This window comes from Desulfobotulus pelophilus, from assembly GCF_026155325.1.
Lineage (GTDB): Bacteria > Desulfobacterota > Desulfobacteria > Desulfobacterales > ASO4-4 > Desulfobotulus > Desulfobotulus pelophilus.
The window spans coordinates 1-57,671 of the sequence record NZ_JAPFPW010000016.1; the positions used below are offsets into that span (position 1 = coordinate 1).

A 57,671-nucleotide genomic window follows, 5' to 3' on the forward strand; every position below is an offset into this window, starting at 1 on the left:
GTTGTACACCGGACTTCCTCCGGGTGCATACCCCGTACCCGTTCAAAGGCTTTTTCCGCCGAAGCTACCAGCACTTCATACTGTTTAAAATACGGTGCAAAATCCATTAGGATCCTTTCCTGAAGCAGCACGTAACGGCCTGCCTGTTTCCATTTAAAATACCCACTTCCTATACCATCCGCAGAAAGACTGTTCAACCGAAGAACGGACGGCACAGACTCACCCAGCTATTCCGCCCGGTGTTCCACGTGGAACTTTCCGGGACGGCACAGAGGATGTTTCACGTGGAACCTTCTTCACGATTCTTCCTGAAGGAACTTCCAGAGATGCATCATGCCCATAGCCCATTCCTCCCTGAACTGTGCCCTGCTTTTCCGCACGCTTCTCAACGAAAACAGACGAATCCGAAGCATCCTGCCAGTCCTCCTGCTCCGCATCGCCGGCAGAGTGCCCGTCCATACGCTGCCAGAAAACCCTCTTGTCACCATATGTTTTGCGCAACCAGGAGAGATATTGGAGGTGATTCGGAAGATCTCCATAGCTGGAGATGAGAGAATCGAGAACCTCCAGGGTCTCGCAGTAGGCCACCGCCTTACCATAGGCCCTGAACCGTGCTTCATCAAGGATCCCTTCAACCAGCGCCCGAAAACACAGAGATTGCCCTAGTGGAGAGCCAGCCGCATCAAATTTCCCCTGTATGCGTAGCACAGCCGTGTAATCATAGGAAGACAGGGCATCCAACCGCTCTGCAAGCAGCCTTTCTGCCTCCTTCACCGCATTCACGGAAAGAAGAAGGTTCAGGCCGGAATAAAGACTTGTGGTGTGTCGGGCAGTTTCCGGCGCAGAAGCAAGGAAGGCTTCCTTTTCATCGGCATCACAAACATCCAGGAGGGCCAGCAGGTAGTCCGCTGAAGGCTGAGCACCATAACGTTCCCTTCGAATCTGGAACAGCATTTCCCGGTCATCCATGGCACCATACACCTTATCCAAGAGGTCCAGCCTTTCCAGCTCACGGTCACCCCAGTCACCTGCCAGCCATGCAAGAGCCGCTTCAGGCCCCTCATAATCCAGATAGGCCTGCACAATATCACCAATCTGGCGGGGGCTGGGCTCGGATTGCACCAGAGTCACGCTCCGGGCCATAAGTTCGGGGTCACGCAGAACCTGAGAAAGATAACGAAGCCCCATGGCGAGGCGGTACCGGTACCATTCTCCCCCTGCATCCATGGCTTTGTCCTCCGCATCGGACACCATACGTTCTGCCAGCTTTTCCAGCTGATCAGCAGGCAAAAGAATGTCTGCATGGCGGAGAAGATTCACACGGACTCCGAAACGATCTTTCAGAAAGTGTTCCAGAATCCGACTTGACCAGTCCATGGCAAGCCCACTTTCTGCAGCAAGAGTCAGCCACAAGTCACAGGCATCACCAAAAACAGACTGCAATGGCCCGCCGCCATCCTCCAGACCTTCCAGAACCCTGTCCATATCCAGAAAACGATCCACAAGATCCAGAGCAACACCCGCATCCAGAGGGGCCATTAAAATAGACGTGTCTGACAGAAAAGCCCTGCAATCCCGGGCAAGAGGGAAAAGATCACGAAAACCCAGACTTTCGGGCAGAGCATGAAAGTGATCCAGCCGCTCCTTCAAATAATCCGACAGAGCCGAAGCATCCGAAGAACGATAGAGAGCCTCTACACGCTCACGAATCCGGGGATCCTTTTCCGCCAGATCCTCAAGAAACCGCCCCACTGTATCGAGATCCAGCGACATAAGGGCTTCCTTACCCTTTGCGTCAGAACCATGATTACTGTTTTCCATTCTCTGGCCTTTCCACCGCGCTTTGACTTCCGGACTGTCCGGTACCCAATTCGCACAAAAGAGAGTATCCTGAAGTGCCTTACATTCCGATCACATCCTGCTGTGCATGCTTTGGACAGGACAAAAAGAAACTGTTCAGCACTACCCTTTCCGGGCAGTGCCGCTGACCGAACTGGCCATGCGGAAACAAAATGAGATTATTTCTGATTACCTTTCAGAGTCGACATGGTATTCTGACCTTATCAGAAAAAACCATTCAAAGAATAAGGACCTGACATTTTCCCAAGCCCTGAGCCCGGCTGATGACGTTCCCCCTTGATCGGCAAACAAACGGAATCTTCGTCGCCCTTCTTCCAGCCTGGCCATCCGCAGGACCGAGGCAACCCATCACACACAATCCTTCAAAACCATAAGGCTGCCATGAGAAAACTGACCCGGACGGCTCTCACCATTCTGACCTTCTGTTGTGCCATACTACCGCTTCCCAAAACGGCACTCCCTGCAGAGACAAACGAGCCCACCCGGCCCACCATCGGACTTGCCCTTGGTTCCGGCGGGGCAACGGGCCTCTCTCACATTGCCATGCTGGAAGTACTGGATGAAATGGGCCTCAAACCCCAAAAAATTGCCGGGAGCAGCATCGGTGCCATTATCGGAAGCCTGTACGCCGCAGGGATGTCCGGAAAAGAAATCAGAGATCTTTTTCAGACTTTTGCCGGTAGCAACACCAAGGTAGTCATGAAGCTTATTCAGGGCAAATCCGGCCTTGCCCTCACTGATCTTATGCAGATTGACCTTGAAAACGGGGGCCTGTTCAGCAGCGAGGGATTCATCCGGTTTCTGGGCGAGAAAATGGGAACCCTCACTTTTGAAAATTTACCAATCCCCCTTATGGTCGTTGCCACGGACTACTGGTCGGGTGAGGAAATCATTTTTAAGAGCGGTGACCTTCTGACTGCGCTGCAGGCCAGCATGGCCGTTCCCGGCCTGTTTCCTCCAGAAGCTATCGATGGACGTCTCTACATAGACGGCGGCACAAGCAACCCGCTTCCCTATGATCATCTGCTCCAGACCTGTGACATTGTGATTGCCATTGATGTGGCAGGAACGGGAAACCGCATACCGGGCAAAGAGATCAGGGCAACGGATGTCCTTTTTGACACTTTCAAAATCATGCAACAGTCCATCACCTCAGCTAAAATGAAATACCTGCAGCCCCATATCTACATACGACCGGAAATTCATGACGTACGCCTCCTTCACTTCAACCGCATGGAAACCATCCTCCAGCAGAGTCAGCCTGCCGCTGAAATCCTGCGGGAAAAACTGCATCAGGCCCTTCCCGAGGAAAGAGGCCCGGCAGAAAATTCCTGAGCCGAAAAAGAACCCTTTCCACCGTTTATAAAGCGGCCCTCCCATAAAGCCTGCCTATTCCGGCATCCTGCCACAAGGGCATTTCAAAGAAACAGCCCAAAGCATATTTTTCAACAAATCACTCCAGCAGGAGAGGGGCCTCCCTGTCCAACGCCTTCTCTTCTTCAGCAAGAGCAGCCTCTTCGGCACGCTCCCTATACCATGAGTAAAAACGGATCAGCCCGGCGGAGGTTCCCACAGCCACAGCCACACCGGCGGCAACAGGGGCTGCCGTCACAAGGAGAGGCGCACTGGAAATCTTCAAGGCCACTCCCAAGGCTGCCAATCCTTTGGGTGCCGCTGCCGCCGCCACCACACCCACACCTGCGGATGCCGCAGCGGCAAGCCCCGCTACCGCCGTACTGGTTTTGGCAATCCGTTTATGTTCAAACTCTCGCTTTATTCTACAGGGGAGTCGAGACATACCAACCTCCGTAAACCATACTTACGTTGAGGGTACACTACACCCGCCATCATACAGCGCACAGAATAAGAGCTACATAAAAACAACCGGCACGCCGCCGTATCTTCTTCCGAACGAACCGGAAAAAACCATCCCGAATATCAGCCATGGAGCTATTTACCTATGCAGAAATCCGAAAAAATCCTGTCCAGAAGATCCGGATCAGAAACCTCTCCCAGAACCGTGCCAAGCTCCCGCACAGCATCATCCACATCCACGGACAAAAGATCCCAGAAATATCCTGCCCCTAAGCCTTCCCGGACCCGCACAAGGGCATCCCGTGCCTTCTCAAAAGCACGGGTGTGCCTCAGGTTCGGCAGCACCGCATGCTCCGGCGAGGATACTCCCGCAAGATCTGCCAGCACTTTCCGTAAAGTGTCCACACCTTCACCGGTACGGGCGCAGATATCAACACGGGCTTCCGGCTGCCAGGACGGGGGCAAAGAAAACCGGCGGCTGTCTTCTACAAGATCTTTTTTATTCACAACAACCACATAGGGACAGGATGCCACTTCCTTTTCAAGAGCACAGCTGCCCTCATCCGCCCCCCTGCCAGCATCAAGGACCAGAAGGACACGGTCTGCATTGAGAATGCTGGCCCTTGCCCTCTCAACCCCGATACTTTCAACGGGATCCTCAGAGTCCCGTATACCAGCCGTATCTGTAAGTATAACGGGGAGACCTGAAAGATTCAATGATTCCTCAACCAGATCCCGCGTGGTACCCGGTATATCCGTAACAATGGATCGTTCCCTGTCCAACAGGCAATTCATGAGAGAAGATTTCCCCACATTGGGCACACCCGCTATCACAAGACGAATTCCTTCACGTAAACGGATTCCAGCCTCTCCCCGGTGAATCAAAGATTCAAGAGACGGGAGGTAGTCTTCTACCACTTCACGAAAAAGAACTGTCGTGTCCACCAGTTCACCCACATCCTCAGGGAAATCAATTTCTGCAGCCATTCGTGTGGCCAGATCCAGCAAATTTTCCCGAAGACGGCGCACCTCACTCCCCAGCTCCCCGCAGAGAAGGGCGGAACCCATCCTGCGCGCAGCGTTTGTGCGTGCGGCAATAAGATCCATAACTCCTTCCGCCTGCGTAAGGTCCATACGCCCTGCCAGAAAAGCCCTGCGGGTAAACTCTCCCGGATCTGCCGGGCGGGCCCCCTGCGCCACCACAAGGCCCAGAAGGCTACGGATCAGATAGGGTCCGCCATGGGCATGGATTTCCACAACATCTTCGCCTGTAAAAGAGGCCGGAGCGCTCATCACCACAGCCAGAACCTCATCCATTTCTTCACCGCTCACAGGGTCACAGATCAGTCCCAGAGTAAGGCGGCGGGAAGCAAAATCAGCCGGCCCTGCGGGGCCACACATCCCCTTTTTACGAAATAAACGACAGAGAATGGCAATGGACTCCGGTCCGGAAATTCTTACAATACCGATGCCGCCGGCTCCGGGAGGTGTAGCGATAGCTGCAATGGTGTCTGTATGTTCAACAATCATTCGTTTTTCCTGTATGGAAGCATTCATAGGATTCGACACAGAGGGTCCGGTTCCGTGAATCCGCTGACAAAACCCCATGTAATCTTCGTCAGCACGGTCACCATGGTGGCTCCGTGGCCCATCGATATCAGCAAATCACCGGCTCTTCAACCGGGGTAGTGATACAGGCGGCCTTATAAAAAAAGTACCGTTCCACACAAGGAAACGGTACTTTTTTCATGGATATTCTCTCTTCAATGCTCAGCTGGCGTCAGGAATCTTCACTACCGTTTCCATCGGATCTGCGACGCCGCACTTTCTTGGGAAAGATCACCAGCCTGCGGTAATATCCCTCTCCCACGCTCTGGGTACGGACTCCCTTATCATCCTTCAGGGCCAAGTGAATGATCCGCCGGTCATGGGCATTCATCTGCCCAATAGTAGCCGGCTTCCCCGTGCGGCGGGCTTTTTCCGCCTGTTTCAGTGCCAGTTGCTGCAGATGCTCCCTGCGGGTTTCAATGTATCCTTCCACATCCATCTGGATACGAACCCGCCCTTCCGCATCACGGTTGACAATTTTATCCACTGCATACTGAATGGCTTCCAGGGTCTGCCCCCGCTTGCCAATGATAATGGCAGGGTTACCACCATCAAGGTTATAAAGAATACGGCCCGGAGAAACCTCCTCCCGTATGGTCACATCATCACTGATATAGGCCAGAATCTTTTCCAGAACCTCACGGCCCCTTGCCACCATTTCCTCCGTGACCTCAACGGGAACCTGGTCCTCTTCTTCTTTCCATCCGCCAGGAGCCTCTCCTTCACCGATACGAACATCGGGAGTTTCGGCCGCAGGGGGTAGTAATGGCTCTTCTTCGGAAAAGTCCGCGGCAGGCGAGGCAGCCTTCTGCTGCTGGTTGTTACGGCCACTCCGGGATCGGGAAGAGCGGGAACGACTTTTGGATGTCCCTTTGTCTCCATTTTTCTTCGGCACAACCAACCCCGGAGCCCCTTCACCGTCAGGGCTGGATACGGGGGAATGGGGAACAGGAGGAAGGTCTGCCGGGCTGTCTGACGCAGGCGGGCCTGCAGCGGGAAGAGGCCTGGTTTCCCCTGCAGAAGCTTTCTGACCTCCCTGCCTGTTTTTTGCCTGGGAAGACCCTGAAGGCCGTTCATCCGCCGGACTGATCTTTGCCTCCTCTGTCGGAACATCCAGAGGACCAAAGGCTTCATCTACCAGGGAAAGGGCACTGACCTTTCGGTCCGCAACAGATGACACTCCATTTTTTCCCTGACCGGCGGCCACACGGATTTTTGCCTTTTTTACACCCACAAGCCCGAAAATGCCGGTTGATCCGTAGGAAAGAACATCATACTGTATTTTCTCCTTGGGGATTCTGAGCTTTCTGCTGGCATTTTCCAGAGCGTCTTCAACGCTTTTACCTTCATATTCTACACTGGTATTCATGCTCCCTCCCACTACCGCGAGGTCCTGATAATGTAATACTGCTGCGCTATGGACAGAATATTGTTCACGAGCCAGTAAAGAACAAGACCTGCGGGGAAATTGATGAAGATAACCGTAAAGATCAGCGGCAAAAACATCATGATTTTTGCCTGCATGGGATCCCCGGCAGGAGGCGCCATTTTCTGCTGTAAAAACATGGTGGCACCCATGATAATGGTCAGCACGGGTATACCATAGGGTTCCTGCATGAAGGGAATGGAAAAACCGAACTCAAAAAGCCGGTCCGGAGCAGAAAGATCCTGAATCCATCCCATAAACGGCGCATGACGCAGCTCTATTGCCTCATACAGCATACGGTACAGAGCAATAAAAATAGGCATCTGGACCAGGAGGGGAAGGCAACCACTCATGGGGTTCACCTTATAGGTCCGGTACAGATTCATAATTTCCTGATTCATTTTCTGCTTATCATGACCATATTTTTCCCTGAGTTCCATCATCAGAGGCTGCAGTTTTTTCATCTCATTCATGGCCCGGTAGCTCTTGTTTCCCAGAGGCCAGAACAGAAGCTTGATAAAAACGGTCAGAAGAATAATGGCCACACCATAGTTGGGAATCACATTGTAGATCTTGTTTAAAAGCCAGAGACAGGGTTGAGCCAGAAGATCAAACCATCCGAAATCTACCAGTGCCTGCAGGCCGTATCCCGCTTCCTTCAGGACCGTAACACTTTTCGGACCTGCAAAAAACTGGACCTGCTTGCTCACCAGGGCACCGGGGCCCATCTGAAAGGTATCTGTGTAATACGTAAGCCGATAAGCCTGATTGTCCTCCATGGACACACGCATAACAGAAGGTTCTTCACTGACGGGAATAACGGCCGTAGCAAAATAGTGATCCTGAAGAGCCACCCAGCGGATATCACCACTGTACCGCCCTTTCTTTCGGATATCCTTAGCCTTAAGCCGCTCCACATCCCTGTCTATCAGAGCCGTGGGACCTTCGAAGCCGATGGCCCTCCTGTCCGCAACGGCCGATGTCAGAGAAAAACCCAGCCGGTCCGCGATAACAAGGCTACCCGTATTCCGGATACGGACATCACAGGTGATCAGATAGCTCTCCGGACGGAAGGTATAGCGTTTTTCCACCACGAAACCCTCTGGCGATGCCCATGTGAAGACAAGGGTTTCATCACGGGTTCCCAGAACCTGTTTCTCCCTGTCCGGGCCGGTGAAAAGAGCCGTTCCCAGCCCGGGGATACTGGAACCCTCCGTGGAAAGGGTAAAGTTCGGTCCCAGATAGGATTCCAGTATCTGCTTTTCCGGACTCCCCTTTTCAGAACTTTCCCGGTAATGTTTCAGGGAAAAACCTTCGAATGCAGCACCTTTTTCAGTAATAACGGCTGTATACAGTGGTGTTTCAACCGTATACAGTCGTGCTGCACGCTGTGGAGCGCTCTGAAGTACGCCGAAATCCGTCTGAGGGAAGGTCAGAAGATCCGGCGACGCAGACTCCGATCTTTCCGTCAACGGACTGAAGGCAACTTCCCGAGGCTCTTCCGGCAAAGACGAAGGCTCTGGCATGAAAAAATAATTCCATACAATAAATACCAGAAAAGACAACACTATGGCTGCGAGAAAACGAAACTGCTCCATGAATGACTCCTAAAACTCCCATGGGTGCACGGATGCCCGCTATCCAAACACGGGCCGGAAACAGGTAAAACCGGCACAGACCGACAATGCTGTCTTTTCGCTCCCGAATCTACAGGAAAGCGGGAGATCAGTTCTTCATCGGCCACCAAAAACAATGGCGGCAGGATCTTTCCCTTCAGGGAACGGGATCCACGCCGCCCGGATGAAACGGATGGCACTTCAAAACACGCCTGACAGCCAGATAGCCCCCCCGCAAGACACCATACTTCTGAACAGCCTCATAGGCATAGACAGAGCAGGTGGGATAAAACCGGCAGGCTGGCCCCAGTAATGGAGACAAAATCAGCTGATAGGTACGGATGAGTATCAGGATCAGACGTTTCATCACTTCAGGCACCCTGTTTCCTGGTAATCTTTTCAAACAGTTCCTGAAGGGATAAAAAAATGCGGTCCGCTGTCTGCTCCACGGCTTCGCGCTTGGCAATCACGTGGATATCCAGACCGGCCGGAACAGTTATTCTGCCCCGGGTCCGGAAATATTCCCGCACAAGACGTTTGATACGATTCCTCTTCACGGCATTTCCCACTTTTCTGGAAGCGGTGACCCCCAACCGGGGTCTGGCCAGGCTGTTGCCGGAAAACAGGGCAAGAAAATAAGGGGAGTGAACCTTTTTTCCTGTTTTTGAAAGCTGAAGAAACATACTTCGCTTTCGCAGGCGATCTGCTTTTGTAAAACGTTCTTGCAATCCCGATCCTCTCCCGTTGTTAGGATCCTTTTCTCCGGACCCGCAGAATCTGAATCCGTTGATAAAGGCATGCCTGACCGAAACCGGTGATGGCGCAAAAAAAGCCATCCGCACAGGTCTGAAACGGCAGACAACTCCATCTGTACCGCAGCAGACCCGAACGGTCTTCTCCCGACAATACGAAAGCCTTTTTCCAAGGGATCACTTCCGGCCTGGGGTAAACACACCGGGCCTCCGAGTCCGGCAGAAGACAGAAAAGGCATCAGGCGGAAAGTCGCTTACGGCCTCTGGCTCTTCTGGCCTTAACAATGCGACGACCGGCTACTGTGGACATTCTTTTACGGAATCCATGATTTCTTGCCCGCTTGATGCGGCTTGGCTGAAACGTTCTTTTCATGATTTTTAATCCCTTACACCATACAGGTCTGTTGTTATGTTACTGTTTTATCATTTGCCTGCCCGACATAACCCTACCCATTGGCAGGCAGTTGTTTCCGGGTGTTTCTGGACCCGGGCTCTCTACACGTACCCGGCAAAACACCTTGTCTGCCCATGCATGTCCGAAGGCATGTACCCTCTACTCCGGACAAATCGCGTCAGGGAATCACATTTCCCCTCGACTGTCAACCCGATTCTCCCTTTGTTCTATGGGTTTTTCCCTTAAGATTCTCAACAATATCAAATTCCTCAGGGTGACATACCGCATCTGCCACAACATGAACCCGCATTCCCGTCTTCTTCTCCACCACATCCACAATGGCCCGTGACCCACGGAGAAGCTCGTCGGCAGTTTCCGGATGACAGGTTACGGTAAAGGATTCGCCTTCCGCATCCCCTGCATACCGCATCAGCTCCCTGTAGATCTGAAAACAAAGGGTTCCCGGAGAAGACAGATGCCCCCTGCCGTCACAGCAGGGACAGTTGCTGCACAAAATTCTTGACAATGACTTCCGCGTTCTTTTCCGGGTCATCTGAACAAGACCCAGCTCACTCATGGGCAGAATGTTGGTTTTCACCCTGTCTGCCTGAACCGCATCCCGAAAGGCCTGAAAAACCCTTTCCTGGTTGACGGTTCGGGCCATGTCTATGAAATCTATAATAATAATACCGCACAAATTTCTCAGACGAATCTGATGGGCGATTTCCCGCACCGCCTCAAGATTGGTAAGCAGGATGGTTTCCTCAAAATTTTCCTTACCTACATAACGGCCCGTATTCACATCAATGGCCACAAGGGCCTCTGTCTGCTCTATAATGATATAACCGCCGGATTTCAGCCAGACCTTTTTCCTCAAGGCCCGCTGGATTTCCGCTTCAATGTTATAGGTATCAAAAATCAATGACTTTCCCTGATAATGAACCACATCCACTTCCAGATCGGGCATGGTTCTGGCAAGAAACTGACTCACAGCCTTACAGCCCTCTCTGGAGTCAATCACCAGCCTGCGGGCATCATCATGGGTCAGAAGATCCCGGAGTGAGCGGAAAGTAACGGAAAGATCCCTGTGAATACGAACAGGTGCCTTCTGATTTTTATACCGGTCCTGAACCATTTCCCAAAGACGGTCCAGCACGCTAATCTCCCTGGAAACGGCCTCCGGATCCACACCTTCCGCCGCCGTACGAAAAATATAGCCGTGCTCAGGGTTCCGAAAGGTTTCCACAAGTACCTTCAGGCGGGTCCGTTCCTCGTCACACAGAATTTTTCTGGAAACCCCCACATGGGGCACGGTAGGCATCAGCACCAGGAATCTTCCGGGCAGAGACACCTGTGTGGTGACCCTTGCCCCCTTGGTTCCAACGGGAGCCTTGATCACCTGAACCATAATCTCCTGCCCCTCCTTCAGGAGGGTTTCTATGCGATGCCTCGTTCCCCGACCGCTTTTACCGGCAGCATGAAGAGGGCCTTCCATTCCCTCATCCTCCGGGTCCACCACCTCCAGACCGCAGGGATCCGGCATCACGTCATCCACATAAAGAAATGACGCCTGCTTCAACCCTATATCCACAAAGGCGGCCTGCATTCCCGGCAGAACTCTCTGCACCCGGCCTTTATAAATACTGCCCGTAATATTCTCCTCGTCCCCCCGTTCCACAAAAAACTCCGCAAGGACGCCATTTTCCAGCAAAGCCACCCGGGTTTCACCCGGAGCCACGTTAACAATCAATTCTTTTCTCAAAGTCCCCCTTTCATGACCCTTTAAACGGCATACACCTTCACAATTTCAAGGTCTCTTATGGCCTCCGGCGTCATGCCGAAAACCGCCATCAGTACCTGTGCAGGCCGAAGGGTTCTCCCTTCCAAGGCTCTCAGAGAAAGAGACAGTGTCTGTTCGTCCGTTCTGTCCATATGTACAATAAATTGTTTGATATCAAGAAAGCTGACCTTCCCTTTTTTCCCCGTCTTCTCCAGAATCCACTCCTTCTCCGCTGCAAAAGCCGCAAGCTTATCATCATGGAAAATCCCGGTTCCGCGCACATCATAATACAGAACGCTTGCATCCTTTTCACCCGGCCTTGCCTCCCGGCATGCCGTAATGCTGAGCCCCTGAGGAAGAAAGGGGTTTACCCTGTCTGCAAAACCCGCCGTTGCTACTTCCGCCCCTGCCGTCAGGGTAAAGCGTTCACAAAAACTGACCATACCCAGTGGCAGGGTATCTCCAAAACGGATTTCAGGTTTTGGATTAAACCCGGAGGAAAATTTAAAGGTAACACCGGCCATGCGCAGGGCCTTCAAAAGAATCTGAATCATTTCAAGATGGCCAAAGAATCGGGCTGGTCCCGTCTTTTCAAATGCCACAGAGAGATCCCTGAAATGCTGTGGCTTACGCGGGGGCAGCACTTTTTCTGCAGCTGCGTGAGGAAAAAGTCTGGGCTCAATGCTGTCAAAATCACAGATTCCACACCCTGAACAGGCCCCTTCCCGGCAATCCGGGGTCATGGTCATGGCAAAGGCCTTCTTCCACTCCTCCTTCAGGAAATCCTTTGCTACGCGAATATCCATCACATCCCAGGGCAGAGGTTCATCCAGAGAACGCTGGCGGGAAACAAAAAAATCCACATCCAGCCCCTCCTCCACAATAGCTTGATCCCACAGGTGCTGCTTGAAGTAGTCGGACCAGCCATCCAACACACAGCCTTTTTCCCAGGCCCGAACCAGCAGGGGAGCCATGCGCCGGTCACCTCTGGAAAACAGCGCTTCCAGATGGCTGCTGGCCGGATGCTGCCACTTGAACTGAACTCCGGGCATTTTCAGCCGACTTCTCAGAAAACGGAATTTTTCCATGGCCTCTTCAAGGGAGATCATCCCGGCCCATTGAAAGGGCGCATGGGGCTTGGGGATAAAAGTGCCCACGCTTACGGTAACCTGCCCCCACTTACCCTGAGGAGTACGGAAACGGCGCAGCTTATCCGCAAGGTCAATAATGCCCTGAAGGTCTTCATCCGTCTCCGTGGGAAGGCCGACCATGAAGTAAAGCTTGATCTGATTCCATCCCAAAGAAATGGCATCCCTTACGGTATTGACGATTTCTTCTTCCGTAATATTTTTATTAATCACATCCCGCAACCGCTGGCTTCCCGCCTCCGGAGCAATGGTGAAACCGGTTTTGCGGACCTTTTTAATCTGTTCCATAAGCGCCGGAGTCAGGCGGCCGGCCCGGATGGAAGGCAGGCTGATGGCCCTCTGTTCTCCGGCATAACGATCCATGAGCTGTTCCATAAGATCCGAAAGGCATCCGTAGTCTCCCGTAGAAAGGGATAACAGGGACATCTCATCATAACCCGTTGCAGCCAGAGCCACCTCCGTTATCTGCAGGAGCCGCTCCACGGAACGCTCCCGTACAGGCCGGTACAGCATACCCGCCTGACAAAAACGGCAGCCCCTTGTACAGCCCCTTGCAATCTCAAGACGCAACCTGTCATGCACGGGATTGGTAAAAGGCAGAACAGGTCTCAGGGGAACAGGAGCCGCCTCCAGAGAAGACAGTACGGCTTTTTTCACAGATGGGGGCTGGCCTTCTTCCGGTGCCAGACGCTGCAACCCCTTTTCATCCCAGGACGGGGTGTAAAAAGAGGGGACATACACGCCATCAATCAGGGCCAGTTTTGTAAGAAGGTCTCTGCGCGTACCGCCACCGGCTTTTTCAAAATCCTGCACACGGCGGCAGAGGGCAGGAAGCTGTTCCTCCCCATCCCCCATAAGCATGACATCAAAAAAAGGAGCCATGGGTTCGGGGTTGCACACACAAGGGCCACCGGCAATAATAAGGGGATGGAATTCATTTCTGTCCCGGCTGTAAAAAGGCAGCCCTGCAAGACTCAGAATTTCCAGCACACCGGTATAATTCAGCTCATAAAGCAGGCTGAAACCGAGAATCTGCAGATCCCCAAGAGGCGTACGGGTTTCAAGGGTTGCAAGGGGAAGCCCCGTCTCCCTCAGCATGGCAGCCATATCCGGAGCAGGCACATAGATGCGCTCTGCAGCAATGGTTTCATCTCGGTTTAAAATGTCATAAAGGATCTGAAGCCCGAAATGGGAGGAACCGATCTCATACATATCGGGAAAGGCAAGGCCCACACGGAAACAGTCCCCGCCTTCCTTGCGGATGCTGTTAACTTCCGTGCCCAGATAACGGCTGGGCTTTTCCACCTTTGCAAGGATGGATTCAAATTGATAGCTGGATAAGGGCATGATAATTTACCGGAGGCTGAGGGTCCTGAAATAAGGGTCCGGTGGCAAAAAGGGGGGGCGGGAAAAGGCTTGTCCGATGCGTCTCTTCCAAAAAATGCGCAGACCAGAACACCACAAAAAACGTTCATATACAAAATAAAAAAGGATACCAGAAGTCATGATCAAGGGCAAATGGATTCTGTTTTGTTTATGCTTTCTTCTTCCCCTGCAGGCCCAGGGCTCACTGCCGGACAGAGAAACACCCGTTGTTCTTGCCGTACGCAATGTAGCCCCGGCTGTGGTGAACATCAGTGCAGCCTACACAGAAACCCGGCACAGAAGCGGTTTCCGCGACCCTTTTTTTGATGAATTTTTCAGAGATTTCTTTGAGGACGGCCCAGAGATACGCCAACAGCGCACAAGTCTTGGCTCCGGTGTCATCATAGATGGGGAAAAGGGCTATGTGCTGACCAATGCCCATGTGGTGGCAAGGGGAGAAACCATTACGGTGACCCTTGAAAACGGCAGCGAACTTCCTGCCCTGCTCGTAGGTGCGGATACGGAAAGCGATCTTGCCGTTCTCCGCATAGAAAGCAACAACTCTCTGCCCCAGGCAGCCATGGGAGTCAGCCGTGATCTCATGATCGGGGAAGCGGTGATTGCCATCGGCAATCCCTTCGGCTTCTCCCACACCGTGACCACGGGTGTCATCAGTGCCACCAATCGCCACGTACGCAGCAACCGCCATGTTTTCAAACGGTTTATCCAGACCGATGCATCCATCAATCCGGGCAATTCAGGAGGCCCTCTCCTCAACATCCGGGGTGAGGTCATCGGTATCAACACCGCCATCCATGCCAGAGCCCAGGGTATCGGCTTTGCCATTCCCATTGACAGAGCCCGACGCATTGCCATGGACCTCATCGAACACGGCATGGTGATCCCCCTCTGGGACGGGCTCCGGAGCCAGGAAATGGACAGAGACCTTGCGGGCTATCTGGGGAAGGGAGAGACGGAAGGCCTTCTTGTGCGGAATGTGGAAAAAAACTCCCCTGCCTCCCGCGCGGGAATACGCGCAGGAGATGTGCTCTCCGCCATGGATGGTCAACCAACGACAAAAATGGCAGACTACAGAGAACTTCTGGAAATGATGCTGCCCGAAACCCCTGTACGCGTGGATATCATACGAAAAGGAAAGCCCCTCACCCTTTCCATGACCCTACAGTCCTATCCCATGGAAAGGGCTTTGGATCTGCCGGAAAAACTCATGGGCATTCAGGCTGCTGAAAAACCGGATTCTCCCCGTACCGTTATCCTGACAACCATACGAAAGGACAGTGCTCTGGACCGCGCCGGAGCCCGGCCCGGTGACCGAATCCGGAGCCTGGGGGAAAGGGAAATAACAAGTCTTTCCGACCTCCATGCCGCCCTGATCCGCCATCGCATGGACAGGGAAGTCTCCCTGCGCATACAGAGAGGCAACCGGGTTTACACCCTGACCCTGCCACTGGAATCATAAAAAGCAGGAAGCCACCAGTTTCCCTGTCACAATCCGGCCGTGGGGCTGGGCTACGCCACGCAAACGGCCCAGCCCCTGTCCAGCTCACTTTCTGCCGCAGAAAAACCACTGCCCGTCAGTGCATCCAGCACCATGGGGACTTTCTCTTCAATGATACCGGAAAGGATCACCCTGCCTCCGGGCCGCAATACCCTCCGGATATCGGGAATCAGGATGACCACTACTTCCGCAAGGATATTGGCCACCACCAGATCAAACAGGCCTTCGACACGATCCGCCAGGTTGCCCACAAAAAGCTCCCGCTTTTCCGGCCCGAAACCATTAAGGGAAAGGTTCGCCGCCGCCACGTCAACGGCAACGGCATCGTTATCCACCCCCACAAGCCGCCCTGCCCCCAGGGCTCCTGCGGCCATAAGCAGAATACCGGAGCCTGTGCCCACATCCAGCACCGCATCGCCGGGACGAACCAGTTCCTCCAGTTTCCGTATGCAGAGAGAAGTAGTGGGGTGAGTTCCCGTTCCAAAGGCCATGCCAGGATCAATTTTCAGGACAATATCATCTCCTTCAGGCTCATAACTGCGCCAGGTGGGTTTCACCACAATACGCCTGCCTATTTTTTCCGGCCAGAAAAAAGCTTTCCAGCTTTCAGCCCAATCCTCCTCGTCAATCTCCACGCTCTGGGTCCGAAGACAAAAACCAGCAGCATCCACCAACGCGGAAGCAGCCTTCACAATGGCATCAATGCGGTCTTCAACCCCTTCCATTTTGGGAAGATAACCAGTCACTGCAGGGAACTCCGGCTTGGGCAGTGCATCATCCCCCCACCCCTCCTCGGGTTCGAGGTCCGGCTGGTCAATACGGACTCCGCTGATACCATGATCGGCAAAAACCGATGCCAGAAGATCTTCCATCATGGCGGGGTTTTCACCTTCAAAAATTAATGTAAGGCCAATCCACTTCATTTTTCCACCTTCACGATTGATTATCGGCCAACATCACCCTGACAGCACAGAATTACCTGATCCAAAAAACAGATTTCTCCTGCTGCAGGGAAATGAACTGATTGCTGCCACCCGATTGTAACTTCACGGATAACCATCCACTTTCAGAACCTCCTCACCCTCAGGAGAGGGAAAGCTGTCATCAATCATCCTTCGCTTAACAAAGGTAAGCCCCTGCTCCTTTGCCATGGCATAGGCCGCTTTAGGGCCAGTCCAGAGCGAAGGCAAAAGTACAAGGGAAACAGGAATAGCCGTAATCACAATAAACTGCTGCAAAGCACTGATCTGGCCTGCCCCCATAAAGAGAAGAAGGCCTGCCATCAGGGCCATGGCGATACCCCAGAAAGCACGAACCACTTTATTAGGTTTATCATGACCTGCTCCCACAACGGAGATGGCATAACTCATGGAATCTCCCGTGGTGGCAACAAAAACGGTTGTCAGCACAAGGATGGCAAGTGCCATGAAAGTCCCCCCGGGCAAAGCCTGCGCCACAGTCAGAGTCGCCACGTGAAACTGAAAACTGTTCAACGCCTCCGTCAGATCAATGATGCCCATAAGCTGATAATAAATTCCTGATCCTCCCAGGAGAGTAAACCAGACCGTTGTGGCAATAGGAGCCATGACAGCCACAGCCACAATCATTTCACGGATGGTCCGGCCTCTTGAAATACGCGCCACAAAAATGGCCATCAAAGGACCATAGCCAATAAACCAGGCAAAAAAGAAAACCGTCCACCACTGCATCCACCAGGCCGGTGCCGTTTCCGCCGTCATGGTTGCCATGGTAAAAAAGGAGGTGATGTATTGCCCCAGGCCCTGCGTAAGGGCATTGGTGAGAAAAAGAGTTGGACCAAAAATAAAAATCGCGGCGGCTATACCCAAAGCGAGAAAGACATTAAACCGGCTCAGAACCTGTATTCCTTTATGAACCCCGGTAATGGCGGACGTCACATAAATGCAGGCCAGAAAAAACAGAATCCCGATCTGTGTACCAAAGCCGTCCGGAAGTCCGAACAGCACATGCAGCCCATAGCTGACCTGAGTGGCAAGAAAGCCGATGGGACCGACGGTTCCGGCCACAACAGCGATCACACAGCAGGCATCCACAACTCCGCCAAACCAGCCCTTCATGACCCTCTCACCCAGCACAGGATACAAAAGGGTCCTCGGCTGTAAAGGCTGCCCCCTGTCATAGTGGGCATGGGCCAGGACCACAGAGCTCAGGGTTCCCAGCACAGCCCAGGCCAGAAAACCCCAATGCATGAATGATTGTGCCAGTGCACCGGCCACAGCTTCTGCCGTTCCGGCCGCCGTATCAAAGGCCGGTGGCGTCACCACAAAATGGTATACAGGCTCGCCCGCAGCAAAAAAAACCCCTCCGCCTGCCAAAAGCGTTGCCATGATCATGGAAAGCCACTTAAATGTGCTGATTTCAGGATCATCCAGATCCCCTATTCTGGCACTGGAAGCCGGCGAAACCGCCAAACCCATGGCTATAAAAAACGTAAACAGCAAAAGTAGCTGGAAATAGGACCCCAGCACCCTTGCTGTCCAGGCAAAACCAGTGCCGATCATACCGGCAACGCTTTCCATGCTCACAAAGGAAGCAACAACAAAAAACACAATAAATCCAACGCTTAAAACTAACACAACGGGGTCACCCAAACGGTGCTCTTCCACGCAGTCCGGTTCAGAGAGAGTCACAAACAATCCTTGGTTCAAGTCAAAAGAAACCCCTCACAAACAAGGAGAAAAATTTTTATATGTATCACAAACAAAATTTTTCATCCATAAGAAAACACCGCCGAACAGGCTTCCGCATAACAACAGGGCCAATGGTAAAGAAACATATTGTTAAAAATCCCGTTGCCTGAAAAACAGTGTTGAAGTAAAACCGTGCACAGTCGGGCAAAGCCCTGGTTTCAGAACATCATGGAGCAAAAGGAATCGTTAATGGCACAAAAGGAAAACCAGAAACAGACAGGAATCAAGGCCCTATGTCATACCATTGCCCATAACCCTTATTTCAAAAACTTCATCATTGCCATGATCATCCTCAATGCCATCGTCATCGGCATGGAAACCTATCCAGCTCTCTACCAGCCCTTTAAAACCGGCTTTTATCTGATTGAAAAAATATTCATTATCATTTTTACCATAGAAATCATCATCCGGATTACAGGCTCACGGCCCAGCTGGGAATTTTTCCGGGACGGTTGGAATCTGTTTGATTTCTTCATTGTAGCCAGCAGCCTCGCCCTTGCTGGCGGTCACTTTGTATCCGTTCTGCGTATTCTACGCATTCTGCGGGTGCTGCGTACCATATCCATCATTCCCTCGCTGCAGCGCATGATCAGTGCCCTTCTGGCAACCATCCCGGCCATGGGAAACATCGCCTTTCTTCTGGGACTCCTTTTTTATGTATTTTCCGTGATGGGAACCATTTTTTTCGGCCATATCAGCCCGGAGTATTTCGGTTCCATACACATCACCCTTCTCACCCTTTTTCAGGTGGTTACTCTGGAATCCTGGGCCAGTGGCGTAATGCGCCCCCTGCTGGAGGAAAGCCCCTGGGCCTGGCTCTATTTTGTGACCTTTATCCTCATGGGCACCTTTATTATCATCAATCTTTTCATCGGGGTCATTGTCAACAACATGCAGGAAGCCCAGACAGAAGCCGAAGAATGCAAGCGCCAGCTTGAAACGCAGGCCCTGAGACAGGAAATTGCCGAACTCAGAGTGCTGATTCTGGCACTGGGCCAGAATCGTGCCCCCGGCTCATCGGAAAATTCATAAGGCGGCTGACAGAATCATACCTTGAGGGTAAACCCACTTTCTGAAAGGGACTTGCCCCCCTTATCCGGGCTGCCCTCTTTGTTCTCTGCAAGGATTTTCAAACGAAGCGTATAGCTTCCCGTTTCCAGATCATGGGGCAGGCGGCTGCCATCGGGCACCATCAGCACCAGCACCTTTCCCCGCATAGGATCGGAGCCCTCATTGCTGTCCCTGCGGTTTTCACCCTCCGGCTGCCCCCGCCGACCGGACCTTGCCGGACGAACCTTCAGCACACGCACAGGTACATCCCCCCGGGCCATGGGAGCCCCGCCATGTCCGGCAGAACCCAGCTCATTTATTTTACCGACAACAATTTCCATACGCCCCCCTTCCTTTTCTCTATTATCGGCAACAGTGCGTGCTGTCTTGAACGGCATCAGGAGAAGAGAGAGGCGGTTACCTTTTCCATCCAAACCAAAGGATCTCTGCATGCCCCGCCTGTCACGTCAGCCTTTTGCCGAAACGGGAAGAGGGCGGATTAAAATACCCATGACAAAGACCGGGGAATATTTTCTGAAAATGACGGATCAGTGCCGCCATTCCCATACCCGGACCGGGATGGGCTGCCTTTTTGACAAGGTCATAATACCGCAGAGGGTCAAAGTTCAGATTACGCCACTGAATAAGCTGCACACCGTGATTCTTCAAAAAAAACTCCATGGCAGCCACTTCGTCTGCCCCGTCACTGATCCCCGGAGCATTCAGGTAGTTGATAGCCACATGCTTTCCCCGTTTTTCCGCCCTGTCCACACTTTTCGCCACATCCGAAAAAGAGTAGCCCCTGGGCTGAAAATAGGCATTATAGACGACTTCCCTGCCACTGTTCATGCTGACCCGGATGGAATCCAGACCCGCCTCAAAAAGCCGGTCCAGCACCAGGGGCAGACTGGCATTGGTGTTCATGTTCAGCGTACCCCTGTCCGTCTTTTCCCGGATGAGGCGCAGGGCAGGTTCAATGACATGGGCCGCCAGCAAGGGATCTCCCTCACACCCCTGCCCGAAACTCACCACCCCGTCCGGCACCCTCTCTATATGCAGAAGAGCAATCTCCGCTATTTCCCTCGGGCTGGGAGTAAAGGCAATGCGATTCTGGCAACTCTGAAGCTCCGGGTTATCCTGCAGGGAAATACAACCCAGACACCGTGCGTTACAGGCACGGGAAGTGGGCAGGGGTGCTTCGTAGCGGCCAAGAAAAAAATTCTTTGCCGCAGGACACCCATAAAGAAGGGCACAGTTTTTAATATGAAGCAGAAGGCGGTTACGGGGCAGCAATTCACGGATGGTCATCACTCCATCCTGCACCTTTTCCACGGGCATGCACCGAAGATCCTGGCGATCCTCCCTGTCCACCTGATACACGGCAGAAGCAAAGCCCTTTGCGGACCAGGCCACCGCCCCATAGGCAAACAGAGGCAGAATTCCCGCTCCGGCCCTTTCCCTGTACGCCGGATGGTGGGTGATCACATAACCCGGAGAATTGAAGGCCGCCACAGGCAGAAGGGGCTCACCCGGCTCCCATGGATTTTCATCCAGAATCTCCATACGGTGTTCCCGTATATTCCACAGAACGGGCATACGGTCCGGCAGCAGCAGGGTTTCACTGCCATGGGGCAGGGGAACCACATCCTTTTCCCTGAGGGGGACCATACGCTCTCCGCACATACCCAGAGCCGCATAACCATCCAGCTCAAACATTTCTCCTGCGGCATTGGCCACAAGCCCCAGCACATAGGGGGATTCCTTTCGCCTGTTTCCTGCCAGCGGCTTTTTCCGGGCCATACTGCCACATCTCCCATAAGAAGTACGCCTTTTCCTTGACAGGAAAAAGCGGCTCAGGTTATCGGTTCCATTCAGACTGACTGCTTACAGCAAAGCGTAATGCCAGGCGCAGAGCCATCCAGACGCTTCCGGATGGCTCTGCGCCTTTTGCATAGCGAAAAAAAGGAAAAGCGAAAAGACTTTCATGAAAACTCTTATCCTCATTGATAATTTTGACTCATTCACATTCAATCTGGCCCATCTTTTTGCCAGAGAAGGCCTGCAACCCAGAATTCTGCGCAGCGATGCAAGCCTGAAAAGCATCCGTGAAAAACAGCCTTGCGGCCTCATTATAGGCCCCGGCCCCGATGACCCGCAACGATCGGGGGTATCCATGGCAGCACTGCAGCATTTTTACCAATCCATCCCAATTCTCGGCATATGCCTGGGCATGCAGTGCATGGCAGAGCTTTTCGGCGGCAGAACCATCCGGTCGAGACTCCCCGTTCACGGGAAAACCAGCAGGATTCATCATGATGGCAGCGGCATTCTCAGAAACATCCCCAATCCCTTCACGGCCTGCCGCTATCACTCCCTCTGTGTGGAACTACCGGACACATCCCCCCTGCACATCTGCGCACGAAGCGAAGACGGCACCCCCATGGCCCTTGTCCACCAGCACCTTCCTGTTTTCGGCCTGCAGTTTCATCCGGAAAGCTTCATGAGCGAACACGGCGCTGCCATGGCCCGACATTTTCTGCAGGAGATGGCACCATGAACCCATTATCTTACCTGAAACCCGAGGGCTTTTGCACCCGCACCCTCCACCTGACAGAGGAATTCAGTCTTTCCGCCTTCGGACCGGCCGGAACCGAAGGCAGCATGATTCTGGTATCAGGCGGAGAGCACCCCGAGGCCGTTATGAACGGCTTTGCCTGCCTCCCCTTTCTTTCCATCCGCTGCGAAAAAGGCAGGGCACTCCTCAGGCACGGAGATACCTGCCTTCAAAGCAACCGTCCCCTTGACCTGATGGACACCCTGCTGAACGCCTGCGCCATGGAGGAAAAAGAAAGCAGCGGCTTCCCCTTCGGCCTGTTCGGATATTTTTCCTATGACCTGAAAAATCATCTGGAAAAACTGCCGGATACCGTAATGGATGACCTGCAGCTGCCCGAATTTCTTCTTTTTGCTCCCCGGGTGGTGGGCTGGATCCCCCCCCATTCCAGTGAGCTGCACATGAAGGCCCTTTTTCTTCGGAACGAAACATCTGAAACCGCAGAAAAAGCTCTGGATGAGGCGGAACGACTGCTGTCCTGCCGACCAGCTCAGGAAGAACTGAAAAAGGCAGAAGAAAGGGATAAAACCTGCTCCCTTTCCTCCTCCTTTTCAAAAGAAAACTATCAAAAGGCTGTGCGCATCATCCGCGACCATATCAGCAAAGGAGAAGTCTATCAGGTCAATCTTTCCCAGAGATTCAGCCTGACATACAAAGGCAATCCCTACCTCCTTTTTCTAAAAATGGCTACAGAAGCACCCCAGCCCTTTTCCGCATTTCTGCAGGCCGGAGATTTTCAGCTGGCCTCCCTTTCTCCGGAACGTTTTCTCCGCGTTCGCCACGGCCGCATCGAAAGCCACCCCATCAAGGGAACACGGCCCAGGGGACAGACACCCGAAGAAGACAGGCGTCTTCAGAAAGAACTGGAAACCAGCATCAAGGATGGCGCGGAACTGGCCATGATTGTGGATCTCGTTCGCAATGACATCGGCCGCATTGGCGCATGGGGCAGCATATGCGTAGACGTACCCGCACGCACGGAAGCATGGCCCCATCTTTTCCACAGGGTTGCCATTGTTTCCGGCAATCTGGCGGAAGGAGCTTCCCCGGGTCAAATTCTGCGGGCAACCTTTCCACCGGGTTCCGTAACAGGTTGTCCTAAAATACGGGCCATGGAAATCATCGATTATCTGGAGCCCCTTCGCAGACACGCCTACACCGGAGCCATGGGCTATCTCGGCTTTGACGGCAGCATGGATCTCAACGTGGCCATCCGAACGGTTATCTGCTCCGATGGAAAGGCCCACTACTCTGCGGGAGGCGGCGTGGTATGGGATTCTGATCCCGAAGAAGAATATGAAGAAACCCTGCACAAGGCAGCCCCCTTTTTCAGGGCCATGCACAAAGTACCGGAATCACCCGCCGATAGCAGAGAACCCCTTGTCTGGCAGGACGGCCACTTCCTACCCCTTTCACACTCAGGTTTTCCCATGCACATCCCAGCCCTTCGCCACGGCAGGGGAGTTTTTGAAACCATCAGGATACGGCAGGGCAGCCCCCTTCACCTCGGGGAACATCTCCAGCGGCTTAATGATTCTGCCGAACCCGTCACGGGAAAACGTCTGCCTGCAATCCAATGGAAACACATCATTGCCACACTGACGAAGGCCAATCCCATGGCTGCCAAAGAGGGGCAGCTCCATATCCTGGCACTGGATACGGGCCGCCCGTGCCTGTCTCCCGCCGCCATGCTCACGCCCCTGACCGCCGCAGCCAACAAGGAAGGCATCCGGCTCATCTGCCACCCCGAACCTTTTTTTTCACCCATGGCCCGGCACAAAAGTCTGGCCTATGTATTCTTTGCAAGGGCACGGGAAAGGGCTCTGGCAGAAGGTGGGGACGAGGCACTCATACGGGCACCGGATGGAAGCATTTTAGAAGGCTCCTTTTCCAGCCTGCTTCTTTTTTCAGGAAAGCGCCTGCGGATCCCAGAAGGGCCTTCTCTTACTGGAATCACAAGAAAAAAACTACTGGACTATCTGCAGACTCAGGGGTGGCTGGCAGAGGAGACAAAACTCTTTATGGAAGATCTGGAAGGGGGGAATCTGCTTCTGTGCTGCTCCAGCCTGAGAGGCCTCTCATGGGTCAGGTCCGTTGACCATATTCAGTTCCCGGAGCCAGATCCTGCCTGGCTTGCCTCCATGAGAAAGGCTCTGGGATATGAATAGGCCGGGAATAACCATCCGGTCAAAACAGAGCGATTCTTCGGAGCATCTGTCTTTTGAGGAAACCATCCTACCAGTCTTCCGTCGCATCCGGAGGCAGAAAAACATCGGGCAGCCGCCTGCGCAGTTCCGCCTCCAGATCCGCATCAAGGATAGCACCCTGCAGCGTACGGATGCGCACAAAAGAATCAACACTGAGGCCTGCCGCCTGATCAAAATTTACTCCCCGCAGATCGGCCCCGTCCAGACAGGCTCTGGTGAGATCCGCATGACGGAGGTCCGCTCCCATGAGGTTGGCATCTTCCAGAACGGCACCGGCAAGATCCGCATACATGAGATTGGCTCCCGCAAGATCGGCCTTGGCAAGGCGGGATTCCCGGAGAATGGCGCGCTCCAGACAGGCCTGCTGTAAATCCACACTTTCCAGGTTGGTTTTCCATAGATAGGCCCGATAAAGATTGGCTGCCGTAAGGTTGGCCGCCTCCAGATTCACATTTTCAAGGTTGGCCTCTTCGAATATACTGTCCCGGAGATCGGTCCAGCTCAGGTCCGCTCCCCAGAGATAGCTTTCGGAAAGATCCACCCCTCGCAGATCCATGCTTCTCAGGTAACAGTTGCTCAAATCCATGCGGGTAACTCCATACTTATTCAGCCTGCGGATATTCCCTCTGGTTTTGCGGGCCGCTTCTTCACTTTCCCAGTTTCTGAAATCATCAATTTCATCCCTGTAATGACGCTTTTCCATCAGGTTTTTGCCTTTCTGCTGAAACCAGAAGAGCACCACTCCGATCAGAAGAATATCCATCAGAACGCCATGGGCCTCTGCCATCACTTCTTCACGAAAGGAGTCGGAATAGTACCCCAGGTGCAGGGTAATCCCCACAACCAGCATGGTTGCCGCCACAAAAACCACTACGGTCATGATAATGGGGCTGGCAATGATCAAATCGTATACCTGCCGGAAGCGCCCCATATTTTTGCCCCCACTTTTTTTTTTATCAACTCCCGGATTCCAGGGGGGAGGGGGAGGCAAAAGGTCAACCATGGCGGGTATTTCCTTGAAAAGGTTCAACAACATAAAACCGATGATTCTTCTTTATAACAAAAGCCCTTGTCATTTAAAAGGTATTGATGCAAAAGTCTGCTGCGGTACAAAATGCCTCCTGACCCGCAGCATGAAAAAAATGAGGCAGACTTCTTATCTGTTAAGGGGGTTACCATGACAGAACTCAAAGGATTTCAGAAGCAATATCTCAAGGGCCTTGCCCACCACCTGAAGCCCCTTGTCATTATTGGCCAGCAAGGTATCACTCCGGCGCTTATGGCTTCCATTGAAGAGGCCCTGCATGCCCATGAACTGATTAAGGTTCGCTTCAACGATTTCAAGGAAAAAGAAACGAAAGAAAGCCTCACCCTTGAAATCATTAAAGGAAGCGGAGCAAGCCTTGTATCCGCCATCGGGCATATGCTGATACTCTACAGACCTTGTAAAATAACAGAAAAACGAAAAATAAAGCTCCCCAGAACTCCTGCTGCCAGCTGAAACCCGCCGTTCCTCCAGAGGGGGCAACATGTCCATGGCTGCCCCCTCTGGCCGGTGGCGCTCCGCGGACCATGGTCTTGCGTTCAAAAGGAAGCCTTTCCTCCGTCCGGCCCTCAAGCCTGCCACACACTCTTTTCATGGCAAAAGGTGTGTGCAGGTGCCGGATAAAGCCATCCTAGCTACCGGCTCTGCCTTGCCAATCCCCTCATTTTCCTTCCCATACCATCCTCCCCCATGCAGAATCAGGCCCGGAGTTCCCGCCCTTCGCCATCGAAACGGGCTGCTCCCACAGCATCCATCTGTGACTTTTTTGATCCAAAAAGAGACACAAGCCACATACAAAATCTATCCATCCGAATTAAAGAGCTATTTTTTTTAAACGGACAGCACAGAGTCAAGGACAATAAAAAAACTTTCTAGTTTTATATTTTATTATCAGTACCATAAGAACCCAACTATCCGTTCACAGAAAACGGAACATGCCATCCTGAAAATGTGACACAATTGCCACGCGCGCCACATGAAAGCCCCGTCCATCCCCTGTTTCCATTCTGGCATGCTTATTGAACTACTTCCCAGAGCCAACCACAGAGAAACCTCAGCCCGATGAGACAGACACATCGGGCCTAAAAAACGCTGTCATAAAAAGGAGACGTTCATGAGCGATGTAATGGAACTGTACCGGCAGAAATGTGTTTCCGCTGAAAAAGCCGTTTCCATTGTCAAATCACACGACGTGGTGGACTATGGTTTTTTTAACGGCAAACCCGTTGTCTGTGATCAGGCTCTGGCCGCACGTCACGAGGAACTGAAGGATGTGTTCATCCACACAGCCGTCACCATCCCCCCCATACCGGAGGTGATCAAATACCCCGGAAGCTTTGTCTACCATGACCTTCAGTTCAGCAAACTCACCCGGGTTCTGAAAAGCAGCGGCCTTCCGGCCTTCTATTTGCCCATCATGTATCATCAGGCACCCGCATGGTTCCGCGATGGCGTGGCGGATCACAGAAATGTGGTCATCTGTGCCGTCTGCCCCATGGACCGGCATGGATACTTCAACCTCGGCCCCCACCCTTCCGCCACCCTTGCGTCCATGGAACAGGCGGACGCGGTCATTCTTGAAGTGGTACAGGACATGCCCCGCTGCCTAGGCGGCTCGGAAGAATCCGTCCATATCTCCCAGGTGGACTATGTTGTGGAAGCACCGGCAGATCAGAAAATGACCGACCTGCCCGTTGCCGAACCTACCGACACAGACAGACGGATTGCAGGCCACATCATGCCATTCATTCAGGATGGCAGCTGCATCCAGCTGGGTATTGGCGGCATGCCCAATGCCGTTGGAAAAATTATAGCCGAATCAGACCTGAAAGATCTCGGCGGTCACACGGAAATGCTTTCCGACGCCTATGTGGATATGCTGCTTTCCGGCCGCATGAACGGAGCCCGCAAACCCTTTGACATCGGCCGGGTTCCCTACACCTTCGCCCTGGGTTCCCGCAGAATGTACGAGTTCATGGATAACAACCCTGCGGTCTCGGCCTACCCGGCCAGCTATACCAATGACCCCAAAGTCATCGGCCAGATCGACAACTTCGTTTCCATCAACAACGCCCTGCAGGTGGACCTTTTCTCCCAAATCAATGCGGAAAGCCTTGGCACCACCCAGGTTTCCGGTAATGGGGGGATGTGGGACTTTGTCATTGGTGCCCAGTGGTCCAAAAACGGAAAAAGCTTTATCTGCCTTGCCTCCACCTACAAAGACAGTGAAGGCAACCTCCGTTCTCGGGTCATGCCCCGACTCAAGGAGGGCAGCATTGTCACCATTCCACGGCATCAGGTGGACTATGTGGTTACGGAATTCGGAGCCGCCAGAATGCGTGGCCAGTCCACATGGAGCCGGGCTGAAAGGATCATCGGCCTCGCCCATCCTGATTTCAGAGAAGAACTGATCCGCGAAGCCCAGTCCATGGGCATCTGGCGTCAGTCCAGCAAAAAAGACGCCTGATACACAAAAGGGGCTCCGGCAGAAAGGCATTATGCCATCCCTGTCCGGAGCCCCTGAAAGCCAGGCCATATCAGGCCTGCCGGTTTTACTCCCCTTTTTCCTCACGAATCAGTTCAACAGCCTTCACAAAAACATCTCCCAGCCGAAGAATACCCACCACTTTATGGCCCTCTCCCCGGGTCACCAGCAGGGACTGATGCTGCCCCAGAAGCAGCTGGTGCACACCCTCATCCAGCGTAGCTTCCTCATCCACATACTCACCGGCGGAAGGCGTGTACATCACATCCTTCACCTTGATGCGCGAAGTTTTTTTGGCAATATCCTTCAGGGGTTTATCCCAGAGACTGAACTGTTCCAGAAGCCCCTTCATAAACTTCGGACTCAGGCCGAAACGGGAAAGCCCCAGACTCATGGGACTGCCATCTCCCACCTCAAAATACTTGGGCTCCATGGCCCGTAGCACATCCAGATGGCTGAGCTTACCTACAATTTCACCCTTGTCATCAAAAACAAGGACCGCCCTGTGGCCTTCACCACAGGTGGCCTTTACCGCCTTCAACGCATCCTCCAGAACCAGCATGGCATCATACAGACTCTGTTCACCGGAAATGGTTGTGTATTCATCCAAAGGAATCATTACCTCTTTTACCATTACATTTTTCATGACCATCTCCTTTTCTGCCTTTATTATTTTTCCAGCGGCCGCCCGCGGAAAGCCTCAGAAACCTGACCTATCACCCAAAATGAGAAACAATTAAACAAACTCAAAAAAACCCTCGCAACCACAACCTGTACACAGGGAAACAAAAGAGGAGGGGCCGCTACAGCTTCCAGAGAATCAAAAACACCAGACCGGCCATCACAAGAATCCAGACAAGAAGCCCAAGGCGGCCCACGATCCTTGCCGGGGTTTTATGCCATGAATTCATGGGAGAGATGCCCTGGGCAATCAGGGTCAGAATGGCGGCAAGATTAACGCCGCTGATATTCACAAAACACAGCAGAAAGGCCCCCCCGGCAAGGGTCCATGCCCCATCGCCAAGGAGCATTCCGCAGACCACAAGGGGTGGCATCAGGGCAACGGCCACCATCACCCCCGTAAGGGCTGCGGGTACGCCCGCAGTAAAAGCCAGGGTTCCGGCACATCCGGAGGCAAGGGAAAGAAACACATCTCCCAGCCCCACCTCTGTCCGGTTCATGATGGCGGAGACATCCCTGTCCACTCCCATCAGAAAACCGATACCGCCCGCAATGGCAAGGGTAATCAGGATTCCTGCACCACTGGCCCGCACCGCACTCACGGCAAGAGTGCGGCTACCCAGCACCAGAGAAAGGGCAAAAGCAATGTTCGGCGTTAAAAGCGGGGCAATGACCATGGCACCAATGACTATGGCCGTATCCCCGCGACGCAGACCGATGGCAGCTACCACAGCGGAAAGTATAACCGCCGCCACAAAAATACGGGAAACTTCCGCTCCGGAAGCAACATCGGTATACAGTTCTTCCCGACTGATGCGACCCTGCGTGGCTACCGTGTCATCCCTTCCGCCATCATAATGGGGGATGGTGGCTTCCACTGGAAAAAACACAGCCCTGAAGCCAGGCTGGTTCCCAAAGTGCCGACGCATAAGATCGGATACGGATTCTGTATGATTCTGGGGAAGAAGCAGGCGTACCAGAAAACCGCCCCCTTCCAGAGGCTCCTCCCAGCGATCAATAATCTGCTCTTCTTCCCGGAGCACAACATCCAGAAAGTCCCGGGTAACATCCGGTATTCTGGCCTGAAGCAAGCGCAGTGCCATCAACAGATCCTTCATTGAAGAGGTCGGCATAAACCGACAGCCAAACGTACCTGACAAAGCAAAAGGAGCAGGCCCGAATTACCGCCGGCTTACGGTTTTTCAGCCCTTTGCCGCCTCAGCGCAAGCTTCTGCCAGCCTTGCGCGCAGATAGGGAGCGGCCTCTGCCTCTTCCAGATCAAAGCAGTATCCGTCTTCGCCCAGAAGACCACCGGGAACCAGATCGCCCACCTCATCCGGATCCGTGACCATGTCTCCGTAAAAACATACGGAAAGCCAGCGGTTCTCCGGATCATCATCAATGATGTCCACCATGGCAAAGAGGCGGCGGTTTTTCTGGTTCTCATGTTTTGCCCTGAGAGAAAAACTGACCCCCGGGCGCTCATTGAAATCCAGCTCTACGCCCTCCTGTTCCCTGAGAAACCGTAGAAACGCCTCAAACACCGGCCGGATGCCCGCAACGTCTGCGGTCCAGCCCGCCACAAACCTGTCTATGGATGACATAACCATACCTCAAAAACTCCTCCCGGTAAAAATAAAAATAAACAAAAGATTCATCATCCCCATCCTCCGCCATGGCCTTACCTTTTCCATGGCACGTCAATTCCGCAGATGGGAAACCAGATGACCTGCTTCCATGAAAATCAACTCCCTGCATGCCAGCTTACAGGCCTTGAGGCTTCCGGGTATGCAGAAAACCGCACTTTCACCGATACTGCCCGCAGCAGCCCGGGAAAGCATGGCAGCAGCCCCTATTTCCACAAAGGAAAGCTGCGCAAAAAGAGGACCAAAGGCTGTCAGTTCCTTGTGGAACAAAGGCCTGCAGGCTTCAATGGTCACATCTTTTCGGGTCAGTCCCGTACCACCGCTGACAATGACCACATCGGCCCTGTCTTCCCGCACCGCATCCAGAACAGCTCCGCCGATGGCCAGAAAATCGTCCGGAATAATCCGGCGGCACACCAGCTCATGCCCCTCCTTCCGCACTTCTCCAGACATCCATCTGCCACTTTTATCATTATCCGGCGTGCGTGTACTGGAAACAATAAGAATGGCCATCCTAAGCTTTGGGATGGCCCCATGGTCTTTTATCCCTGGAAATTTCACAGCACCTCCACCAGCACAAGATCTTCCCCATCCTCCTCAACCACGCGGACATTGACGGTCTGGCCCTTTGCCGTTTCCACATACCGGCCGACAAAATCGGCATGAACAGGCAACTCCCTGTGGCCCCGGTCCACCAGCACGGCAAGACCGATACAACGGGGCCGTCCGAAATCAATCAGGGCATCCATGCCCGCTCTTGTGGTCCGGCCCGTATACAAAACGTCATCCACCAGCACCACATCCATTCCATCCACATCAAAGGGAATATCCGTAGAGCGCAGTACGGGATGCTGTGCGATACGCGTCCAGTCATCCCGGTACAGGGTAATATCCAGCGTTCCCTGCATTACGGGCACTTCCGATATCTCCTGAATCAGCGATGCAAGCCGTCTGGCCAGAAAAACGCCCCGGGTATGAATGCCCACAAGGGCAAGACGATCTGTTTCCGTATATCTTTCCAAAATTTCATAGGCCATACGGGTAAGAATGCGCTCCATATCCCGTGGTCCAAGGATCTGCTTTTCCATATGGTATCCTCCCTGTTTGTACCCCATACACCTTAACGGATTCCACAACAGCTTACAAGAATCAGCCACGCTTCCCGCAAGCGGCAGGCCCAGCCAAAAAAGTTCAGTTTTTTTACAAACTGACTGTCTGATGAACAGGGATCCTTGTACACCATTGTTTCGTCACAAAAGACTCTCACAACAATCGGCTTATGAATTAAAGGCTTATTTCTCTGAGAAGTCAAAAAAAACTCTCTGGAACAATATTTGCTGTTCCAATACTCCCGGAGCCAGCCCCAGCTGTGGGGCTGACAGAAAGTACTGAACAGGAGTGTACATCATGATTCTATTCTGTAAGGAATGCGGCCAGCGTTACCGCATCGATGACCGGAAGATTCCCGACAGCACCACGCAGCTGAAATGCCCCCAGTGTTCGGCAGCCATTCTCCTGCCCTCCAACCGGGCGGATGAATCGGAAGAAAGCCCGTTGCCATCCGCCGAAGAAACCCCTGCCGAAACCCGGCCGGATCAGGCCACAGCCCCAAGATCCGGATCTTTTACCCAAAAAATCACCTTTCGCCTGCTCATGCCCTTTGTGCTTATTCTGTTGTCTGTGGCGGGTTGCATCCTGTATTCCTACTGGCAATCCATACCCTCCCTCATGGAAGAGCAGATCAACCAGCGAGCCTTTGCCATATCCCGTTCCTTCAGCGTATCCGTAACCCAACCCCTTCTCCTGAGAAACTATCTCGCCGTGAATCAGTCTGCCGCCCTGCATGCAGAACTGCCCGGCGTCGCCTATGTTGCCGTAAAAAACCGCGAAAACGCCATCGTAACGGGTCTTTTCGGCAGCATGGACCGATTTGACCCGGATTTTTCCAAAAATGCCATTGCCCGAGGCTTTCCCGCAGAAATTCTCCTGATGAATCCCATTGACCAAAACGAGGTATTTTCCGCCCGCAACATTCAGGTGGGAAACCGTAAAATTCATGATGTGGCCGTAACCATACGGGGCAATGGCGGCGTGGTTCATGTGGGCCTTTTCATGGAAGATGCCGAAGCAGCCATCAAAAACAGCCTGAAACCCCTTGCTTTCATTCTCTCCTTTGTCTTTCTGGCAGGGGCCATCAGCCTGATATGGGTCAGCAGCAGCCTGACCGTGCCGCTGAAAAAACTGACCCGCTCTGCCAATGCCATCGCCCTTGGTGAGCTGAATACTCCCGTAAGCATCCAGGGCACAGGAGAAATAGCGGAGCTGGCAAAAGCCATCGAAGCCATGCGCATAGCCATCCGGTCGGCCTTCAACCGGCTTACAAACCGTTCCTCATCCACCGGAGCTTCCCGCCATTAACAAACACCGCCTCTGCAGGAGGGTTTAATCGTGAGACTATCCTTTGCCGTGCTGCTGCTGTCTTTGCTCGCCCTGGTATCCGCATCCGCAGAAACCTACCGCCTTTCCATGCTTCCCCTGCACAGTCCCGAAGAGGTCATGGAAAGAATCAGCCCACTGGCCCTTTATCTTTCCGTCAGAACGGGGAAAAATATTATCCCCGTCATCTTCCGAAGTTACGGGGACTATGAAACAAGAGCCCTCTCCGGCGACATTGCCATTGGCTATCAGAACCCATCCGTATACATCCGCATATCCGATGTGCACGAACCCCTGTTCGTGGCAGAAGACAGCCTTGGCGGAACCCGCTTCAGGGGACTGATCATAACCGCAGCAGACAGCCCCATCCAGTCCATTGAAGAGCTCAGGGGCAAACGGATAGCCATCGTCGGCCGCACATCCACCGGTGGCTACCTGTCTCCCAGACTGGCCCTGATGGAAAAAGGCATTGATCCGGAAAAAGACTGCCACATCATTGAAGCCACGGACAACACCCAGGAAAATGTAATCTTTTCCGTACACATGGGAGAGGTGGATGCGGGCTTTATCCGCGAATCAGCCCTTCACATGGCGGACACCTACCTGCCACCGGGCCGCATCCGGATTCTTGCCGAAGGCCAGTGGATTCCCAACTACTGCCTTTCCGTCCACCGGAATATGCCGGAAGCCGTCAAAACGGCCATCCGGGAAGCTGTCATGGCCATAAGACCCGAAGATCCTGTTCTGAAAAGCCTTCATATCCAGGGCTGGCACCCCATTGATGACGCAGCCTATCATCCCATACGGAGCCTCTCTCCTCCCTGAACCCGGCACAACCCCATGAAGGGCGGACTCGTTTCCGCCCTTCTTTTCACCCAACCCCAACCGTTATCCATTTTTACAAAACCTGCCATTGCACGAAAACCATGGAGTGGTATAATATAAAATTTATGAGCAAACGCCCCTCCCACTGGATTTGATACCCCATGCCACTTGATTCTGACCTTCTCAACCTTGCCTCCATCCTGTTTTGCATCCTTATGCTTTTCCTTTGTTCCGGACTTCTCTATTCCAGACAGAAACTGAAAGAAAAACTTCGGGATACGGAGTATTCTCTTGCCATCAGCGAAGAAAAGCGGCTTTTTATCCAAAAGGGGCAGGAATCTCTGGAACGTTCTCTGGAGAACCTCTGCGCTAAAATATCGGAAGAAAATCAACGCCACTTCCTGGAAATGGCGGACAGAAATTTTCGCCATCATCTGGAAAGCGCCGGTCATGCCATGGAAACAAGGGAGCTGAATTTCCGCAACCTTCTGGATCCTGTGCGGGAAATGCTTGTATCCTATGAAAAGGAAGTACACACCTTTGCCAAAGACCGGGAGCGCACCCTTGGCGACCTGCACCGTCAACTCTCCCTTCTGGGAAAGGCTCAGGAAGACCTTCAAAGCGAAACCCGGCGTCTTGTTTCCGCACTCCGACAGCCCCAGACCCGGGGCCGATGGGGAGAAAGCACCCTACGAAGGGTGGTGGAAATCAGCGGTCTTTCCAGCCACTGCGATTTCATGGAGCAGGTGCACACGGAAAACGAAGACGGACGGTTCCGGCCGGACATGCTGATTTCCCTGCCCGGCGGAAGGCAGGTGGTGATTGATGCCAAGGTTCCCCTTGCCGCCTATCTGGATGCCATGGAGGCGGAGAGTGATGAGAAACGCAAACAGTCCCTCACCGCCCACAGCCGACAGGTAGCGGAACATGTGCGCCTGCTTTCAAAAAAAAACTACTGGCAGCAGTTTCAGCCCTCACCGGAATTTGTCATCCTCTTTATTCCCGGTGAAAACTTCTTTTCCGCCGCACTGAATGAAAAACCGGAACTGCTGGAGCAGGCTGCTGCCAAAAATGTGCTTCTGGCCACACCGGGAACCCTCATTGCCATGCTGAAAACCATTGCCCTTGTATGGAGGGAACAGGAATCCTTTGAAAACAGCAAAAAGATTGTTTCCATGGGAAAAGAGTTGCACCAGCGGCTGCTGCGTTTCTGTGGTCACATGAACAAAATGGGACAGGAACTTGAAAAAAGTGTTAGCACATACAACCAGATGACCGGATCCTTTGAACGCCGCGTGATTCCCTGCCTGCGTCAGTTTGAGGATCTCGGCATTGCCGGGGATACCCGCATTCCCGAACCAGGGCTGGTGGAAAACACCACAAAGCTGAAAGTCTGATCCATAGTGCCCGCACATGAACAGAACCACACCCAGGGAGTCTATCAGGAGCTGAGCCGTATGAATGTCCCGTTTTTTCCCGGAAAGAAGCAAAAAAAGACAGGAAATCCTGCTACGGAAAAAAAGCGGAGCCGCATGGGCTCCGCTTTTTTCCTCACTCTGTTTCTGGTGCTGCTGATCACTCTGGCAGCCTGCTCCGGTAAAACACCGCCCGTCCCACCAAAACAGGAAAGCCCGCCCCCCCTGATCCGGCTGGCCCCGGAAGCCTATCCTGTTTTCGGTGATGACCTCCAGTATGAAGGCCTGCTGTCCGTCCTGTATAAGAGCCTGGAATTCTACAGACGTCTTTCACCGGACCGGCCTGTCCGTTTTGGCGAAGATGTCTATCCAGCAAGCCACATGATCACCACAACCCGGGAGCTGATGGCCATTGTGCACAGCGCCCCGGACCCGGAAACCCTGAACAGGGTAATCAAAGATAATTTCCTTGTATACAGGGCCGCAGGAACCCCACCACCGGGCAGCGAATCAAGGCCTCAGGGGAAAGTACTCTTTACGGGCTATTATGAACCCCTTCTGAAGGGAAGCCTGAGTCCCGGAAAAGACTTCTCTGTTCCTTTACACGGCATGCCCGATGACCTCAGAGAGGTGGATCTTTCACCCTTCGGCCAGGAATATGCGGGCAAACGCATTCGCGGTCGCTGGACAGGCCGGACCTTTGAACCCTATCCGGACAGGGATGCCATCTGTCATGAAAATGCCCTCGCAGGAAAGGCCCCTGTCATTGCCTATCTCTCCTGCCCCATCGACAAATTTTTTCTTCAGGTACAGGGCTCGGGCATTGTGTATCTGGAAGAAGGCGGCTTCATTCGCGTACACTACAGGGGCCAGAACGGCAGAGCCTACCGCTCCATCGGTACCCACCTCATTCAGACAGGCAAAGTGCCCAGAGAAGAGATGTCCATGCAGCGCATCCGTCGGTATCTGGAGGAAAATCCTCAGGAGCAGCGCTCCATCATGGCCTTCAATCCTTCCTATGTCTTTTTCCATACGGTAAGTGAAGGGCCCATCGGTGCCCTTGGCTTCTCCCTCACCCCGGGAAGATCTCTGGCCGTTGACCGGAGAATTTTTCCCGACGGCGCTCCGGTTTTCATTAAAACGCAGAAACCTCTTGTCTATGCCGATGGCAGCATCGCCGCATGGCAGAATTTTTCCCGTTTCATGGCGGCTCAGGATACGGGAGGAGCCATCCGCGGCAGCGGAAGAGCCGATATTTTCTGGGGGAACGACGGGTATGCGGAGATTGCAGCAGGCCACCTGCAGCACCCGGGAGAAATGTATTTTCTGGTGCTAAAAAACCCTGATCCAGCCTGACAACAGAGTGAGGGATACGGAAACAGGAGCCCAAAAAATCAGGTACCGTTCCGGCGGCTGTTCTTTCCGGAACGGTACCTGCTACCAGCCCTTACCTGAAGACAAGGCACCTGTTCCCTACCCTTTTCGCTTGATAACAGCCAGGCTCCCGGGCGGATGCGAACCCCCCATGCTGACGCAATCTCATCCTCAGAATATCTTTCCCTCTGCAGAAGCAGGCAAAATTCGCCGCCTCAGACAGGTTGAGCTCTTTGATTACCATTGCAGCATGCAAGCGTACGGCCCCGCTCCTCCTACGAAACCTTTCTGGCTTTGCGGATCTGCTCAATAAGGGCAGGGACAACCAGAGAGGCATCGCCGACAATGCCATAATGGGCAAAATTAAAAATTTCTGCATTGGAATCTTTATTAATGGCAACAATGGTTTTCGCACCGGACATGCCCGTAGTATGCTGCACCGTTCCGGAAACCCCACAGGCCATATAGAGTTCCGGCCTGACAGTCTTGCCGGTCTGCCCGATCTGGCAGTCATGGGTAATCAGACATGCCTCCACCACCGGACGGGTACCACCGACCTGAGCGTCCAGCTCCCGGGCCAGCTCTTCCAGCTTAGCAAAGGTCCGGGTATCTCCGGCTCCCATCCCCACACAGACAATCCTCTCCGCTTCCCGGATATTGATACCACTGTGCTCCCGCTTTTTAACGGAAAGGACTTTCACCGGATCCGACGCCTCGTCAATGGAAAGCTCCAGCCGGACCACCTCACCCTCACGGGAAGAATCTTTATCCGGCATTTCCATCACTCCCGGCCGTACGGTGGACATCTGGGGCCGGTGATCCGGGCAGAGAATGGTAGCCATAACATTGCCGCCAAAGGCAGGACGGGTGGAAACGAGTATTTTCTTTTCCTCATCAATATCCAGATGGGTACAGTCCGCCGTGCAACCGGTGTGCAGCCGGAAAGAAATACGGGGAGCCAGATCCCGGCCCACGGGGGACGCACCCACAAGCAGTACATCGGGCTTTCTCTTCCGGGCTTCCTCACATATGATATCCGTATAGAGGCCTGTGCGATACTGGGCCAGAGCCGGATCATCGGCAAGAAGAACAATGTCTGCGCCATATGCGATCAGCTCTTCTGCCAGCGCTTGCACATTGTGACCGAGAAGGAAAGCCGTAAGGGGTACACCGAGTTTATCGGCAAGTTTGCGCCCTTCTCCCAGCATTTCCAGGGAAAGGGTGGTACGGGCCAGGTTGCCGTCCTGCTGCTCCGTGAAAACCCATACTCCCTTGTCATCACTGAAATCTTTTACTGTATCCGTCATGATAACTCACCCTGTTAAATAAAATTGTGTTCTTTCAGCTTTTCCACAAGCTTCCGGGCGGATTCTTCAGCATCGCCTTCGAGAATTTCCACCTGTCCCTTGACCCGCTTAGGCGTAAACACCTTGCGCAGCCGTGTGGGCGAACCCTTGAGGCCAAAGTTAGCAGGATCGCCGCCCAGGACATCCATCCCCCATATTTCAATTTCCTTGGCATAGGCTTCCATGATCATGTCCATGGGCGCAACACGGGGTTCATTCAACTCCTTTTCTGCGGTGATGAGGCAGGGCAGGGGGGCTTCCAGTTCCCGCACCATATCGCCCATGTTCTGAAGAACCGAGACCCTGCCCCCTTCACACCGAATATTCAGAGCATAGGAACAAAGGGGCAGTTTCAGATAATCCGCCAGCTCAGGCCCCACCTGTGCGGTGTTGCCGTCCATGGCTTCCACACCGGTTATGACCATGTCAAAATCAGCAATTTTCTGAATGGCAAGGCCCAGAGTATAGGCCGTGGCCCAACAATCGGCGCCACCGAACCGGCGATCCGTCAGCAGGATAGCCCTGTCACAGCCCATGCCCAGTGCTTCCCGCAGGGCTTCCTCCACCTGAGGCGGTCCCATGGACATGACCGTTACTGTGCCACCGTGGCTATCTTTCAGGGTGAGGGCTGCTTCCAGAGCGTTTTTATCATTGGGGTTGATGATACTGGGAAGTCCGGTACGGATCAGTGATCCATTTTCATCCCATGTGACTTCCGTTACGTCCGGGACCTGTTTAATACAGACAATAATGTTCATAATACGTCCTTCAGAGACTCCTTGGGAAACGGCCGAAGGAGTGCCCACGGCCGGTTCCGGATTCTGTCAGCGACCGGCCAGATAGGCCATGCCCGCAATGGTTTTATTGATTTCAAGACTGGAAGCCACAATGCCGCCGTGCATGGCATTCCGGAAGAGCTTTTCCACCTTATATTCCTTGGAGTACCCATAGGAACCATGAATCTGAACCGCCATACGGCAGACCTCCTGGGCCATAGGCACAACAAAAACCTTAAGTTCCGCCGAGGGTACCTCGAAGGGTTGTTTCTGATCCTGAAGCAGTATGGTTCTGTAAACCATAAGACGGCAGGCATCCACTTTGGTTTTCATTTCAGCCAGCATCCAGGTGAACCCCTGCATAAACCCCAGAGGGAAACCACCGACTACACGCTCTTTGCTATAACGGGCCGCTTCTTCCAGAGCACCCTGGGCTCCTCCCACCATCGCCGCACATTGCTGAATACGTTCTCCTGCAATCCACCGCAGCAGAATTTTGAAGCCCTTACCCTGTTCCCCAAGGATATTGGCTTTGGGTACCCGCACATCCTTGAAAAAGACATCGCAGGTGTCCGCGCCATCAAGACCCATGAGCTCATAATGACCGGAAAAGGAAATGCCGGGACTGCTTTTATCAACAATGAAGGCTGTGGTATCCTTTTTACTACCCGTAAGGGACAAATCTTTGGCAAAAAAGACGCCGCAGCCGGGCTTGTTGGCCATGCTGATGAAACGTTTGGTGCCGTTCAGGATAAAATCATCGCCATCGGGCTCCGCCACCATGGTGAGGGCCTTGGGGTCCGAACCGGTTCCAGGCTCGGTAAAAGCCATACTGGCCCAGGAACTGCCATCACAAAGGGGAGGAACAAATTTCTGCTTCATCTCATCTGTACCCCAGTAACAGATGGTTTCCGCAACGGAGTTGTTCATAAAAAAGGGAAGCATGGAGGTGGAACCGGTTTTACCGATCTCTTCTGCAAACAGGATGAGATTAAAATTGGTACTGCCGATTCCACCGAATTCCTTGGGAACATCCATGCCCAGCAACCTTGACTTGGCAAATCGCTGCAGGAGGTCGGGAGGATAGTCGTTGTGCTCGGCCATGTAGGCATCAATTTTGGTGATTTCTTTTTCACAGAAATCCCGGGCCGTTTTCTGAACCATCTTTTCAAGGGGGGAGAAATTGAAATCCATGGCAACTCCTTACATTGGGTTGATTCATAAAAAAAGAGCAGGCAAGCCGGAACAGGGTTTTCTTACCTAGATCAAAAGTTTGAATACATAGCAAATACTTTTTACTGCCTTGCGGACAAATCCACCTTTTTTTGATTTTTTTCCATAAAATCAGGAGAAAATACGAGAAAAAATGTTTTTGCACGGCACAAAGCTAACCACCCATATAGTTTGTATGCAAAAAGATACCAGACTGTTTGTTTCCTGGAATAAAAACAGATATACATTTAAAAAAACAAGAAATAGCATGCTGCATAAAACCATGGGCATTCAAAAAATCCCTGAGTCCCTTTCCACGCACTTCTGCCCTTCAATTATGAGCACATACACATAACAAGCGAGAAAGACTTGTTTTTTTAAAAAACACATACTATTTCAAGGAAAACCTTGACCATTACCTAAATAAGATTTAGTTTGTGTACAATATAATATTCTTTTCGGAACTCCCTCTTTTTTACCAGCGTAAACGGACAAAAACCCAAAAAACCGATATTCACGTGACATAAAATTCCTGATCTGGCAAAAAAACAACCGCCAGAAAATTTGTACACAAAACGTTCTCGCCCAAAGGAGACTTGTATGACAAAAGAACTCAGAGGAATAGACCCCCTGTTCCAGCCCATCCAGATCGGCAGCATGACAGTAAAAAATCGTATTTATATGCCTGCCATGCACCTTGCCATGTGTGATAATTATGAGGTTTCCGATCAGGTTACGGCTTTTTATGAAGAAAGGGCCAGAGGCGGTGCCGGTGCCATCTGCGTGGGCTATGCCTCCGTCAACGAACTTTCCGCCAATATCACCCACATCGGCGCCCACGAAGATGCCCATATTCCCGGCCTCACAAAGCTGGCCAATGCCATAAAACAGCATGAATGCCGTGCGCTGGTGCAGCTGAACCATGCAGGCCGCTACAACCATTCCATGCTGCTGAACGGCAAACAGCCCGTTGCTCCGTCTGCCATTGCCTCCAATCTTACCCGTGAAGTTCCCAGAGAAATGACAAAGGAAGACATTAATCAGACCGTGGCGGATTTTGCTGCTGCCGCAGGCCGTGTCAAAACTGCCGGTTTTGACGGCGTGGAAATCCTGAGCGGCACGGGCTACCTCATCAGCGAATTCCTTTCCCCTTTGACCAACAAGCGGGAAGACGAATACGGTGGTCCCTTTGAAAACCGCTGCCGTTTTGCCATGGAAATCTTTTCAGCCATCCGAAAAACCGTAGGACCAGATTATCCCGTTGTAGTCCGCATGAACGGCAACGATCTCATGCCCGATGGTATGGGCCGGGTGGAGCTGCGGGAATATGCAAGAAAACTTTCCGATTCCCGCCTTGTGGACGCGGTGTGCATCAATGTGGGCTGGCATGAGGCCCGCATTCCCCAGATTGTCACCAGCGTTCCCAGAGGGGTGTATGCCTATCTGGCAAGGGGCATTAAAGAGGTGGTTTCCATTCCTGTGATTGCCAGCCACCGCATCAACGACCCCAAAGATGCCCGCAGGCTCATTGCCGATGACATGTGCGACATGGTGGCCATGGGCCGCAGCCTCATTGCCGATTCCTTCCTGCCGAAAAAAACGGAAGAAGGCCGGGAAAATGAACTTATTCACTGCATTGCCTGCGCCCAGGGCTGTTTTGACAACCTCTTTAAATTCAAGCATGTGGAATGCCTCTGCAACCCGAGGGCAGGCTATGAATTTAAAATGGCTGCGGTTCAGACAGATACGGCTAAAAAAGTCTTTGTCATCGGTGGGGGGGCCGCTGGCATGAGTGCCGCTCTCGCAGCCAAAGAGAAGGGCCACGACGTTACCCTTTTGGAAGCTTCCAGCCGCCTGGGAGGCCAGCTCTATCTGGCAGCCGCACCTCCGGGACGGGAAGAATTTGCAGAGCTTGCAAAGGACCTTGCCACCCAGGTGCAGGTGAACAATATCCGGGTCATGCTGAAAACCACGGTGGATAAGGCCCTGCTGGAAAAAGAAAAGCCCGATGCCGTTATCCTTGCCACCGGTGCGGAACCCATCTCCCCCCCCATTCCCGGTGCAAACCTTCCCCATGTGGTGCAGGCCTGGGATGTGCTGGAAGACCGGGCCCATACGGGTAAAAACGTGGTTGTCATCGGCGGGGGTGCCGTGGGTGTGGAAACGTCCATCTTCCTTGGGGAAAAGGGCACTCTTTCCGGAGAGGAGCTGAAGTTTCTCTTTGTAAACAGGGCCGATGACGTGGACAAACTCTATGAGCTGGCCACAAAGGGCACCAAGAACGTAACCCTCATCGAAATGACCCAGTCTGTGGGCAAAGACATCGGAAAATCCACCCGCTGGACCATGCTGCAGGAAATGAAGCGCATCGGTATCCGCACGGATGTAACCACCAAAGCTCTTGAAATCACAAAAGAAGGCGTAAAGGTGGAAGGCAACGATGGCCTTGAGATGATCCCTGCTGACTCCGTAGTACTGGCCGCAGGCTCAAAGCCCGTTTCCGCACTGAAAGAAACAGTGGAAGGCCTTGGCATTTCCTGTCAGGTCATTGGTGATGCGGCAAAAATCGGCCTTGCCTTTGACGCCGTTCATCAGGGGTATGCTGCTGGAAGGGCTGTGTAAGGGTTCATTCTATACGGTTTTGCAGTGTGTGTGGCACACAGGCCATTTGTTCATGACGCAATCTTATTCGGGAGCTTCTTGGCCTGTGCTGAATCGCCAAAACTTGTCGGCACAGGCAGGATGAACATTTTTATTGCCATAGCAAACTGAAGTACGCTGCCTTTTGTGCCGACTTCAGACAGTTGGCGATTCTTTACGCACAGGCCTTCGAAGCTCTGATCCGAAACGATTGCGATGTCACTTACAAAGGGCCTGTGCGCCTTGTCAATGCCCAGCTTATTTTCATGAGATGACAGTGTTGTAGCATCAACAGAGTCTGAACAGATTTTAATTTCCCGCCATAAATGCTCCGGACACCTTATTTTAAGGAAAGGGTCCGGAGTTTTTTATCTGAAATCCTTCCGCAGCAATAAACAGAATGGCCTGCCGTCAAAGGCTGAGATCCATCTGGATACCCGTCAGCATCTCCTCCGTATCCGCCGCACGGATGGCCTGCACACAGCGCAGCCCATCTCCTGTATCTTCCCTTGACGTGTGTACCCTGACGCTGCGGGGAGGGCCGATATCATGGTGGTATCGGATAGCAAGCTTTCTGATGCGGCAGGGAAAAAGCTCCGATGGCGAAAGGGCTTCCAGCGCCCACTTGAGGTAGGCAGCATTATTGGCATGGCGGTTGTAGTCCATATCTTCCTGAAGTACTGTAAAATCCATGGCCTGAGCCCTATCCGGTGGCAGAGGTATCTCATCAGAATCAAAAGGAATGCTTCCGTCATTCTCGCAGAGTTCCGGAGGCATGGCCCTCGACAGCCGTACCGGCTTCCCCGTATTTTTATCCACCAGCACCCAGGCACAGGTACTTCCCATAAGGAGCTGACCCTTTTCATCAAACAATTCAAAGCGGCGGATCTCATAGAGCCTGCGGAGAGGCGCCCGCCACGACCGCAGGGTAAACACCTCATCCCATGCGGGGAATCGATAAAAATCAAAGTGATATCTGTTCACCACCCATATTTTGTCCTGGGCTGCCACATGCAGAGCCGAAACACCCAGAGCAAAGGCATGACGGCTGGCAATATCCTGGCAGAGGTTCAGCACCGACACCGGCTTCAGACATCCATCCAGCCCCACATGAGAATAGGGCACCCTGCCGGTCTGAGTAAATACAGCGTTCATATCTTCTTTATTCATACATACTTCCTGCTCGTAACGGTCAGGAGAAAGGCGGAGCCCCATGCTCCTCCAGAGACAGAGTTCCTACCCGTGCATTGTACCGCCGGTGGCAAAATCACTGGGCGAAAAATCATCAAAACGGATCCAGATCTTGGAAGGATCCACCTCCATATGCTCAGAAACAATGCGGGTGATTTCTTCGGCAACCTTTTTTTTCTGTTCCTGACTTCGCCCTTCCTTAAGGGCAATGGTGATAATAGGCATTCATTTCTCCTTCTTCATGAAAAACAACAGAGAGCAGACATGACGGACTGCCACGGCAAATGCTACAGCATAGCTACATATCTTTCCACAGCCTCTGCACTGGCCATACCATCCATGGCCGCCGATGCAATACCACCAGCATAACCCGCCCCCTCACCACAGGGGAAGAGACCGTATACCTCCGGATGCATGCGGGTCTGGGGGTCTCTTGGTATACGAACGGGTGAGCTGGTACGGGATTCCACCGCCAGAAGGGTGGCCTCTTCAGTCAGGTATCCCCGGTGACGACGATCCAGAAGGCGAAGACCCTCGGAAAGCCCCTTTGTCACCACAGGCGGCAGCCACTGATGCAGGGGAGCACTGTATATACCCGGGATATAGGATGTCCGGGGAAGATCCGCAGACAGCCGCGCAGCCACAAAGTCAGAAGCCCGCTGGGCAGGAGCTTTCTGGCTGCCGTCTCCTTTTCGGAAAAGAAACTGCTCAACCGCCTGCTGAAAATGGAGTCCGGCAAAGGGATTTCCATCCGGATCATCAAGATCCGTAAGCCGGAGTTCCGTTACCAAACCCGCATTGGCAAAGGGTCCGCTGCGTTCGGCAAAGCTCATGCCATTTAAAACCAGCTCCCCCGGAGCTGTGGATGCGGGAACCACAGATCCTCCCGGACACATGCAAAAAGAAAAAACCCCTCTGCCCGAAGCCTGGCAACTGATTCGGTAGGAAGCGGGCGGCAGGGCAGGGTGGCGGGGCGATGCCCCATAAAAAATCCGGTCTATGCGTTCCTGAGGATGCTCGATGCGCACCCCCATGGCAAAGGGCTTGGCCTCCACAAGAACACCCTTTTCATGGAGAAGGGCATACACATCACGGGCCGAATGGCCCGTGGCAAGGATCAGGGCATCGCCTTCCACCCTTTCCCCGTCTTCCAGCACCGCAGCCCGAAAACGTCCGTCTTTTGCCATAAAATCCTTCATAAAGGCATTGAAATGCACCTCGCCACCTGCGGAGACAATGGCTTCCCGCATGGCTTTTACAATGGCCGGAAGCCGGTTGGAGCCGATGTGGGGATGGGCCTCCGTACGGATGGATGCACTGGCACCAAAGGTGCGGAAGAGATCCAGTACCCTCCGGATATCTCCCCTTTTTGTGGCACGGGTATAAAGCTTGCCATCGGAATAGGTGCCAGCCCCCCCTTCGCCGAAACAATAGTTGGAATGGGGATGCACCTCACCTTTGTACAGGGTCTTAATGTCAAAAAGACGGGAACGCACATCCTTTCCCCGTTCCAGCACAAGGGGCTGGATGCCCCTTTCCAGAAGACGTAAAGCCGCAAAATATCCCGCAGGTCCGGCACCTGCAATGACAACCCTTCTGCCGGAAAGGGCCTTCGGTTCAAAACCCCGGATTTTTTCCAAAGGCGGGGCTTCGTCTTCCCAGCATTCAATCAGAAGAACAAAAAGGGGCTTTCTGCCCCTGGCATCTAAAGACTGTTTACGGATGCGCCAGTCAAAACGCTTTGGATCTCCGGGTGCTGCCCTGGCAAGGATCATGTGGTGGAGCTTTTCTTTGTCTTCCATCTCTTCCGGAGAAACCCGTATGTCAAAACGTTGCATGGTTGCTTCTTTATTGGAGGGTAAATATTATTGCACCGGTTAAGGCCGGAATTTTATGACTTCAAGATTTTTAAGTATTTTATAGTGTTTATCATTGGCGGTAAGAACGGGCAGGCCCTGTGAAATTGCAGTGGCTCCTATCAGGGCATCTGCCAGCGGTATGGAATGGCTGAGATAATGCTGCTCTACAAAAAACATTGCCTGAATGGATATTTCTTCTGAAATATAAATGATTTTTGACTTCCAGTTGTGGAGAGCCTTACGAAGGGCATTGAGTTCGCCTTTATTTCTCATACCCTGAACCAGCTCCATATATGTAACAACGGAAACGAAAAAAATCCCGGCCTCCTCAATGATACGGTATGCCTTTTCATTTCCCTTCATGTACCAGATCAGGACATCGGTATCGACAAGCATTCAAAATCTTTCTTTTCTTAAGCCACGGACATAGGCAGCCACATCCTGAATTGTATCCTTATCTTTCCAGATTCCAAACAGTTCGTTTTCAGCAGGATCTTCTTTTTTTTCACTGTAGGGTATTAGCTTTGCGCAGGGTTTGCTGCGATAGGTTATGATCACTTCCTCACCCCTGCTTATTGTATCCAAAAGCCTTTTTGAGTTAAACCGAAGCTCTTTTGCCGTTGCTTTCATGGTCTGTCCTCCATTGCTTGAAGTTTATATCTTGAAATATAAACTGCTGGACAGGCTGTGTCAATTTTTTCCCGGAGCAGAATGATCTGTTCCCATGTAGCGCTGCCAGATATGTCGAACCCCTTCCCTGAGTTTTTCAAACCGGAATTCCGGTACACGGGAAGGCTGATTCTGAAGATTTTTCCGGTGCACGGCCACCCGGAAAAGCAGATAGGCGCTGCGTAGAAAGGTGGCCTCTTCCGGCCGCATGACCCCGGTTTCCGAAAGGGTTTCCAGAATGCGGATGTTGTCCGTCCAGCGGGTGATGGCCGGAGTATCGTGGGCATGGGCCAGAACCATATACTGAACCAGAAACTCGATGTCCATGATACCGCCGGGGTCCTGCTTGAGATCAAAAATACCCGGCTCCGGTCTGGCATGGGCGCTGCGCAGTTTTTCCCGCATATTCACAATTTCTGTCCGAAGGGGCCCACTCTCCCTTTTCAGGCAGAGCACTTCACGGCGGACGGCTTCAAAACGTTCCGCCATGCGGTGGTTGCCACAGACAGGCCGGGCACGGACAAGGGCCTGATGCTCCCAGGTCCAGGCCTGACGGCGCTGATAATCTGCAAAGGCGGCAACGGGCACCACAAGAATCCCCGTATTGCCGTCGGGCCTCAGTCGCAGGTCAGTTTCGTACAGGGTACCTGCACGGGTATGGGCCTTGAGGCAGTGAATCACCCTCTGACCGAGGCGGGTGAAAAACTGGGATGAAAGCAGGGGCTTTTCTCCGCCTTCGGTCATGCCTTCCGTATCTTCATGGAGAAAAACCAGATCCAGATCCGAACCATAGCCCAGCTCAAGCCCTCCGAGCTTGCCATAGGCAATAACAGCAAAACCCCAGCCTTCCATGGGTTTTTCATGAATATCCAGCGGCCTCCCATGGCGCTGGACCAGATTCCTGTGAGAAAAATCCACAATTTCATTCACCACACACTCGGCAATTTCCGTAAGACGGTCACTAACCTTCATCAGGGGGAATTCCCCTGTCACGTCAGCCGCCGCCACCCGCAGAAGACCGGACTGTTTGAACACACACAGGTTTTCCAGTCGGGTTTCCAGATCCTCCGGATCCAGTTCTTCCATACGACGACGGAGATCTTCCACAAGCTCCCCCCGCACTGGCGGACGGTAAAGGGTGCGGGGATCCAGAAGTTCATCCAGCAACACGGGGTGGCGGGAAAGAAAATCCATAATCCACGGGCTGGCATTGGCCAGACGTACCAGATGATCCAGGGCGGAAGGATATTCCAGAAAAAGAGCCAGATAGGTGCTACGGCGCTGAATGGCCTTCAACAGGTCGAGAATACGACCAAGGGCCTGTGCCGGGTTCTCGCCTCTGGCACAGGACTCCAGCAGAAAAGGCATCAGAGTATCCAGCCGACGTTTGCCCTGACTGCTCATGGCCTGGGCCTGAAGGCTGTCACGAAAATACCCGAGCATGCGAATGGCGGCAGATGGATCTCTGTAGCCGACCTGAGCAAGAAGACCTTCTGCCCTGTCCGTATCCATGTGTGGCTGGGTCCACAGGGCTACCATGGGTCGCACGGATTCCCTGCTTTCATCATCAACGGTCAGCAGCTTCCGGAAGTGGGCATGCACCCGCTGACGGTGACCCTCCAGATCAGCCATAAAAAGACCCCAGTTTTCAAAACCCATGGCGGCCGCCAGGGCTTTTTGGGGCACGTCTTCCTTTGGCAGGAGGTGGGTCTGGCGGTCTTCCCAAGCCTGAATGCGGTGCTCCGTATGGCGGAGAAAAACATAGGCATTCGTAAGATTTTCCCTTGTTTCCGGAGGAATAAAGCGAAAACGAACAAGGGTTTTCAGAATTTTCAGAATTTCCCGCTGCTGAAGACCCGGCACCACCCCCCCCCGGAGCAGCTGAAAGGCCTGACCGAAGAATTCCACTTCCCGAATACCGCCGGAACCGGTTTTGATATTATTTTCCATCCCTTTTTTACGGATTTCCAGCATGATGGACTGTTTCATTTCACGCAGACTGTCAAACACACCAAAATCCAGATACCTCCTGAAAACAAAGGGTTTCAGGCTTTCCATCAGCTCCCTGGCGTCATCTTCATTACCGGAAACGGGACGGCATTTGATAAGGGCATAACGTTCCCATTCCCGACCCTGGGTCTGATAGTAAAACTCCATGGCATCAAAATGCATGACCATGGGACCGTTTTCGCCAAAGGGCCTCAGCCGTAAGTCCACACGGAAAAGGGGCCCTCCGGTGTTCCCGCTGAAAACCGCTGTCAGCTTACGGGCAAGGCGGGTAAAGAAGGTCTCGTTGGTTATGATGTCCGGACCACGGGTCTCTCCCGGTTCGGGGTAAGCATAGATCAGGTCGATGTCCGAAGAAAAATTCAGCTCACCGGCCCCCAGCTTTCCCATGGCCAGAACCACAAGTCGCTGACATTTTCCGGACTCCTCTCCCACGGGTTCTCCATAAAGGGACGCCATTTTTGCATGAAGATAGCTGGCAGCTCCGTCCACCACGGCTTCGGCCAGTTCGGAAAGGGAGGCCATGGTTTCCCCCAGGGAAGCTCTGCCGGAAAGGTCCCTGAAGCAGATTCCCATCATGGAAAGATGGCGGATTTTTCGCAGGCACAGAGACAGAAGACTTTCGGAATCCACGGTCTGAAGTGCCGCAAAAACCCTTTCTCTGGCCGGTCCGGGGAAAGCCGTCAGCCCACCCCCATCCATAAGCTCCCCAAGGGTGTCCGGATCCCGGAGCAGACCCCTTGCAAAAAAATCACTCATGGCAGCCACCCGGCGCAGATCATCCCCAAGCCCATCGGGAAGGGAGCCGGAAGCTGCATCCAGCAAGGCAAGGGTATCCGGATGGCGTTGTGCCAGAAGGTCCAGAAGCTCCACGGATATCAGAGGAACTGGGGTTTGCATTTCTTCTGTCATACAGATTCTTTCTCGGCTTCCGTCATGCGGCAGGATGCCGTATGTTGTTGTTTTCCGCCTTGATAACAGGTCTTTTTTTCAGCGACAACCCCATGTTTTTTCAAATTTTTAAAACATGTTTCGCATATTTCCGGAGAAGAAATACGGTGGTCTGCCTTTTCCTCGCCTGATGCACCTGAATTCAAGGCTCATTTTTTGATGATAGTGCCTTCAGAAATGGATGCCGGAAGGGATTCCAGTTTCATGGTTTCAAATTGAATGAAATCAAAAGGATGGATCATATCGTTCCCTTTCAGTAATGCACGGCCAGCCAGATGGTTTCCACATCGGAAGCCGTCCATTCCACCCTGTGCTCGGATCGGGCGGGAATAATCAGATAGTCCCCCGGCTCCAGAATAACGACGGATTCAGGATCTTTGAACCGTATCCCGGCCCGGCCCTGCACCACAAGAACAAACTCATTTTTTTCCTGATCGTACCAGAAGCCCTCAGGTGAGGCATGACCCTTTGACAGAATACGCTCAATCACAAGTCCCTGATGCCGGACAAGGGGCTCTATAATTTCTTTTTCCATAGGGGAGGGCAGATTGGCGAACAGGGACTCTTTCATGGTATTTCCTTTCTTCTTCAAGGCTTTGAGATGGAAAAACCTGTATAAAAAAACATACCACCTTACACATTTCAAAAAAATATGACGCTTTTTTGCAAACATGGTAGAAAAAAGACATTCTGTTCAGCCCGCACACAACATTACACATTTGCAACATTACAATACCTGCAGACGAGCCCGGCCCGGAGATGCCCCCTTTTTACCCTGCAAGCAAGGGGAAACCGACTTTTTCCCCTTCCACCGGCAGAAATACCCATTCCGCCCCATTCCCTCAAGGGCCGCCCCTGCCTTACAGCATAACAGCTTTTTCCCATACACATAAAAGAACAACCCGGCTCCACAGGGCTGCGCCGGAGCCCCAACAAATTACATTTTTGTATCACACATCACAAAAACATCTTTTATGGCAAATAATTCGTCCTTGAAAAAGGGATAGCCAACGCAAGACCCGAACAAAACAAAAACCATAAATACCATTCTTTATTAATAAAAAAGCAATACAAAGAAAAAACATATCAAACATGGCATGATTGATGCAAAAACCCCAAAGAGCAGGGAACTCTTCACTACGTCCCCAAGCCTTTTTCTGAAGGAGACAGATATATGTGCCGTTTATTTGCCGTAACCAGCGACACGCCCCTTTCCCCCATGAAGGCTCTGGAAGCACTGGATGCCATGAGGGAAGGCCATGACGGTTCCGGAGTGGGACTGTTTATGCGGGATCTGGGCGGCCCCTTTGCCACCATCAAGGGTGCTCCCATCCTCTCCGGGATTTTCACGGACGCAGGACTTAAAAAACTCGATGCCCTTATGATGGACATTGGGTTCATGACCAAATACCGCATGGGAATCCGCCTGCCGGACACCCCGCCCGAAGGAACACCATCCCGGGACATCTACCTGATCCGTGCCTACGACTATCCCAGAGCCTGGGAAAATCTGGCGGAAGAAGAAAAGCTGCGCCGCCTCCTCAAAGTCAGGCTGCAGCTCCGCGAAATGGGCGAGACCGATGGAGATATGATTGTGTTCTCCTTCTGGCCGGATGTGGTCATGATCAAGGAAATCGGTGATCCCCTGACCGTGGGCCGCTATCTGGATCTCGACCGCCATGGCATAACCGCCCGGGTCATCATGGCCCAGGGACGTCAGAACACCAATTATGCCATCAACCTCTATGCCTGCCACCCCTTTTTTCTGGAAGGTTTTGCCACCATGACCAACGGGGAGAACACCGCCTTCATTCCCGTAAAGGAATTTCTGGAATCCCGGGGTTTTGACGGCTACATCGGCTTTCAGTCGGACTCCGAGGTCTTTGTTCACATCCTTCATTATATGAGCCGCTTTCTGGACCTGCCCCTGGATGCCTACAAGCACATCATTACCCCCCTCAATGATGCAACCATGGATATCCATCCCAATTCCAGAATGCTGCGACTGCTCAAACAGAGCTGCCGAAGACTGATCATTGACGGACCCAACTGCATCATCGGCAATCTTCCGGACGGCACTCTCTTCATGGCTCAGGACAGCAAAAAACTCCGGCCCGGAATTGTGGGTGGCAAGCCCGGCATATGGGCCTTTTCATCGGAAGTCTGCGGCCTGGACACCGTGATCCCGGACAGGGATAAAAGCAAAGATGTTCAACCCATGCACCTCGATATGGCCATGGTGGGCCCGGATCGCAAGGAGGTTAGAGTATGTCGGCAAACGGACAGATTATCCCGTCAAGCTTAAGCATCAGTGATTTGCCCTGGCAGATCCGCTGGGATCAGGACAAATGTACCCTCTGCGGCAGCTGCACCGCCGTATGTCCGGTGAACGCCATAGAACTGGGAGTATTCCGCAAACGGGAAATCAAAGCAGGCACAGGGTTTGCGGAAAAACCATCCTCCTCCCAGACTGTCCGCTACGGCATCCGCCAGCGTACCAGCCCGGCCTATGCCTGCGTGGGCTGTGCCATGTGTTCTTTAGTCTGTCCCAATGATGCCATTGCTCCCGCCCGCAATGATGGCAGCGACAGGCTTCGCTACCACATCAATCAGGGAGGCCAGCCCAGAAGCAGGGGCGGGCGGCGGAACGATTCTTCGGGCCTTCTGGATCAGATTAAATTCATCCGTATTTCCATGCTCACGGATCCGGCACTGGACGCAGGACGCCACACCTTTGACGTGAATACCCTTCTGGGCCGGGTGCTGGAACCCAGAGATGCCCTGAAGCACCAGCGAGAACACGGATGGATGCCCCCCGTTCGGGAAATCTATCCTCTGGTCATCGGCGGCATGAGCTTCGGCGCCCTTTCGCCTACCATGTGGGAAGGCCTTCAGATGGGAGTGGCCTACCTCAATGAGGAAATGGGCATGCCCGTGCGGATCTGTACGGGAGAGGGCGGATGCCCGCCAAGACTTCTGCGCTCCCGTTTCCTCAAATATGTGATTCTCCAGATTGCCTCCGGCTATTTCGGCTGGGATGAGATCATCCACGCCATTCCCGAAATGAAGGAAGACCCCTGCGCCATAGAAATCAAATATGGTCAGGGAGCCAAGCCCGGAGATGGCGGACTTCTCATGTGGCATAAGGTCAATAAACTGATTGCCGCCATCCGCGGTGTACCGGAAAGGGTCAGCCTGCCAAGCCCTCCCACCCATCAGACCCAGTATTCCATAGAAGAATCCGTGGCCAAGATGATCCAGAGCATGAGCATGGCCTGGGGATTCCGGGTTCCGGTCTATCCCAAGATATCCGCCACATCCACAAGCCTTGCGGTGCTCAACAACCTCACCCGAAACCCCTATGCCGCAGGACTTGCCATTGACGGTGAAGACGGAGGAACCGGGGCCGCCTACAATGTGTCCATGAATCACATGGGGCATCCCATCGCTTCCAACCTGCGGGACTGCTACGTAAACCTTGTGAAGGTAGGCAAGCAGAATGAAATTCCCCTTTTTGCAGGGGGCGGTGTAGGCAAAAACGGCAACCTCGCAGCCAATGCGGCCGCCCTCATCATGATGGGCGCTTCCGGAGTGCAGACAGGTAAATACATCATGCAGGCCGCAGCAGGCTGCCTCGGCTCCGAGCAGGACCGCTGCAACATCTGCAACATCGGGCTCTGCCCCAAGGGCATCGCCTCCCAGGATCCAAGAATCTACCGCAGACTGGATGCGGAAAAGGTAGCCGAACGGGTGGTGGACCTCTATCTGGCCTTTGACATGGAGCTGAGAAAGATTCTTGCCCCTCTTGGCCGTTCCACCTCCCTGCCCATCGGCATGTCCGATGCCCTGGGAATCAACGATTACCATACCGCCGAACGCCTCGGCATCCGCTATGTGGTGTAGGAGGAAAGCATGCAGAACACGACAACGTTTATTATAGAAGGCAGGGATAGTGACGGTATCCGCCTGGAGTCCCGCCTTCTGGAAGAACATATTCAGGAGGCCGTCCATGCGGGCTTCCGCAGGCTGGAAATCCGGGCGGCGGGTCAGCACGGCATCGGCGGCAGACTCTGGCAGACAGAAGAACCCGTACGTATACGCATCGAAGGTACAGCGGGCCAGCGCCTGGGGAGCTTCGGCTATCCCAACACAGAAATAGAAGTCATGGGTTCCGCCTCCGAAGACACGGGCTGGCTCAATGCCGGAGCCACCATACTCGTCCATGGCAATGCCGGTAACGGAACCTGCAACGGCATGGCCCAGGGCAAGGTCTGGGTAGCCGGATCCGTGGGCTCCCGCAGCATGACCATGACCAAACGCAACCCCCGTTTTGAACCACCCGAACTCTGGGTTCTTGGTTCCGCCGGAGATTTTTTCGGAGAATTCATGGCAGGCGGAAAAGCGGTTATCTGCGGATGGCAGCCTCAGAATCCTGCCAATATTCTGGGGCACCGGCCCATGGTGGGCATGGTGGGCGGTCAGGTCTTTTTCCGGGGCCCCATGAACGGATTCAGTCAGCCCGATGCCCGCATGGTTCCCATTGAAGAAGAAGACTGGGTCTGGCTGAAAAAGGGGCTTTCGGATTTTCTTATAAAAATTCAAAAACCCGAACTCTACGACATCCTCAGCGTACGGGAAGACTGGCAGTGCCTCGCAGCCCGCTCTCCCATGGAAAAACGGGAGGTGGAGCGCCGCTCCATGGCGGATTTCCGCAAAGGCATCTGGGACAAAGAGCTGGGCAAGGGCGGACTCATCGGTGATCTGACGGATCTGGACATGAGCCCCATCCCCCTGATTACCAGAGGAAGACTGCGGCGCTTTGTACCCGTATGGGAGAACCGGAAATACAAAGCCCCCTGTGAAGGCACCTGTCCCACGGGCATTCCCGTTCAGCAGCGCTGGCAGCTGATCCGGGAAGGCCGCATGGACGAAGCCGTGGATATGGCCTTGAGCTACACGCCCTTTCCCGCAACGGTCTGCGGTTATCTCTGTCCCAACCCCTGCATGGAAGCCTGCACCCGAAGCAGTGCCTTTATGGCCCCTGTGGATATAAAACCCCTGGGAAAAGCTTCCGTTACCGCATCCATGCCGATATTTCCCCCCGCCGATGGCAGAAAAGTAGCCGTTGTCGGTGGCGGGCCTGCGGGTATTTCCGTGGCCTGGCAGCTCCGATCCAAAGGGCATGATGTGGTAATTCTGGACCGGAGCGAGGTGCTGGGCGGAAAAATGCGCTCTGTGATTCCCGAATCCCGCATTCCACAGGAAGTACTGAAAAAAGAACTGGAAAGGGTTGCGGAAATCATACCCCACATCCACCTCAAACAGTCCCTTACCCGAAAGGATGTGGAGCGGCTGAAAAGCGACCACGACCACATCATTATAGCCACCGGCGCATCCGCACCCAGACGCCTTAGGATAGAAGGCGGAGAGCGGCAGATCACTTCCCTTGATTTTCTGGAACAGGCCAAAGCCAACACCCTAAAACCCGGAAAAAATGTGGTGATTATCGGTGCGGGCAACGTGGGCTGCGATGTGGCAACGGAAGCAAAACGTCTGGGCGCAGAGAACATCACCCTCATAGACATACAAAAACCAGCTGCCTTTGGTGTGGAAAAGGAAGATGCGGAAAAAGCCGGTGCCGTCTTCCGCTGGCCCTGTTTCACCAAAGCCCTCACGAAAGAAGGCGTGCTGCTTGAAAACGGTGAGCTGATTCCGGCGGACACCATTGTAACATCCATAGGCGACATGGCAGTGCTGGATTTTCTGCCGGAAAGTGTGGTGGTGGAAAAGGGACGCATCCGGGTCAATGAATACGGACAGACCACGGACGCTCAAATCTTTGCCATCGGCGACATGGTGGGGCAGGGCCTCATCACCGATGCCATCGGTGCGGGACGCAGAACAGCCCAGGCCATCGACGACATGGCCAAAGGCAGGCTTCCGGAAATGGATGCAAGGGAAATACTGAAACTGGAAAGGGTGCATCTGGAATATTTTGATCCCCGCATTCCTCCGAAGGAAGATCTGGGTGGCTGCGGTTCCCAGTGTGCCTCCTGCGGCAACTGCCGTGATTGCGGTATCTGTGTGGAGCTCTGTCCCGGAGGAGCCATTTCCAGAAAAGACCTTGGAAAAAACAGCTTTTCCTATGAAGTGGACGCAGATCGCTGCATGGCCTGCGGATTCTGCGCCGGTGCCTGCCCCTGCGGCATCTGGGATCTGCATCCGGCCGAACCCATCGGATAGTTACAGGGGCAGCCTTTACGGGTGCCCGCGGACAGCCACATGCAGACACCGGACAGGGGCAGGGATACATTGCGACTACCTTGTTTTTTCTCTACGGCTCTTTACACAAAACAAAAACAGTGCTAACTGAATAAGGTTTTTCATTATGGCATCAATCACTCTGCCTGTATTTTTATTTTGTGAAAAATGGCGCATTTTTCCTTCGGGGATTACTGCGCCGTTTCCATGCAAGGGGGTTCAATGAAAGCAATTCTGGCCCTGGAAGACGGCCGCATTTTTCCCTGCACAAGCTTTACCGGAGCAGGAGAAGCAGGCGGCGAAGTGGTGTTCAACACCAGCATGACCGGCTATCAGGAAGTTCTCACCGATCCTTCTTACAGGGGGCAGATGGTCACCATGACCTGTCCCCTCATGGGCAACTACGGCGTCAACCCGGAAGATGTGGAATCCGACCGCATTCAGGTGGCGGCCTTCATTGTCAGGGAATATCAGGATTTTTACAGTAACCACAGGGCCACATCATCCCTTGCGGCCTATCTGAAATCCCAGGATGTGATGGGCATTGAAGGTCTGGACACCCGTGCCCTTACCCGACACCTCCGGGAAAAAGGTGCCATGCGTGCCGTCATTTCCACCCTGGAAACGGATACGGTAAAACTTGTGGAAAAGGCAAAAGCCCTGCCATCCATGACTGGCCGGGATCTGGCAAGGGAGGTTTCCACAGAAATACCCTACTTCTGGCGGGACGGACGGCGCATTTCCCTGGGGCCTTCGGCAGAACTCAATGAAAACATATGGAAGAAAAACAAAAACCATACGGTGGCAGCCTTTGACTTCGGAATAAAATACAATATTCTCCGTTCTCTGGAAACGGCAGGCTTTGAGGTGCTGGTTCTTCCCGCCACCACATCCGCCTCCACGGTCAAGGCCCTGAATCCAGACGGTATTTTCCTTTCCAACGGCCCCGGAGACCCCGAACCCGTAAGCTATGCCGTACAAACCATCGGCGAGCTGATCGGCTTTAAGCCCATCTTTGGTATCTGCCTTGGTAATCAGCTATTAGGCCTTGCCATGGGTGCCAAAACCTTCAAACTGCCCTTCGGGCACAGGGGCGGCAATCAGGCCGTACGCAACGAGGTCACAAAACGCGTGGAAATCACCAGCCAGAATCATGGTTTTGCCGTAGACATCAGCACACTGGACTCCGCCCTTGTCACCGTTACCCACGTGAATCTCAATGATGGCACACTGGAAGGCTTCCGGCACAACACCCTTCCCATATTCACGGTGCAGTACCATCCGGAAGCCTCCCCCGGCCCCCATGACGCCCATTATCTGTTTAATGATTTTTCTGAAATGGTGGCGGAGCAAAAGAATAAAAAAACAAAAGGGGTCTGACCCCTTTTTTGTACGGAGAAGACACTTCCATGCCAAAACGGACGGATATCCATAAAATCATGATTATCGGCGCAGGCCCCATCATCATCAGCCAGGCCTGCGAATTTGACTACTCCGGTACCCAGGCCTGCAAAGCCCTGCGGGAAGAGGGCTATGAGGTGGTGCTGGTCAACTCGAACCCCGCCACCATCATGACGGACCCGGAAACCGCAGACCGCACCTACATTGAGCCCGTAACCCCGGAAACCGTGGCCCGCATCATTGAAAGGGAAAGGCCGGACGCCATCCTGCCCACCCTGGGGGGCCAGACCGGACTCAATACAGCCCTGAGCCTTGCCCGCATGGGCGTTCTCGAAACGTACAGGGTAGAGATGATTGGTGCCTCCATAGACGCCATTGAAAAGGCCGAAGACAGGGAACGCTTCCGGGATGCCATGAACAAAATCGGCCTTCGCATTCCAAAGAGCGGCTTTGCCCATAACATGGATGAGGTCCGAAGCATCGGAAAAGAAATCGGCTTTCCCATCATTATAAGACCGAGCTTCACCCTGGGCGGTACGGGCGGCGGCGTTGCCTACCACATGGAGGAACTGGAGCGGATGGCAAGGGCAGGGCTGGATGCCAGCCACATCACCCAGGTCATGCTGGAAGAATCCGTTCTCGGATGGAAGGAATATGAGCTGGAAGTGGTGCGGGACAGGGCCGACAATGTAGTCATTATATGCTCCATAGAAAATATTGATCCCATGGGGATTCATACGGGGGATTCCATCACCGTTGCCCCGGCCCAGACCCTTTCCGACCGGGAATATCAGGTGATGAGGGATGCGGCCATTGCCATCATCCGTGAAATCGGCGTGGATACGGGCGGCTCCAATGTTCAGTTTGCCGTAAACCCTGAAAACGGGGAAATGATCATCGTAGAGATGAACCCCAGGGTTTCCCGCAGCTCGGCCCTGGCATCCAAGGCCACGGGCTACCCCATTGCCAAAATCGCCGCCAAGCTGGCCGTGGGCTATACCCTGGATGAGCTGAAAAACGATATCACCGGTGAAACACTGGCCGCCTTTGAGCCAAGCCTTGATTATTGTGTTGTGAAAATTCCTCGCTGGACCTTTGAAAAATTTCCGGAAAGCCCGGATGTGCTCACAACGGCCATGAAAAGCGTTGGAGAAACCATGGCCATAGGCCGTACCTTCAGAGAAGCCCTGCAGAAAGCCCTGAGAAGCCTTGAGATTGGCCGCTTCGGCCTTGGTGCCGACGGTCGGGATATCGAGGATCTCGAAGGAAGAAAACCCGGTCAGGCGGAGATTTATCACAAACTTGCCACCCCCAACTCCCGCCGTCTTTTCTATATCCGGGAAGCTTTCCGCCAGAAAATGAGCGTGGAAGCCATCCATGAGCTGACCTCCATAGACCCATGGTTTCTCCACCAGATCCGTGTGCTTGTTTCCTTTGAGGATACCATCCGCAGGGCCGGAGAAAAAATGGACAAAGACCTTCTTCTGCAGGCCAAGCAGATGGGTTTTTCCGATGTGCAGATCGCATGGCTTACGGGAAGTACTGAAAAAAAGATCTCGGAAAAACGC

General features: G+C 53.2%; 47 protein-coding genes (1 of these 47 running past the window's edge). 17 read left to right on the forward strand and 30 right to left on the reverse strand.

The window, feature by feature from the left end:
- Nucleotides 1-219 precede the first annotated feature (219 nt).
- Nucleotides 220-1,821, reverse strand: coding sequence for a DUF6880 family protein (locus tag OOT00_RS12470; protein ID WP_265425711.1), 1,602 nt, complete (start codon nucleotides 1,819-1,821; stop codon nucleotides 220-222).
- 420 nt (nucleotides 1,822-2,241) lie between these two features.
- Between OOT00_RS12470 and OOT00_RS12475 the strand changes: the two genes are divergently transcribed.
- Nucleotides 2,242-3,195: a patatin-like phospholipase family protein gene (locus OOT00_RS12475; protein WP_265425712.1), complete on the forward strand. Its 954-nt coding sequence runs from the start codon at nucleotides 2,242-2,244 to the stop codon at nucleotides 3,193-3,195.
- A gap of 118 nt (nucleotides 3,196-3,313) precedes the next feature.
- On the opposite strand, the gene OOT00_RS12480 is transcribed toward OOT00_RS12475, so the two are convergent.
- The 9 genes from OOT00_RS12480 to OOT00_RS12520 all read right to left on the reverse strand — a co-directional run bounded on the left by OOT00_RS12480 (nucleotide 3,314) and on the right by OOT00_RS12520 (nucleotide 13,746).
- Nucleotides 3,314-3,658, reverse strand: a complete 345-nt coding sequence (locus OOT00_RS12480) for a hypothetical protein (protein WP_265425713.1) — start codon at nucleotides 3,656-3,658, stop codon at nucleotides 3,314-3,316.
- Between the two features lie 152 nt (nucleotides 3,659-3,810).
- The gene (gene mnmE / locus OOT00_RS12485; RefSeq protein ID WP_265425714.1) at nucleotides 3,811-5,205 is read right to left on the reverse strand and encodes a tRNA uridine-5-carboxymethylaminomethyl(34) synthesis GTPase MnmE; all 1,395 of its coding nucleotides are present in this window, start codon (nucleotides 5,203-5,205) and stop codon (nucleotides 3,811-3,813) included.
- A gap of 250 nt (nucleotides 5,206-5,455) precedes the next feature.
- Nucleotides 5,456-6,652, reverse strand: coding sequence for a Jag family protein (locus OOT00_RS12490; protein WP_265425715.1), 1,197 nt, complete (start codon nucleotides 6,650-6,652; stop codon nucleotides 5,456-5,458).
- A gap of 11 nt (nucleotides 6,653-6,663) precedes the next feature.
- Nucleotides 6,664-8,307: a membrane protein insertase YidC gene (yidC, locus tag OOT00_RS12495; RefSeq protein ID WP_265425716.1), complete on the reverse strand. Its 1,644-nt coding sequence runs from the start codon at nucleotides 8,305-8,307 to the stop codon at nucleotides 6,664-6,666.
- Between the two features lie 175 nt (nucleotides 8,308-8,482).
- Nucleotides 8,483-8,692: a membrane protein insertion efficiency factor YidD gene (yidD, locus tag OOT00_RS12500; protein WP_265425717.1), complete on the reverse strand. Its 210-nt coding sequence runs from the start codon at nucleotides 8,690-8,692 to the stop codon at nucleotides 8,483-8,485.
- Between the two features lie 4 nt (nucleotides 8,693-8,696).
- Nucleotides 8,697-9,053 (reverse strand): ribonuclease P protein component, encoded by a 357-nt coding sequence (gene rnpA, locus OOT00_RS12505; protein WP_265425718.1) that lies wholly within the window; start codon nucleotides 9,051-9,053, stop codon nucleotides 8,697-8,699.
- A 262-nt stretch (nucleotides 9,054-9,315) separates the two neighbouring features.
- The gene (rpmH, locus tag OOT00_RS12510; protein WP_265425719.1) at nucleotides 9,316-9,450 is read right to left on the reverse strand and encodes a 50S ribosomal protein L34; all 135 of its coding nucleotides are present in this window, start codon (nucleotides 9,448-9,450) and stop codon (nucleotides 9,316-9,318) included.
- 226 nt (nucleotides 9,451-9,676) lie between these two features.
- Nucleotides 9,677-11,233 (reverse strand): Rne/Rng family ribonuclease, encoded by a 1,557-nt coding sequence (locus OOT00_RS12515; protein WP_265425720.1) that lies wholly within the window; start codon nucleotides 11,231-11,233, stop codon nucleotides 9,677-9,679.
- Between the two features lie 20 nt (nucleotides 11,234-11,253).
- The gene (locus OOT00_RS12520; protein ID WP_265425721.1) at nucleotides 11,254-13,746 is read right to left on the reverse strand and encodes a TIGR03960 family B12-binding radical SAM protein; all 2,493 of its coding nucleotides are present in this window, start codon (nucleotides 13,744-13,746) and stop codon (nucleotides 11,254-11,256) included.
- A gap of 157 nt (nucleotides 13,747-13,903) precedes the next feature.
- Between OOT00_RS12520 and OOT00_RS12525 the strand changes: the two genes are divergently transcribed.
- Nucleotides 13,904-15,244, forward strand: a complete 1,341-nt coding sequence (locus tag OOT00_RS12525; protein ID WP_265425722.1) for a trypsin-like peptidase domain-containing protein — start codon at nucleotides 13,904-13,906, stop codon at nucleotides 15,242-15,244.
- Nucleotides 15,245-15,294: 50 nt separating this feature from the next.
- Here OOT00_RS12525 and prmA read toward each other — a convergent pair whose 3' ends face one another.
- Together prmA and OOT00_RS12535 are read right to left on the reverse strand one after the other, a co-directional pair.
- Complete coding sequence (prmA, locus tag OOT00_RS12530; RefSeq protein ID WP_265425723.1) at nucleotides 15,295-16,206, reverse strand: 50S ribosomal protein L11 methyltransferase; 912 nt, start codon at nucleotides 16,204-16,206, stop codon at nucleotides 15,295-15,297.
- A gap of 123 nt (nucleotides 16,207-16,329) precedes the next feature.
- Complete coding sequence (locus tag OOT00_RS12535; RefSeq protein ID WP_265425724.1) at nucleotides 16,330-17,952, reverse strand: BCCT family transporter; 1,623 nt, start codon at nucleotides 17,950-17,952, stop codon at nucleotides 16,330-16,332.
- A 249-nt stretch (nucleotides 17,953-18,201) separates the two neighbouring features.
- Here OOT00_RS12535 and OOT00_RS12540 point away from each other — a divergent pair, with 249 nt between their 5' ends.
- The gene (locus OOT00_RS12540; protein WP_265425725.1) at nucleotides 18,202-19,044 is read left to right on the forward strand and encodes an ion transporter; all 843 of its coding nucleotides are present in this window, start codon (nucleotides 18,202-18,204) and stop codon (nucleotides 19,042-19,044) included.
- Between the two features lie 14 nt (nucleotides 19,045-19,058).
- Here the strand turns inward: OOT00_RS12540 and OOT00_RS12545 are convergent, their stop codons facing one another.
- Together OOT00_RS12545 and OOT00_RS12550 are read right to left on the reverse strand one after the other, a co-directional pair.
- Nucleotides 19,059-19,403: a hypothetical protein gene (locus tag OOT00_RS12545; protein ID WP_265425726.1), complete on the reverse strand. Its 345-nt coding sequence runs from the start codon at nucleotides 19,401-19,403 to the stop codon at nucleotides 19,059-19,061.
- A 121-nt stretch (nucleotides 19,404-19,524) separates the two neighbouring features.
- A complete protein-coding gene (locus OOT00_RS12550) occupies nucleotides 19,525-20,862 on the reverse strand; it encodes a radical SAM family protein (RefSeq protein ID WP_265425727.1) in 1,338 nt (445 codons plus the stop codon).
- A gap of 184 nt (nucleotides 20,863-21,046) precedes the next feature.
- Here OOT00_RS12550 and OOT00_RS12555 point away from each other — a divergent pair, with 184 nt between their 5' ends.
- A complete protein-coding gene (locus OOT00_RS12555; protein WP_265425728.1) occupies nucleotides 21,047-21,619 on the forward strand; it encodes an anthranilate synthase component II in 573 nt (190 codons plus the stop codon).
- Nucleotides 21,616-23,844, forward strand: coding sequence for an aminodeoxychorismate synthase component I (gene pabB, locus OOT00_RS12560; RefSeq protein ID WP_265425729.1), 2,229 nt, complete (start codon nucleotides 21,616-21,618; stop codon nucleotides 23,842-23,844). Before OOT00_RS12555 ends, pabB begins: the two co-directional genes overlap by 4 nt.
- A 67-nt stretch (nucleotides 23,845-23,911) precedes the next feature.
- Here pabB and OOT00_RS12565 read toward each other — a convergent pair whose 3' ends face one another.
- A complete protein-coding gene (locus tag OOT00_RS12565) occupies nucleotides 23,912-24,886 on the reverse strand; it encodes a pentapeptide repeat-containing protein (RefSeq protein WP_265425730.1) in 975 nt (324 codons plus the stop codon).
- A gap of 174 nt (nucleotides 24,887-25,060) precedes the next feature.
- Between OOT00_RS12565 and yhbY the strand changes: the two genes are divergently transcribed.
- Together yhbY and OOT00_RS12575 are read left to right on the forward strand one after the other, a co-directional pair.
- A complete protein-coding gene (gene yhbY / locus OOT00_RS12570) occupies nucleotides 25,061-25,384 on the forward strand; it encodes a ribosome assembly RNA-binding protein YhbY (protein WP_265425731.1) in 324 nt (107 codons plus the stop codon).
- A 658-nt stretch (nucleotides 25,385-26,042) separates the two neighbouring features.
- Entirely contained in the window at nucleotides 26,043-27,395 is a 1,353-nt protein-coding gene (locus OOT00_RS12575) for an acetyl-CoA hydrolase/transferase family protein (protein ID WP_265425732.1), read from the forward strand.
- An 85-nt stretch (nucleotides 27,396-27,480) separates the two neighbouring features.
- On the opposite strand, the gene OOT00_RS12580 is transcribed toward OOT00_RS12575, so the two are convergent.
- The 5 genes from OOT00_RS12580 to pyrR form a co-directional block, all read right to left on the reverse strand.
- Nucleotides 27,481-28,059 (reverse strand): CBS domain-containing protein, encoded by a 579-nt coding sequence (locus OOT00_RS12580; RefSeq protein ID WP_265425733.1) that lies wholly within the window; start codon nucleotides 28,057-28,059, stop codon nucleotides 27,481-27,483.
- A gap of 157 nt (nucleotides 28,060-28,216) precedes the next feature.
- Nucleotides 28,217-29,197 carry a TIGR00341 family protein gene (locus tag OOT00_RS12585; RefSeq protein WP_265425734.1) on the reverse strand — a complete coding sequence of 327 codons (981 nt, stop codon included), beginning with the start codon at nucleotides 29,195-29,197 and terminating at the stop codon, nucleotides 28,217-28,219.
- A 99-nt stretch (nucleotides 29,198-29,296) separates the two neighbouring features.
- Nucleotides 29,297-29,704, reverse strand: a complete 408-nt coding sequence (locus OOT00_RS12590) for a hypothetical protein (RefSeq protein ID WP_265425735.1) — start codon at nucleotides 29,702-29,704, stop codon at nucleotides 29,297-29,299.
- Between the two features lie 90 nt (nucleotides 29,705-29,794).
- Nucleotides 29,795-30,301 carry a MogA/MoaB family molybdenum cofactor biosynthesis protein gene (locus tag OOT00_RS12595; RefSeq protein ID WP_265425736.1) on the reverse strand — a complete coding sequence of 169 codons (507 nt, stop codon included), beginning with the start codon at nucleotides 30,299-30,301 and terminating at the stop codon, nucleotides 29,795-29,797.
- Entirely contained in the window at nucleotides 30,298-30,828 is a 531-nt protein-coding gene (pyrR, locus tag OOT00_RS12600; RefSeq protein WP_265425737.1) for a bifunctional pyr operon transcriptional regulator/uracil phosphoribosyltransferase PyrR, read from the reverse strand. Before pyrR ends, OOT00_RS12595 begins: the two co-directional genes overlap by 4 nt.
- A gap of 319 nt (nucleotides 30,829-31,147) precedes the next feature.
- Here pyrR and OOT00_RS12605 point away from each other — a divergent pair, with 319 nt between their 5' ends.
- The 4 genes from OOT00_RS12605 (at nucleotide 31,148) to mltA (ending at nucleotide 35,772) form a co-directional block, all read left to right on the forward strand.
- A complete protein-coding gene (locus OOT00_RS12605) occupies nucleotides 31,148-32,158 on the forward strand; it encodes a HAMP domain-containing protein (protein WP_265425738.1) in 1,011 nt (336 codons plus the stop codon).
- Between the two features lie 30 nt (nucleotides 32,159-32,188).
- Nucleotides 32,189-33,001, forward strand: coding sequence for a phosphate/phosphite/phosphonate ABC transporter substrate-binding protein (locus OOT00_RS12610; protein ID WP_265425739.1), 813 nt, complete (start codon nucleotides 32,189-32,191; stop codon nucleotides 32,999-33,001).
- A gap of 161 nt (nucleotides 33,002-33,162) precedes the next feature.
- Nucleotides 33,163-34,398: a DNA recombination protein RmuC gene (locus OOT00_RS12615; protein ID WP_265425740.1), complete on the forward strand. Its 1,236-nt coding sequence runs from the start codon at nucleotides 33,163-33,165 to the stop codon at nucleotides 34,396-34,398.
- 60 nt (nucleotides 34,399-34,458) lie between these two features.
- The gene (gene mltA / locus OOT00_RS12620) at nucleotides 34,459-35,772 is read left to right on the forward strand and encodes a murein transglycosylase A (protein ID WP_265425741.1); all 1,314 of its coding nucleotides are present in this window, start codon (nucleotides 34,459-34,461) and stop codon (nucleotides 35,770-35,772) included.
- A 293-nt stretch (nucleotides 35,773-36,065) separates the two neighbouring features.
- Here the strand turns inward: mltA and OOT00_RS12625 are convergent, their stop codons facing one another.
- The 3 genes from OOT00_RS12625 to OOT00_RS12635 form a co-directional block, all read right to left on the reverse strand.
- Nucleotides 36,066-37,097, reverse strand: a complete 1,032-nt coding sequence (locus OOT00_RS12625) for an electron transfer flavoprotein subunit alpha/FixB family protein (protein WP_265425742.1) — start codon at nucleotides 37,095-37,097, stop codon at nucleotides 36,066-36,068.
- Between the two features lie 14 nt (nucleotides 37,098-37,111).
- Nucleotides 37,112-37,894: an electron transfer flavoprotein subunit beta/FixA family protein gene (locus OOT00_RS12630; RefSeq protein WP_265425743.1), complete on the reverse strand. Its 783-nt coding sequence runs from the start codon at nucleotides 37,892-37,894 to the stop codon at nucleotides 37,112-37,114.
- Between the two features lie 66 nt (nucleotides 37,895-37,960).
- Entirely contained in the window at nucleotides 37,961-39,106 is a 1,146-nt protein-coding gene (locus OOT00_RS12635) for an acyl-CoA dehydrogenase family protein (RefSeq protein ID WP_265425744.1), read from the reverse strand.
- A gap of 618 nt (nucleotides 39,107-39,724) precedes the next feature.
- On the opposite strand from OOT00_RS12635, the gene OOT00_RS12640 reads away from it, so the two are divergent.
- Nucleotides 39,725-41,746: an FAD-dependent oxidoreductase gene (locus OOT00_RS12640; protein ID WP_265425745.1), complete on the forward strand. Its 2,022-nt coding sequence runs from the start codon at nucleotides 39,725-39,727 to the stop codon at nucleotides 41,744-41,746.
- A 429-nt stretch (nucleotides 41,747-42,175) separates the two neighbouring features.
- Here the strand turns inward: OOT00_RS12640 and OOT00_RS12645 are convergent, their stop codons facing one another.
- From OOT00_RS12645 to OOT00_RS12675, 7 genes are all read right to left on the reverse strand, one after another.
- Entirely contained in the window at nucleotides 42,176-42,934 is a 759-nt protein-coding gene (locus OOT00_RS12645; RefSeq protein WP_265425746.1) for an acyl-[acyl-carrier-protein] thioesterase, read from the reverse strand.
- Between the two features lie 66 nt (nucleotides 42,935-43,000).
- A complete protein-coding gene (locus OOT00_RS12650) occupies nucleotides 43,001-43,180 on the reverse strand; it encodes a tautomerase family protein (protein ID WP_265425747.1) in 180 nt (59 codons plus the stop codon).
- Between the two features lie 62 nt (nucleotides 43,181-43,242).
- Entirely contained in the window at nucleotides 43,243-44,793 is a 1,551-nt protein-coding gene (locus tag OOT00_RS12655; protein WP_265425748.1) for an NAD(P)/FAD-dependent oxidoreductase, read from the reverse strand.
- Nucleotides 44,794-44,832: 39 nt separating this feature from the next.
- Nucleotides 44,833-45,210 carry a type II toxin-antitoxin system VapC family toxin gene (locus OOT00_RS12660; RefSeq protein WP_265425749.1) on the reverse strand — a complete coding sequence of 126 codons (378 nt, stop codon included), beginning with the start codon at nucleotides 45,208-45,210 and terminating at the stop codon, nucleotides 44,833-44,835.
- Nucleotides 45,211-45,444, reverse strand: coding sequence for a type II toxin-antitoxin system Phd/YefM family antitoxin (locus OOT00_RS12665; protein WP_265425750.1), 234 nt, complete (start codon nucleotides 45,442-45,444; stop codon nucleotides 45,211-45,213).
- 60 nt (nucleotides 45,445-45,504) lie between these two features.
- Nucleotides 45,505-48,402, reverse strand: a complete 2,898-nt coding sequence (gene glnE / locus OOT00_RS12670) for a bifunctional [glutamate--ammonia ligase]-adenylyl-L-tyrosine phosphorylase/[glutamate--ammonia-ligase] adenylyltransferase (RefSeq protein ID WP_265425751.1) — start codon at nucleotides 48,400-48,402, stop codon at nucleotides 45,505-45,507.
- A gap of 292 nt (nucleotides 48,403-48,694) precedes the next feature.
- Nucleotides 48,695-49,012 (reverse strand): cupin domain-containing protein, encoded by a 318-nt coding sequence (locus tag OOT00_RS12675; RefSeq protein WP_265425752.1) that lies wholly within the window; start codon nucleotides 49,010-49,012, stop codon nucleotides 48,695-48,697.
- A 603-nt stretch (nucleotides 49,013-49,615) separates the two neighbouring features.
- On the opposite strand from OOT00_RS12675, the gene OOT00_RS12680 reads away from it, so the two are divergent.
- The 5 genes from OOT00_RS12680 to carB form a co-directional block, all read left to right on the forward strand.
- Nucleotides 49,616-50,746 carry a class II glutamine amidotransferase domain-containing protein gene (locus OOT00_RS12680; protein ID WP_265425753.1) on the forward strand — a complete coding sequence of 377 codons (1,131 nt, stop codon included), beginning with the start codon at nucleotides 49,616-49,618 and terminating at the stop codon, nucleotides 50,744-50,746.
- A complete protein-coding gene (locus OOT00_RS12685; protein ID WP_265425754.1) occupies nucleotides 50,710-52,344 on the forward strand; it encodes a glutamate synthase-related protein in 1,635 nt (544 codons plus the stop codon). Before OOT00_RS12680 ends, OOT00_RS12685 begins: the two co-directional genes overlap by 37 nt.
- Nucleotides 52,345-52,353: 9 nt before the next feature.
- Nucleotides 52,354-54,684: an FAD-dependent oxidoreductase gene (locus OOT00_RS12690; RefSeq protein WP_265425755.1), complete on the forward strand. Its 2,331-nt coding sequence runs from the start codon at nucleotides 52,354-52,356 to the stop codon at nucleotides 54,682-54,684.
- Nucleotides 54,685-54,924: 240 nt separating this feature from the next.
- Complete coding sequence (carA, locus tag OOT00_RS12695; RefSeq protein WP_265425756.1) at nucleotides 54,925-56,082, forward strand: glutamine-hydrolyzing carbamoyl-phosphate synthase small subunit; 1,158 nt, start codon at nucleotides 54,925-54,927, stop codon at nucleotides 56,080-56,082.
- 29 nt (nucleotides 56,083-56,111) lie between these two features.
- Nucleotides 56,112-57,671, forward strand: the start of a protein-coding gene (gene carB, locus OOT00_RS12700) for a carbamoyl-phosphate synthase large subunit (protein ID WP_265425757.1). The gene runs 1,668 nt beyond the window's last position; the window shows 1,560 of its 3,228 coding nt (coding positions 1-1,560); it begins with the start codon at nucleotides 56,112-56,114; the stop codon falls past the right edge of the window.

Excerpts from the sequence above, each read along its gene's own strand:
- yidD (WP_265425717.1), bottom strand. The coding sequence starts at position 8,692 with ATGAAACGTCTGATCCTGATACTCATCCGTACCTATCAGCTGATTTTG.
- glnE (WP_265425751.1), bottom strand. The coding sequence starts at position 48,402 with ATGACAGAAGAAATGCAAACCCCAGTTCCTCTGATATCCGTGGAGCTT.
- OOT00_RS12540 (WP_265425725.1), top strand. The coding sequence starts at position 18,202 with ATGGCACAAAAGGAAAACCAGAAACAGACAGGAATCAAGGCCCTATGT.
- OOT00_RS12555 (WP_265425728.1), top strand. The coding sequence starts at position 21,047 with ATGAAAACTCTTATCCTCATTGATAATTTTGACTCATTCACATTCAAT.
- OOT00_RS12645 (WP_265425746.1), bottom strand. The coding sequence starts at position 42,934 with ATGAATAAAGAAGATATGAACGCTGTATTTACTCAGACCGGCAGGGTG.
- OOT00_RS12640 (WP_265425745.1), top strand. The coding sequence starts at position 39,725 with ATGACAAAAGAACTCAGAGGAATAGACCCCCTGTTCCAGCCCATCCAG.
- OOT00_RS12545 (WP_265425726.1), bottom strand. The coding sequence starts at position 19,403 with ATGGAAATTGTTGTCGGTAAAATAAATGAGCTGGGTTCTGCCGGACAT.
- yhbY (WP_265425731.1), top strand. The coding sequence starts at position 25,061 with ATGACAGAACTCAAAGGATTTCAGAAGCAATATCTCAAGGGCCTTGCC.
- OOT00_RS12690 (WP_265425755.1), top strand. The coding sequence starts at position 52,354 with ATGCAGAACACGACAACGTTTATTATAGAAGGCAGGGATAGTGACGGT.
- OOT00_RS12580 (WP_265425733.1), bottom strand. The coding sequence starts at position 28,059 with ATGAAAAATGTAATGGTAAAAGAGGTAATGATTCCTTTGGATGAATAC.
- OOT00_RS12630 (WP_265425743.1), bottom strand. The coding sequence starts at position 37,894 with ATGAACATTATTGTCTGTATTAAACAGGTCCCGGACGTAACGGAAGTC.
- OOT00_RS12625 (WP_265425742.1), bottom strand. The coding sequence starts at position 37,097 with ATGACGGATACAGTAAAAGATTTCAGTGATGACAAGGGAGTATGGGTT.
- OOT00_RS12480 (WP_265425713.1), bottom strand. The coding sequence starts at position 3,658 with ATGTCTCGACTCCCCTGTAGAATAAAGCGAGAGTTTGAACATAAACGG.
- OOT00_RS12660 (WP_265425749.1), bottom strand. The coding sequence starts at position 45,210 with ATGCTTGTCGATACCGATGTCCTGATCTGGTACATGAAGGGAAATGAA.
- OOT00_RS12470 (WP_265425711.1), bottom strand. The coding sequence starts at position 1,821 with ATGGAAAACAGTAATCATGGTTCTGACGCAAAGGGTAAGGAAGCCCTT.
- carA (WP_265425756.1), top strand. The coding sequence starts at position 54,925 with ATGAAAGCAATTCTGGCCCTGGAAGACGGCCGCATTTTTCCCTGCACA.
- OOT00_RS12550 (WP_265425727.1), bottom strand. The coding sequence starts at position 20,862 with ATGGCCCGGAAAAAGCCGCTGGCAGGAAACAGGCGAAAGGAATCCCCC.
- mnmE (WP_265425714.1), bottom strand. The coding sequence starts at position 5,205 with ATGATTGTTGAACATACAGACACCATTGCAGCTATCGCTACACCTCCC.
- OOT00_RS12590 (WP_265425735.1), bottom strand. The coding sequence starts at position 29,704 with ATGGTTATGTCATCCATAGACAGGTTTGTGGCGGGCTGGACCGCAGAC.
- OOT00_RS12635 (WP_265425744.1), bottom strand. The coding sequence starts at position 39,106 with ATGGATTTCAATTTCTCCCCCCTTGAAAAGATGGTTCAGAAAACGGCC.
- OOT00_RS12615 (WP_265425740.1), top strand. The coding sequence starts at position 33,163 with ATGCCACTTGATTCTGACCTTCTCAACCTTGCCTCCATCCTGTTTTGC.
- OOT00_RS12525 (WP_265425722.1), top strand. The coding sequence starts at position 13,904 with ATGATCAAGGGCAAATGGATTCTGTTTTGTTTATGCTTTCTTCTTCCC.
- OOT00_RS12680 (WP_265425753.1), top strand. The coding sequence starts at position 49,616 with ATGTGCCGTTTATTTGCCGTAACCAGCGACACGCCCCTTTCCCCCATG.
- prmA (WP_265425723.1), bottom strand. The coding sequence starts at position 16,206 with ATGAAGTGGATTGGCCTTACATTAATTTTTGAAGGTGAAAACCCCGCC.
- OOT00_RS12665 (WP_265425750.1), bottom strand. The coding sequence starts at position 45,444 with ATGAAAGCAACGGCAAAAGAGCTTCGGTTTAACTCAAAAAGGCTTTTG.
- OOT00_RS12520 (WP_265425721.1), bottom strand. The coding sequence starts at position 13,746 with ATGCCCTTATCCAGCTATCAATTTGAATCCATCCTTGCAAAGGTGGAA.
- OOT00_RS12650 (WP_265425747.1), bottom strand. The coding sequence starts at position 43,180 with ATGCCTATTATCACCATTGCCCTTAAGGAAGGGCGAAGTCAGGAACAG.
- OOT00_RS12675 (WP_265425752.1), bottom strand. The coding sequence starts at position 49,012 with ATGAAAGAGTCCCTGTTCGCCAATCTGCCCTCCCCTATGGAAAAAGAA.
- OOT00_RS12585 (WP_265425734.1), bottom strand. The coding sequence starts at position 29,197 with ATGGCACTGCGCTTGCTTCAGGCCAGAATACCGGATGTTACCCGGGAC.
- rpmH (WP_265425719.1), bottom strand. The coding sequence starts at position 9,450 with ATGAAAAGAACGTTTCAGCCAAGCCGCATCAAGCGGGCAAGAAATCAT.
- pabB (WP_265425729.1), top strand. The coding sequence starts at position 21,616 with ATGAACCCATTATCTTACCTGAAACCCGAGGGCTTTTGCACCCGCACC.
- OOT00_RS12490 (WP_265425715.1), bottom strand. The coding sequence starts at position 6,652 with ATGAATACCAGTGTAGAATATGAAGGTAAAAGCGTTGAAGACGCTCTG.
- pyrR (WP_265425737.1), bottom strand. The coding sequence starts at position 30,828 with ATGGAAAAGCAGATCCTTGGACCACGGGATATGGAGCGCATTCTTACC.
- yidC (WP_265425716.1), bottom strand. The coding sequence starts at position 8,307 with ATGGAGCAGTTTCGTTTTCTCGCAGCCATAGTGTTGTCTTTTCTGGTA.
- OOT00_RS12655 (WP_265425748.1), bottom strand. The coding sequence starts at position 44,793 with ATGCAACGTTTTGACATACGGGTTTCTCCGGAAGAGATGGAAGACAAA.
- OOT00_RS12575 (WP_265425732.1), top strand. The coding sequence starts at position 26,043 with ATGAGCGATGTAATGGAACTGTACCGGCAGAAATGTGTTTCCGCTGAA.
- OOT00_RS12685 (WP_265425754.1), top strand. The coding sequence starts at position 50,710 with ATGTCGGCAAACGGACAGATTATCCCGTCAAGCTTAAGCATCAGTGAT.
- OOT00_RS12565 (WP_265425730.1), bottom strand. The coding sequence starts at position 24,886 with ATGGTTGACCTTTTGCCTCCCCCTCCCCCCTGGAATCCGGGAGTTGAT.
- mltA (WP_265425741.1), top strand. The coding sequence starts at position 34,459 with ATGAATGTCCCGTTTTTTCCCGGAAAGAAGCAAAAAAAGACAGGAAAT.
- OOT00_RS12605 (WP_265425738.1), top strand. The coding sequence starts at position 31,148 with ATGATTCTATTCTGTAAGGAATGCGGCCAGCGTTACCGCATCGATGAC.
- OOT00_RS12475 (WP_265425712.1), top strand. The coding sequence starts at position 2,242 with ATGAGAAAACTGACCCGGACGGCTCTCACCATTCTGACCTTCTGTTGT.